Here is a 48,097-nt window from a genome sequence, read left to right on the forward strand (position 1 = left end):
CAGCTTGCCAGCGATATAGACGCCTACCAATTGACTGATAAAAAACGCAAGCACCATCCCTACCGTCAGCATAAATGTACCAACGCGTGAAAATAATGGCGGACGCTCAGACTCCTACAGGGACGTACTCGTGGCGTGTCCTGGACGGGCACAACCGATCCCGGTGCGGGCTCTCTGGAGAGAAAAAGTCTCTGGAATCCTGCGTGGCAACCTTTGTCGGGAGCTTCGCGCCCTTTCGCGGGCGGGGCCCGCTCCCACAAGGCTGCCTAAAGGTGTTCGGGATCCTCGAGCAGGGTTTCGGCGCGGGCCAGGATCGCGTCCCGCTTGCTCTCGGCCATGCGGCCCCAGGCTTTGTAGATCATGCTCATGCGCGGGTGCTTCTCGAAGCGCCGCCGGTGGCGGTGGATGAAATGCCAGTAGAGGCTGTTGAACGGGCAGCTGTTGTCCTCCTCGGCGCTGCTCACCTTGTAGGGGCAGTCGCCGCAGTAGTCGGACATGCGCTGGATGTACTTGCCGCTGGCGGCGTAGGGCTTGGAGCCCAGGTAGCCGCCGTCGGCGTGCATCACCATGCCCAGGGTGTTGGGCAGCTCCACCCATTCGTAGGCGTCGGCGTAGACCGCCAGGTACCATTCGTGGATCTGCTTTACCTCCACGCCCAGCAGCAGGGCCAGGTTGCCGGTGACCATCAGCCTTTGGATGTGATGGGCGTAGGCGTGCTCGCGGGTGGCGCGCACCGCTTCGGACACACAGCGCATGCGGGTCTCGCCGCTCCAGTAGAACCAGGGCAGGTCGCGGTGGCTGGCCAGCCGGTTTTCTTCCAGGTAGCCGGGCATCAGCAGCCAGTACAGGCCGCGCACGTATTCGCGCCAGCCCAGTATCTGGCGGATAAAGCCTTCCACCGCGTTGAGCGGCGCCTTGTCTTGCAGATAGCGCTGCTCGGCGGCCTCGCACACCGCCAGGGGGTCGAGCAGGCCGGCGTTGATGTACTGGCTGAGCACGCTGTGGAAGAGAAAGTCGTCGCCGCTGTCCATGGCGTCCTGATAGTCGCCGAAGTGGGGCAGGGCGTGGTCCAGAAAGTGGCTCAGGGATTCCTGGGCCTGTTCTTCGGTGACCGCGAACCAGAAGGGTTGCAGGTCGCCGAAGCGGTCGGGGAAGCGGGCTTCCACCAGCTCCAGCACTTCCCGGGTGGTGGCGTCCGGGGTGAAGCGCTTGGGGCCGGGGGGCGGCGCTTCGCCGTCGAAGCGTTTGCGGTTTTCCTTGTCGAAGTTCCAGCGTCCGCCCAGCGGCTGGCCGTCGGCGTCCATCAGCAGGCCGGTGGCGCGGCGCATGGTGCGGTAGAAGTATTCCATGCGCGGCTGCTTGCGGCCCTCGGCCCAGTCCCGGAAGGCCTCGGTGGTGCACAGGAAGCGCCGGTCATCCAGGATGCGCACCGTGCACCCGAGCTTCTGCGGCCACTGGCGCTTCATCGCCTCGAGCAGCCGCCATTCGCCGGGGGCGGTGACCAGCAGTTGGCGGGCGCCGCTGTCGCGGCGGCTGGCCAGCACAGCATCGGTGAGGTCCTGATGGTCCTGGTCCAGGGTATAGTAGTCCACCCGCCAGCCGTCCTGGCGCAGGCGATCGGCGAAATGGCGCATGGCGGCGAACAGGAACGCGATCTTCTTGCGGTGGTGGGGCACGTAGTCGCACTCGCCGGCCACCTCCGCCATTACCACCCGGTCGCGGGCCGGGTCGCCTTCGGCCAGGCTGCTGAGATGGGGGCTGAGCTGGTCGCCGAGAATCAGTATCAGGCGGGGTGCGGCCATGGTGGCGGTCCTTGCGCGATGGGTTGAGCTACACAGGGTAGCGCCGGGCGATGAAGCCCGGGTCAAAAGTATTTATCATGGGGCGCTTGTCCGATGGGGGCAGGGCACGTGACGTTTCAGGATGGCCAATGATTCAGCGAAGAACAATCAACGTACAGCGGGTGGTGAAGGTGCTGCAGGGCGCCGCCCGCGGTGGCGTGAGCATTCCGGCGCTGCTTGACCAGTGCGGTATCGAGCGGCGCGTGCTGGAGGATCCGGACGCGCGCATCGAGCGCGATACCTTTATCCGTTTGATGTTGCTGGTCATGGAGCAGACCCAGGATGAGTTCCTGGGCTTCGGGCAGGGCCGCAAGTCCAAGCCCGGCACGTTTTCGATGATGGCCCACGCGGTGGTCAACTGCCCCAACCTGGAAGCGGCGGTGGACCGGGGGATCCGTTTCTACAGTTTGTTTGACCTGAGCGTGGACAGCCGGCTGCTGCGTGACGGCGACCAGGCCGCTCTGATGGTGCGCGTGGACCGCCGGCTGGATTTCCGCGATGTGATCATCGAGGCGATGCTGTTCCTGTCGCTGCGTTTTATGAGCTGGCTGGTGGGCAAGGCGGTGGAGCCGCAGGCGGTGTACCTGGACTACGAGCCGGTGCGCGAGGACGACGAATACCGCTTTATGTTCGACTGCCCGACGCACTACAACAGCGACGTCAACCAGGTGGTGTTCCCGGCGCATTTTCTCGACCTGCCGCTGGTGCAGAACGAGCTGTCGCTGTCCAAGTTCCTGCGCGACTCGCTGGCTCAGTTGTTCGACGGCAACGTACACAACGTGGGGCTGCCGGCCCAGATCCGCGCGATCATCTCCAATGAGTACGGCAACCATTTTCCCGACTTCGGCGAGATCTGCGAAAAGCTCGGCATGACGCCGCAGACCCTGCGTCGCCGTCTCAAGGAAGGCAACACCAGCTATCAGGAAATCAAGGATTCGATCCGCAAGGACGCTTCGGTGTATTACCTTTCCAAACCGGAACTGAGCATCGACGAAATCGCCCTGCTGATGGGTTTCAGCGAGGCCAGTTCTTTCCATAGGGCGTTCAAGAAGTGGACCGGTCAGACCCCGTCCGCCTACCGGCGCGACCATTTCGGCAATCCACACGGAGACATTCATGAACCCCGCTGACAAACCCGAGGACGCGGCCACCGCCCGCCTGCTGGTGACCTGCCCGGACCAGCCCGGCATCATCAGCGCGGTGTCCACGTTTCTGTACAACCACGGCGCCAACATTACCGACCTGGATCAGCACTCCAGCGATCATCAGGACGGTACTTTCTTTCTGCGCCTGGAATTCCAGACCCCGGGGCTGGATTGCAGCCACGAAGCGCTGGAGAACAACTTCCGCAACCGCGTCGCCAACCGCTACGGGATGCAGTGGCACATCAGTTACGCCGCTGATAAAAAGCGCATGGCGGTGCTGGTGTCCCGCCATGACCACGTGATCATGGACCTGTTGTGGCGGGTGTCGCGGGGCGATCTGCCGGCGGTGATTCCGATGGTGATCAGCAACCACGACGACCTGCGCGGCGAAGTGGAGCGTTTCGGCATTCCCTACCACCACATTCCGGTCACCCGGGACAATAAGGAAGAGGCGGAAGCGCAGGCATTGGAGCTGTTGGAAGGGCAAGTGGACGTGATCGTACTGGCCCGCTACATGCAGATTCTCAGCCCCACCTTCGTGGCCCGGCACCCGCACCGCATCATCAATATTCACCACTCTTTCTTGCCCGCCTTCGTCGGTGCCAACCCCTATCAGCAGGCCCACGACCGGGGCGTGAAACTGATCGGCGCCACCAGCCACTACGTCACCGAGGACCTGGACCAGGGGCCGATCATCGAACAGAACGTGCAGCGCGTGTCGCACCGCCATTCGGCGGCCGAGCTGCGCGGCCTGGGCCAGGACGTGGAGCGCCAGGTGATGCTGCGCGCGGTGCGCTGGCACCTGGAAGACCGGGTGATCGTGGACGGAAACAAGACCGTTGTTTTCGTCAAGTGACGAAAACAACGGTCAGTTAATAGTTAATAGTTAATAGTTAACAGCGGGCGGCTCCGAAGCCGGGTTTTTCGCTATTCACTGTTAACTATTAACTCTTCACCACTAGTTGTCGTTTTATGGAAACTTTTCTGGCGTTGTGCCGGCCGGGGTTCGAGTCGGATCTGGCCGCGGAGTTCACCGAGCGTGCCGCCGATATGGGCGTGGCCGGTTACCCGCGCGCGGACAAGAACAAGGGCTATGTGCTTTGGCACAGCCAGCAGGGCAGCGTGATGTCGTTGCTGGATACCGGGCTGGTGTTCGCGCGCAGCCTGTATCCCTGCCCGGATCGCTTTGAGGACCTGCCGGACACCGATCGCATCGGCGCCCTGTGGCCGTCACTACGGGCGCTGGGGCCGTTCAGCGAGCTCTATCTGGAGCACGCGGACAGCAATGACGGCCGCGAGCTGGCCCGTTTTCTGCGCGGCTTCCGCAAAGCGCTGGAGCCCCGGCTGCGTAAGGACGGCCTGCTGCGCAACAATGCCCGGCAGCGTTTGCATCTGTTTTTCGACGACTCCCGCAACGGTCTGATCGGTGTCAGCCCGGCGGAGCTGCCGTTGCCGGAGAGCGGCCTGATGCGCCTGCGGCTGTCGCCGGAAGCGCCCAGCCGTTCGGCGCTCAAGCTGGAAGAGGCGCTGCTGCGTTTTTGCGGGCGGGGCCGGCCGCCGGGTCTGCACACCGCCGTGGACCTGGGCGCGGCGCCCGGCGGCTGGAGCTGGCATCTGGCGCGGCTGGGCATCAAGGTCACCGGCGTCGACCATGGCCGGCTGGACGCGCGCCTGATGGACGAGTACCCGGTGCGCCATGTGGCCGGCGACGCCTTCACCTGGCGCCCGGAGCGGCCGGTGGATCTGGTGGTCTGCGATGTGGTGGACAAGCCGGCGCGCACCCTGGCGCTGATGCAGAAGTGGCTGCAGCAGGGCTGGGCCCGCACCGCCTTGTTCAATCTCAAGCTGCCGATGGCGCGCCGCTACCGGGAGACCGCCACCTTGCTGGAGCGCCTCCAGGAGGGGCTGTCGCGGCAGTACCCCGATGCCCGCATCCAGGCCGCGCACCTCTATCACGACCGCGAGGAAATCACCGTCTGGGTGGACTGCCGCGATGCCTGAAGCGCGGCGGCCGGCGCTGCCGGTGCTGCTGGGCACCCTGGCGGTGCTGTATTTCCTGCAGGGCCTGCCCGCCGGCCTGCTGGCCAAGGCGGTGCCGTCCCTGGCCCGCGAGAGCGGCCTGTCCCGGGAGTGGATCGGTCTGCTGGGCCTGGCCGCCGCGCCCTGGGCGCTGAAATTTCTGTGGGCGCCCTGGGTGGACCGGCTCGGCCGGGGCCGCCCCGGCCACCGCAAACGCTGGGTGATCGGCTGCCAGGCGCTGGTGGTGCTGATTCTGCTGCTGCTGTCCTTCACCGAGCGGGCGGTCTGGTTCGCCGACGCCTTTCCGCTGCTGTTACTGCTGTTGCTGCTGCTGAACACCGCCAGCGCCACCCAGGATATCGCCGCCGACGGCCTCGCCGTGCGGTTGCTGCGTCCTGAATGGCGCGGGCCCGGTAACAGCGTCCAGGTGCTGGGCTACAAGGTCGGGCTGATTCTCAGCGGCGCCCTGTTGCTGATGGCCAACGACTGGATCGGCTGGCGCGCCAGCCTCTGGTTGCTGGCGGCCACGGTGGCGTTATTGCTGATACCGGTGGCGTTGTTCCGCGAGCCCCTGGAGGCGTCGCCTTCGATACCGACGCCGGCGGAACGGACATCGCGCCACTGGTGGTGGCGCCAGTGGCAGGGGTTCTGGCAGCGGCCCGGCCTGCTGCTGTGGGTGGTGATTCTGCTTGGCTACAAGATCGGTGACGGCTTCGGCACGCGGATGATCAAGCCGTTTCTGGTGGATGAGGGCTGGAGCCAGGCGGCCATCGGCCGGTTGGACCTGGCGGCCTCGCTGACCGGGTTACTGGCGGCGGCGCTGGCCGGCCTGCTGATGCTGTGGCTGAGCCGCAAGGCGGCGCTGATCGGCTTTGGTTTGCTGCAGGCGCTGGCGTTCGTCGGCTGGTGGGCGGTGGCCGCCGGCGCGGCCGGCTGGATCTGGCCGGTGGCGCTGTTCGAGCAGTTCGCGGACGGCCTCTCCACGGTGGCCCTGTTCGTGGTGATGATGGACTACTGCCGCCGTGACCGGGAGGGTGGCGATTACACCCTGCAGGCATCGGTGTACCTGATGGCGGTGGGGCTTTTCACGCTGGGCAGCGGTTTCAGCGCTTCGGCGCTGGGCTACGCCGGCCATTTCCTGCTTGCGGCGGGCCTTGGCGGCTTGGTTATAATAGCGGCCCTTTTCTGGCGCCCGCCGCCGCAACGACTGGGCTGACCTTTTTGCCATGACTGATACGCCGCACGCTGAACATCATCTCGACGCCACCGGCCTGGTTTGTCCGGAACCGGTGATGCTGCTGCACGGCAAGGTGCGCGACATGGCCGCCGGCGATGTGTTGGAAGTGCGCGCCACCGACCCCTCCACGGAACGGGATATTCCCAAGTTTTGCCAGTTTCTCGGCCACACGCTTCTGGAGCAGCGCCAGCGGGGGGACCTGTTCCTCTACTGGATCGAAAAGAAGCGCGCCTGACACCGAACTACATTCGGTAACGTCATTTTCATTTTCGCTGTGTCATTCTGAGATACTCGTGGTCTCCCAGACCGCCTTTGCCTCTGCGATAAGGGAAATAAAATGACTGGTTTTACGGCTTTGCTGATCTTCGTGATTCTGAGTTTATTGCTGGCGATGACCTACGCTGGCTATCGGGTGCCGCAGATTTTTCTGGGGAACAAGAAGGCCAATCACTGGGAGCGCAACCAACCGGTTGACGACCCCGCTTTCCTGATACGTGCCAAAGGCGCCCATTTGAACTGTCTGGAAAACCTGCCGCTGTTCGCGGCCCTGGTGCTAACCGCCGCGGCCACCGGACAAAGTGCGGTGGTGGACGGACTGGCCGGCGCCTTCATTTTTTGTCGTCTGGGGCAAAGCGCGGCGCATTTGATCGGCACCAGTCTGCCGCTGGTGCTGGTTCGCGCTACTCTGTTCGTGGCGCAGGTGCTGATCATGCTGTATCTGGCCTGGACACTGCTGCCCTAGTCAGTCCCGGTAGCGCTTGGTGAGGTCCTGGTAGGCATCCACGCGCCGGTCGCGCAGGTAAGGCCAGATGCGGCGGACCTCTTCAGAGCGCGCCATGTCCAGGTCGACCACCAGCGTCTGTTCCTGGTCCCGGTCGGCGCGGGCCAGGTATTCCCCCTGTGGGCCGCACACAAAACTGTTGCCCCAGAAGTCGATGCCGCCGGCGCCATCCGGGCCGGGTTCGAAGCCGGTGCGGTTGGCGACCAGCACCGGCAGGCCGTTGGCCACCGCGTGGGCGCGCTGCACGGTGATCCAGGCGTCCAGCTGGCGGTTCTGCTCTTCCGGCTCGTCGCTGCGGTCCCAGCCGATGGCGGTGGGGTAGAGCAGCAGATCGGCGCCGGCCAGCGCCATCAGGCGCGCCGCTTCCGGGTACCACTGATCCCAGCACACCAGCAGCCCGAGCTTGCCGACGCTGGTGCGAATCGGCGTGAACCCGGAATGGCCGGCGTTGAAGGTGGCGTCGCCGGGGGTGAAATAAAACTTCTCGTAGAAGCCCGGGTCGTCGGGGATGTGCATCTTGCGGTACAGGCCGGCCAGATGGCCGTCGCTTTCCAGCACCACGGCGGTGTTGTGGTAGAGGCCGGTGGCGCGCTTTTCGAACAAGCTGGCGACGATCACCACCTGCAGTTCCCGGGCCAGCGCGCCCAGCGCGTCGGTGCTGGGGCCGGGCACCGTTTCCGCCAGATCGAACATGGCGGTGTCTTCGCTCTGGCAGAAATAGAGGCTGCGGTGCAGCTCCTGGAGCATCACCAGCTGGGCCCCCTGGGCCGCGGCCTCGCGGATCTTGTCCATGGAACGGGCCAGGTTGGCGTCCAGGTCGGCGGTGTTCTGTTGCTGTATCACGGCAACGCGCATGTGGGTGTCTCTTCCGGTGCGGTGTTGGAAAGTGGGCGTTGTGAAAAGGATAGCAGTTTCCGGCTCAGGCCAGCACGCCCTCGGGCAGTTGCATGGTGATGCAATGCAGGCTGCCGCCCTGTTCGATCAGCGGTCGGCAGGGGATGCCCTGCACCTGGCGCTCGCCGGCTACGGCGGCGAAGGCCTTCAGGGCGGCGTCATCGGTGTCGCAATCGTACAGCGGCACCAGGATCTTGCGGTTGGTGATCAGGAAGTTGGCGTAGGTGGCCGGCAGCCGCTCGCCGTCGTCGCTGTACTGGGCGCGGGCCATGGGCAGCGGCACCAGGTCGAGCCCTTCGCGGTCGGCCAGCTCGCGCAGTTGCGCGGCCATCGCGGAGAGCGCCGGGTAATGGCTGTCGTCGGGGTCGTCGCAGTGCACATAGGCGAGGGTGGTGGCGTTCACGAAGCGCGCCAGGGTGTCCACATGGGCGTCGGTGTCGTCGCCTTCCAGGTGGCCGTGGTCGAGCCACCAGATGGTGTCCACGCCCAGGGATTCCCGCAGCCGGCTTTCCAGCGTCGCCTCGTCCAGTGCCGGGTTGCGGTTGGGGTTGCGCAGACAGGCGCGGGTGGTGAGCAGATGGCCGTGGCCGTCGGTGTCGATGGCACCGCCTTCCAGGACCAGGTCCTGCGTATGCAGGGTCACGCGCCAGGGCAGGGCGCGGTTGAGCCGGTCGTCGAGGGCCGCTTCGAATTTGCCGCCCCAGCCGGTGAAACGGAAATCCAGCAGCACCGGCGCGCCGTTTTCCTGCACGGCGATGGGGCCGAAATCCCGTGCCCAGGTATCGTTGTAGTCGGCGATGCGGATGCGCAGCCGGCGGCTGTCGGCGCCGCTGTCGTCGATCAGTGTCCGGGCGGTCTCCGCCGCTTCACTGTCGCGGCATACCAGCAGCACCGCTTCGTGGTCGAGCAGCGCCTTGATCAGGGCAAGATAGGTGTCGCGTGCCGGGGACAGCCGGCCGGCCCAGTCGGTGTGCTCGTCGGGCCAGGCCAGCAGGATGCCCCATTGGGGGTGCCACTCCGGTAACAGGCGGCGCTCGGTGTGGCGGTGATCAGTCACTGTCCTGGTCTTCCCGGGGGTCGTCCACGACGATGCGGCCGGTGGCCGGATCGAAGCGGAAACGTCCGTCGCTTGCTTTATCGCCTTCGGCGGCGTCGTCCGAGGCGCCGTCATCGGTGCGCTCCCGGGTGTCGTCGTCGGCGTCCTCTTCGGCACGTTCGTCGGAATCCTTCTCTGCACGCTCCTCGGCGCTTTCCGCTTTGGCGCGCACCGCGGTGCTGCCCGGCGCGGAATCGGATTCGGAACTGGCTTCGTCGTCCTCTTCCTCTTTATTGCGCGGCGGATCGAAGGTCTCCACCTCGATATTGGTTTCCTGCTCTTCCTCTTCCGTGGGCGGCTCCTCGCCGTTGGCCGGAGAAATGCCCACTTCCGCTTCCAGGGTGGAATGCGCCTCCGAGGCTTCGCCCGGCGCGTCGCCGGCTGGGGACGGCTCGGCCGCCGGCGCGCGTTCTTTTTCGCGCACGCTGTGCAGGCTGGTGTCGTTTTCAAAATAGACACTGAAGCCGTCATAGTCCCAGCGCGTGATCGGCGGTTTACCCACCGACGGCCGGGTATGCCGGGGTTCGCCGAATTGCGCGCGCACCTCGGCCTTGCTCAGGCCGCGGCCGGGGATGTCCTGGTCCGACGCGGCCAACGCCGTGGCCGGCCAGTACATCGTGGTCGCCAGTGCCAACGCCGTGAATATCTTGCCCATTACCTCTTCCCCCTTGGATAAGCCGGTACTGATAGTACGGACAGCGTGAACCTCTGTTCAAGTAAAACGGTGTTTAGCCTTGCCCGCGCCGCCGCCCGCGTCGACGATTTTTTGTGGTGCCGGGATTGAATCAAATCGCCGTTGTGTGGTCGCGGATAGTCGTCACAAAGCGACTGGCACAGGCCGCCGTTTTAGTGCTTAAATGCGCGCCATGTTTCGACCCTTTGCCCTGTTCGTGGGTCTGCGCTACACCGGCGCCCGGGCCCGCAATAGTTTCATCTCCGTGATCACCCTGATCTCCGCGCTCGGGCTGATGCTCGGTGTCGCCGTTCTGATCACCGTTCTGTCGGTGATGAACGGCTTCGACCGGGAACTTCAGACCCGCATTCTGGGGATGGTCACCCATTTGTCCGTGCACGGCCGCGAGCCGGTCACCGACTGGCAGGCGCTGGCCGACCAGGTGCGTGACTACCCGGGCGTGGAAGCGGCGGCGCCGTTCATCAAGCTCGAGGGCATGCTCACCTACGAGGGCAACGTGGCCGGGGTGCTGGTCAACGGCATCGAGCCGGAGGCGGAGAAGGACGTGTCCATCGTCGATGAGATGATGTGGGACGGTGACCTCCAGGATCTGCAGCCCGGTGAGTTCGGTATCGTGCTGGGTTACGCGCTGGCCCGTAAGCTGGGCGCTGAAACCGGCGACAAGATCACCCTGGTGTTGCCGGAGGCCAGCGTGTCCCCGGCCGGGGTGATGCCGCGCTTCAAGCGTTTCACCGTGGTCGGCCGTTTCCGGGCGCGGGCCGAGGTGGACAGTCTTTACGCCTATGTGGCCAACGAGGACGCCGCCCGGCTGGAACGCCAGCCCGGCACCGTCGAGGGCATTCATCTGCGCCTCACCGATCTGTTCGCCGCGCCGGAGATCGGCTGGCAACTTCAGCAGGCGCTGGGGCCGGACTACTACACCAGCGACTGGACCCGCAGCCACGGCAACCTGTTCCAGGCCATCAAGATGGAAAAGAGCATGATGACGCTGCTGCTCAGCTTCATCGTCGCCGTGGCCGCGTTCAATATTATTTCCAGCCAGGTGATGCTGGTCACCGAGAAGCGCGGCAACATCGCCGTGTTGCGCACCCTGGGCGCCTCGCCGGGCACCATCATGCGCATCTTCATGGTTCAGGGCACGGTGATCGGCCTGGCCGGCACCTTCCTGGGCACCGTGCTCGGCGTGCTGCTGGCCACCAATGTGAGCGAGGTGGCGGCCTGGGTGGAAGCCACCTTCAACACCCGTCTGTTCGATGCCTACTTCGTCAACTATCTGCCGTCGCAGCTGAAATGGAGCGACGTCACCGTGATTGTCGGCATCGCCATGCTGATCAGCTTCTCGGCCACGCTGTATCCATCCTGGCGTGCCAGCCGGGTGCGACCCGCGGAGGCCCTGCGCTATGAGTAACGGTGAACATCAGGAGTCGGTGCTGGAGGCCCGCGGGCTGGTCAAGCGCTACCCGGAAGGCCGTGGCGAGCTGCAGGTGCTCAACGGCGTGGAGCTGACCGTCCGCCGGGGCGACATCGCCGCCATTATCGGCACCTCCGGGTCGGGCAAATCCACGCTGCTCAACCTGCTGGGCGGGCTGGACGTGCCCAGCGAGGGCACCGTGCGGATCGGCGGCCAGCCTCTGGCCGGTCTCAATGACCGGGCGCTGGGCCGGCTGCGCAATCATGATCTGGGTTTCGTGTACCAGTTCCACCATCTGCTGCCGGAGTTCACCGCCCGGGAGAACGTGGCCATGCCGTTGCTGATCCGTGGCCTCAAGCCGGGGGAAGCCGCGCAACGGGCCGAGCGACTGCTGGATCAGGTGGGCCTGGCGCCGCGCGCCGAGCACAAGCCGGCGCAGCTGAGCGGCGGCGAGCGGCAGCGGGTGGCGATCGCCCGCGCCCTGGTGACCGACCCGGCGCTGGTGATGGCCGACGAGCCCACCGGTAACCTGGACGAGCGCACCGCCGACCAGGTGCAGGACCTGATGCTGGAGCTCAACCAGCGCCTGGGCACCGCTTTCCTGGTGGTTACCCACGATCATCACTTCGCGGGCCGCTGCCAGAGCCGCCACGAGCTGCACGACGGCCTGCTGCATCCGGTGGCCTGAGCCGCCGGCGCACAACACCTTCCGTTTTTTCCTTCCCGGATTATCGCCGCTGGCTGACAGGCCGGCGGCGCCGTCGCCGTTAGGCTGTAGGGATCAGCGCGTTACTGCTGCCGCTGCCGGCGGCGGGCACGAAGATTCCAACTGCGCACCACCGCCAGCCGCCAGAACAGTTTGACGGTGAAATAGGAAGCCAGACCGGCGATCAGCGCGCAGGTCAGCGAGCCGATCCACAACGGCACCAGCTGCTCCACGAACCAGGCGACATTGATGGCGTGGTCGGAGCTGGGCGTGAGCCCGGTCATCCAGGCGCCCACCCGGTAGGTGAAATAAAAGATCGGCACATAGGTGACCGGGTTGGAAATCCACACCAGCATTACCGAAAGCGGCAGGTTGCAATGGAAGCGCACCGCCAGCAGGGCGGCCAGGCCCATTTGCAGGGGAATCGGCAGCAGCCCGGTGAACACGCCGATAAAGGCGGCCCCGGCCAGGGAGTGGCGGTTTATGTGCCAGAGGTTGGGGTCCGACAATACCTCTCCCAGGAAGCTCAGGGATTTGTGTCCTTTGAGGCGATCCGGCGAGGGCAGGTATTTGCGGAACAAATGTTTGGGCATGTGAAACTGCAAGGTCCCTGGAAGACGGGCGCTATTATGCCGACCCGGGCGGCGTACGCCTACATCGACCTGTGACCGAGACGCCGCGCCGTTACATGGAGGCGTGATCATAACAACCCGGTGAGCAAGGATGCGATACTGGTTTTCCCCTGCGGCGATGATCGCGGCGGTCTGGAGCGGCCTCTGGTGGCCGCTGGCGGTGTGCGCGGCCCTGGCGGCGGCGCTGCCGCGCGGGCGCGGCTGGTGCCTGCTGCTGGCCTTGTCCTGGGCCTACGGGCTGCTGGCCCTGGAGCAGGGGCTGGATCGCCGGCTGCCGGAGTATCTGAACGGCACCCCGCTGACCGTGGAAGCCCGGGTGGTGGGGCTGCCGGTCACGGACACGCGCCGCCGCTTCGGCGAGACCCTGCGCCGCCAGCGGATGATTCTGGACCTGCGCCTGGCCGTCGACGAGCGGCCCTGGCCGGGCCGTCACCGGGTGCGGGTCACGGCCTGGGCGCCGCTGCCGGCGCTGGAGGCCGGTGACCGGCTGCGCGGCAAGGTGCGTCTCTTCTTCCCCCATGGCTGGTACAACCAGACCGGGCCGGACCGCGCCCGTTTCGATCTCGCCGACCGCATCGACGCCCGTGGCGTGCTCACGGCGGTGATCCGCCAGCGGGGGCGGCCTGACAGCCTGGACGCCCGCCGCGCCGATCTTTCCCGGCGCGTCAGGGAGCTGCTGTCCGTCAGTCCCGCGGGTGCCGCGGTGATTCCGGCGCTGGTCACCGGCGACCGCCGTGGTCTGGAGCCGCCGCTATGGCGGCTGTTCCGCGACCTGGGCACCGCCCACCTGCTGGCGATTTCAGGCCTGCACCTGACGCTGGTCACCGGCCTGCTGTGGGGGCTGGGGCGCTGGCTGCTGGCGCCGCTGCTGTGGCTTGCGTGCCCGCCGGCGCGGCGCTTCAGCCTGCAGCAGTGGGCCTGGGCCCCGTCGCTGGCCGGGGCGCTCGGCTACGCGGCGCTGGCGGGCTTCGCGCTGCCCACCCAGCGCGCCCTGATCATGGTGGCGGTGCTGGCCGCCTGCCGGCTGCGCCGGGCGCGGCCGGCGGCGGGCAGCGTGCTCGGGCTGGCGTTGCTGGCGGTTTTACTGGTGCAGCCGCTGGCGGCGTTATCCGCCGGGCTGTGGTTGTCGTTCACGGCGGTGGCGGTGATCCTGTTGCTGATCGACGGCGGTCGCTGGCCGGTGATGGTCAGCCTACCCCTGCTGATGGCGGTGCTGGGGGCCTGGTTGTTCGATACCTGGGCGTGGCTGAGCCCGTTGGCGAATCTGTTGCTGGTGCCGCTGTTCAGCCTGCTGGTGGTGCCCGCGGCGCTGCTGGGCGTGGCGCTGGACGTGCCCGCCATCCTGCTGGCGGCGGCCACCGGCGTGGAGGCCTCGGTGCTGATGATGGAGGGCCTGCACGGGCTGCCGTCGCCGCCGCTGGCGCCGGCGCCCGGTTGGGCCGGTCTGGCGCTGCTGGGGTCGGCGTTGCTGTGGCTGTTACCGGCCTGGCCCTGGCCGCGCCGGCTGTTGCTGTTGGGGTTACTGCCCTGGTGGTTGCCCGGCGCCGAGCCGCCGGCCCGGGGCCAGCTGGATCTGATCGTTTTCGAGGTGGGGCAGGGGCAGGCGCTGGCGCTGCGTACCCAGCGCCACCTGGTGCTTTACGACCTGGGGCCGGGCTGGGCCGGCGGGTCGGCGGCGAAAAGCGTGTTGCTGCCCTGGCTGCGGCGCCATGGCCTGACCCCGGACCTCACCATTGTCAGCCACGGTGACGGCGACCACGCCGGCGGCCTGGCGGATCTGGAGCACACCGGGCGCCTGCTGAGCGGCGAGCCCGACCGGGTGGACGGGGCGCGACCGTGCCGGGCCGGGCAGCAATGGCGGTTCGACGGCGTGCGCTTCGAGGTGCTGTGGCCGCCGGACGGGTCGTACCAGGGCAATGCCGCCAGCTGCGTGCTGCGGGTGGACGCCCTGGGCGCCAGTGCGCTGCTGACCGGCGACATCCCCAAACAGGTGGAATACCGGCTGCTGGGGCGGGTGGCTCCGACGACGGTGCTGCAGCTTGCCCATCACGGCAGCGACTCCTCCTCGTCAACCGCCTGGTTGCGGGCCGTGTCGCCGCGCTGGGCCGTGGCGTCGATGGGTTACGCCAACCGCTTCGACCATCCCGACCCGGACGTGGTCGACCGGCTGGAGGCGGCCGGCGTCACGCTTCTGCGCACCGACCGGACCGGCATGATTGTGTTTCGCCTGGGCGGCCCTGATAATGCCGCGCTCATAACAAAGTGGCGCCGGGCCCATGGTCGGCCCTGGCACCGCGAGCCGGAACTGTGAAAAGGGGATCGCAACGTGCAGGATCTTGTGCAGTCCGGGGGCTGGATGATGCTCCCGATCCTGATCAGCTCGGTGGTGGCGCTGGCCATCGTCGGTGAGCGTTTCTGGACTCTGCGTCCGAACAAGCTGGCGCCGCCGGGCACCTTGCCGCAGGTGCGCGGCTGGCTGAAAAAGGGCCAGTTGAACGCCCAGCGGCTCAAGACGCTGCGCGAGGAGTCGCCGCTGGGGCGGATTCTCGCCACCGGGCTGGCCAATGCCCGCCACGGCCGCGACATCATGAAGGAAAGCATCCAGGAGGAGGCCACCGGCGTGGTCCACGACCTGGAGAAGTACCTCTCCACGCTGGGTTCGATCGCGGCCATCGCGCCGCTGCTCGGGCTGCTGGGTACGGTGATCGGCATGATCGACGTGTTCGCCGCGATTATGATGCACGGCACCGGCGACGCGGCGCAGCTGGCCGGGGGGATCTCCCAGGCCCTGCTGACCACCGCCGCCGGTCTGGTGGTGGCGATCCCGGCGATCTTCTTCCATCGCTTTTTCGTGCGCCGGGTGGAGGAAATCACCGTGGGCATGGAGCAGAGCGCCGTGCACCTGGTCGATCTGGTCCACGGTGAGCGGGAGGCGACTCCGGGGCAGACTCCTGGAGAGAAAACGTGAAGTTCCCGCGCCCGCGCCAGGAAGAGATCAGCGTCAACCTGACGCCGCTGATCGACGTGGTGTTCCTGCTGCTGATCTTTTTCATGGTTTCCACCACCTTTACCCGTGAGACTCAGCTTTCACTGACCCTGCCGGAAGCGCAGGGCATGCCGCCGGAGAGCCCGGCGCAGGCGGTGGAGGTGCTGGTCTCGCCGCTCGGGGAATATCTGATCAACGGTGAAAAACTCACCGACAACAGTGAGGCGGGCCTGCGTTCGGCGCTGCTCCGGCTGGGGCAGGACAAAGCCGCCTTGCCGATGATCATCACCGCCGACGCCAACGCCAGCTATCAGGCGGTGGTGCGGGTGATGGATGTGGCCGGGCAGCTGGGCTTTGATAAGCTGTCGCTGACCACCCGCGAAGCCGACGAAGAGGGCCAATGAGCCAACTACCGGATGATGCCTGGCAGACGTACAAACGTCTGCTGTCGTACGTAAAGCCCCACGCCCTGATCCTGTTCGCCAGTGTCATCGGCTACGCCATCTACGCCGCCACCCAGGCCGGCGCTGCGCAACTGGCCGGCTACCTGGGCGAGACCGTGGTCAACCCGGAACCGCACCGCGTGGTGATCGTCTCCATCGCGCCGTTCTTTATCGCGCTGGCCCAGGGGCTCGGCCAGTTCATGGGCAGTTATTCGATGACCTGGGTGGCCCAGGAAATCGTCTACCGGCTGCGCAACGACGTGTTCGGCCATGTGCTGCGTCTGCCGCAGGCGGAGTACAACAACAACGCCTCCGGGCGGATCATGTCGAAGATCATCTTCGACGCCCAGCAGATCACCAGCGCCGGCACCGATGCCCTGATCGTGATGCTGCGCGAGGGCCTTACCGTGATCGGGCTGCTCACCTTCCTGCTGTATCAGAACTGGAAACTGACGCTGATCCTGCTGATCGCCGCGCCCCTGGTGGGCCTGGTGGTGAACCTCACCAGCAAGCGTTTCCGGCATATCAGCCGCCGTATCCAGGGCTCCATGGGCAATATCACCCAGTTTCTCGGCGAAGCCATCGAGGGCAACCAGGCGGTGAAGATCTTCGGCGGCCAGAAGCTGGAGGCCGACCGCTTTCATTCCGTGAGCCGCCGCTTTGCCCGTCAGAACACCAAACTCAACGCCAGCAAGATCGGCTCCACGGTGATCGTGCAGCTGTTCGTGTCGGTGGCGATCGGCGCGGTCACCTATCTGTACATCACGATGATGGGCGAAGCGCTGACCGTGGGCGGCTTCCTGTCCTACATCGCCGCCGCCGGGATGATCCAGAAGCCGCTCAAGCAGCTCACCGACGTGAACGTGAAAATCCAGCGTGGCGTCACCGGCGCGGCCTCGTTGTTCGAGCTGATGGACCGCCCGGAAGAGCGGGACGAAGGCGACCAGGACCTGCCGCGCACCGACGGCAACATCGAATTCCGCGACGTCACCTTCGGCTATGACCCGGCACAACCGGTGCTGCGCAACCTCAGTCTCAAGGTCAACAGCGGCGAGACGGTGGCGCTGATCGGCCGCTCGGGCGCGGGCAAGAGCACCATTTCAGCGATGCTGCCGCGCTTCTTCGACCCGGATCAGGGTCAGGTGCTGCTCGACGGCGTGCCGTTGCCGGACTACAAGCTGGCCCATCTGCGCCGTCAGATCGCCATGGTCAGCCAGAAAGTGGTGCTGTTTAACGACACCGTGCGCCATAACATCGCCTACGGCGAGATGCGTGACGCCGACGACGCCCAGGTGGAACAGGCCGCCCGCAACGCCTACGCCTGGGACTTCATCCAGGGCCTGGAACACGGCCTGGACACCGAGGTGGGCCAGGATGGCGCCCAGCTTTCCGGCGGCCAGCGCCAGCGCATCGCCATCGCGCGGGCGCTGCTCAAGGACGCGCCGATTCTGATTCTCGACGAGGCCACCAGCGCCCTGGACACGGAGTCGGAGCACCACATCCAACAGGCGCTGGAGCGTCTTATGGAAGGGCGCACCACCCTGGTGATCGCCCATCGGCTGTCCACCATCGAGAAAGCGGACCGCATTCTGGTGCTGGACCAGGGGCAGCTGATCGAGCAGGGCACCCATAGCGAATTGTTGGAAAAGAATGGACTCTACACCCAGCTCTACAAAATGGATTTCGCCGACAACGGCCATGGTTGATTGGCGCCGCCGCGTAGAGCGCGGCTGGTACGAAGGCAGCGGCTGGCTGACGCCGCTGCGCCCGCTGGGCTGGCTGGTGGGGCGCGTGGCCGGCCGCCGGCTGCGCCGCTTCCGGCGGCGCGCCGAGCAGCCGCCGGTGCCGGTGCTGGTGGTCGGTAACGTGGCGGTGGGCGGCACCGGCAAAACGCCGCTGGTGATTGCCCTGGCCCGGCGTGCCCGGGAGCGCGGCCTGAACCCGGTGGTGATCTCCCGGGGCTATGGCGGCCGGGCGGACGCCTACCCACGCGTCGTGGCGTTGCACGACGACCCCCGTGAAGTGGGCGACGAACCGCTGCTGATCGCGCGCCGCGCGGCGGTGCCGGTGGTGCTGGACCCTCAGCGAGACCGCGCCCTGCGGCGGGCGGTCACGGAGTTCCAGCCGGACCTGGTGATCAGCGACGACGGCCTGCAGCACTATGCGTTGCCGCGCTCCAGCGAGGTGGTGGTGATCGACGCCCGCCGCGGCCTCGGCAATCAACGCTGCCTGCCGGCCGGCCCGCTGCGCGAGCCGGCGTCCCGCCTTTCCCAGGTGGATTTCCTGGTCGCCAACGGCGGCGCCTGGCCCGGCGCCACCACCATGCATCTGGTGCCCGGCGATCTGGTGCGGCTGCGCGACGGCGAGACCCTGGACGCGGCGGCGTTCCGCGAGCGTTACGGGGCGGTGCACGGCGTCGCCGGCATCGGCAACCCGGAGCGCTTTTTCCGCACCCTGGCGCTGCTCGGCCTGGCGGTCACCCCGCACGCCTTCGCCGACCATCATGGCTTCACCGCCGCGGACCTGGACTTCGCCGACGGCCGGCCGGTGATCATGACCGAAAAAGATGCGGTAAAATGCCGTGATTTCGACGATCCGCGCCTGTGGATGCTGCCGGTGCACGCCAATTTGCCGCCGGCCACCCTGGACGCCATGATTGATCGTGCATTGCAATCGCAGCCTCAGTAAGGACAGCTATGAGTTTCTATGTGGTAGTGCCGGCGCGGTACGCGTCTTCGCGCCTGCCGGGAAAACCGTTGGCGGATCTGGCCGGCCGGCCGATGGTGGCCCGGGTGGCGGAACGCTGCGCTAAAAGCGGCGCCACGCGGGTGCTGGTGGCCACCGACGACGAGCGCGTCCGCGACGCCGTGGGCGACCAGTGCGAGGTGGTGATGACCCGCGCCGATCATCCCTCCGGCACGGACCGGCTGCAGGAAGTGGCCGAGCAGCTGGGCCTGGCCGACGACGACATCGTGGTCAATGTGCAGGGCGACGAGCCGCTGATCCCGCCCGCCGTGATCGACCAGGTGGCGGAGAACCTGGCCGCCCACCCGGAGTGCCGCATGGCCACCCTGTGCGAGCCCATCGAGCGCGGCATCGATCTGTTCAACCCCAACGTCTGCAAGGTGGTGTTCGACTGCAACGGGCGCGCCCTGTATTTCTCGCGGGCGCCGATCCCCTGGCATCGCGATGCCTTCAGCCAGCAACCGAACCCGCACGATATCGATATGGACCCGGGCTACTGGTGGCGTCATATCGGTATCTATGCCTATCGGGTCGGCTTTCTGCACCAGTTCGTGAGCTGGGAGCCGGCCTCCATGGAAATGCACGAATCCCTGGAGCAATTGCGGGCCCTGGCCAACGGCGTCGCCATCCATGTGGCGCCGGCCCGCGAGCCGGTGCCCGGCGGGGTCGACACGGACATGGATCTGCAGCGCATGCGCCGCCACCTGCGAGCGGAGGAAAACCGGGGATGACGTCGCTGTCGATACTGTTTGTGTGTCTGGGCAACATCTGCCGCTCGCCCACCGCCGAAGCGGTGTTCCGCCAGCGGGTGCGGGACGCCGGCCTGAGCGACCGGCTTCGCATCGAGAGCGCCGGCACCGGCGACTGGCACATCGGCCGGCCGCCGGACCGTCGCGCCAGCGCCGCCGCCGCCGAGCGCGGCTACCCGATGGACGACCTGCGCGCCCGCCAGGTGAGCGCCGAGGACTTCCGCCACTTCGATTACATCCTGGCCATGGACAACAGCAACCTGGCCGACCTGCGCGCGCTCGACCCGGGCCCGGGCGTCGCCCGCGAGGGGCTGGTGCTGGCGCGCTTCCTGGATGTGCTCGGCGATGACGGCCCCGGTGAAGTGCCGGACCCCTACTACGGCGACGAGGACGGTTTCGGCCACGTGCTCAATCTGGTGGAGCGCGCCAGTGACCTGTGGCTGGCGCGGTTGCGGGAGCGGCTGTGATCGAACACGACGCCGACCTGAGCGGCGCCAACACCCTGGCGCTGCCGGCCCGGGCCCGACGGCTGGCGCGGCCCACGGACGTGGCCGCGCTGGGCGAACTGCTGGCCGGGCGCGACCCGGGCGAGCCGCTCTACGTGCTTGGCGAGGGCAGCAACGTGGTGCTGCGCGGCGACCTGCCGGGCCTCACGGTGATCCCCGCGTTCGACGGCATCGACTACCTGGATGAGAGCGCGGATCAGGTGCGGGTGCGCGTCGGCGCCGGCGTGGTCTGGGACCGGCTGGTGGCGGACACCGTGGCGCGCGGCTGGGGCGGTCTGGAAAACCTGTCCCTGATTCCCGGCACCGCCGGCGCCGCGCCGTTTCAGAACATCGGCGCCTACGGCGTGGAGCTGGCCGATTGCCTGGAAAGCGTGGACACCGTGGCGGTGGCCGATGGCCGGGCAGGGCGCTTTCGCGCCGATCAGTGCGAATTCGGCTACCGCGACAGCCTGTTCAAAAGCCGCCGACGGGGCGAGTTCATCATTACCGGCATTACCCTGCGGCTGCACCGCCATGGCGCCCGCCGGGTGGACTACGGCGGCCTGGCCGAGCGCTTCGCCGGCCAGGACCCGCGCACCCTGGCCCCGGCCACGGTGCGGGCGGCGGTGATCGAACTGCGGCAAAGCAAGCTGCCCGACCCGGCGGTGCTGCCCAACGCCGGCAGCTTTTTCAAGAACCCGGTGGTCAGCGCGGCGGAGCTGGCACGGCTGAAAGCCGACTATCCGAAGCTGGTGTCCTTCCCGCACCCGGACGGCGCCAAGCTGGCCGCCGGCTGGCTGATCGAGGACGCCGGCTGGAAAGGCCGCCGGCTGGGGCCGGTGGGTATGCACCGGGACCAGGCGCTGGTGCTGGTCAACCAGGGCGGCGCCCGCGCCGACGACGTGCTGGCGCTGGCCGCCGCCGTGCGCGAGGACGTGCTGGCCCGTTTCGGTGTGACGCTGGAACAGGAGCCGGTGGCGTTGCCCTGACGCTGACCCGCCAGGGTGTAAGCTTTGTTTCCTGCCGCCGGGCGCCAGTGGTTCTCACGGGGCGCGCCTGTTAGCCTGAACCGGCCTTGCCGCCACGGCGGAACCGATAAGAAATCAGGATTGTCCTCTGTTCATGCACCCCTTGGTAGTTTCCTGGCCCAGGGCGCGCGCCGCCGTTCTGTCCGCGCTGCTGCTGGCGCTGGCCGCCTGCGCCGGCCAGCCGCCATCGTCGTCGCCGCCGGTGGCCACGCCGGAGCTGTTTTCCCGTTCCGGCGAGGCCGTCGCCCCGCAGCAGTGGTGGGTGGCCTTCGACGATGCCGCCCTCAACCGTCTGGTGGACCGCGCCCTGGGCGCCAATCTGGATCTGCAGGCCGCCTATGAGCGCCTCAACCAGGCCCGCGCGGTGCGGGCACGCCAGGAAGCGGGTCTGTTCCCCAGCCTGGAGGCGCGCGCCGGCGCCGAGCGCCGCGACGACGGCGACAGTGAGACCGATCTGTTCAGCGCCGGGCTGGCGGCGGAGTACGAACTGGATCTGTGGGGCCGGGTGCGCGCCCAGGCCGACGCCGAAGCCTTCCGCGTGGCGGCCAGTGGCGCCGACTACCAGGCCGCCGCGCTGTCCCTGGCCGCCGAGGTGGCCAACACCTGGTTCGAACTGCTCACCCAGCGCACCCAGCAGGAGCTGGCGAGCGCCCAACTGGACACCAACCGGGACGTGCTGTCGCTGATTCGTGCCCGTTTCGGCATCGGCGAAAGCGCCAGCGCCGACGTGCTGCGCCAGCGCCAGCTGGTGGAAGCGTCCCGCGAGCAATTGCTCACCCTGCAGGCCCGCACCCGGGTGCTCGAGCACCAGTTGGCGGTGCTGCTGGGCGAGCCGCCCAAGGGGGTGGTGTTCCCCGACGACGGCACCCTGCCGGCGTTGCCGCCGCTGCCCGCCACCGGCGTGCCGGCGGAACTGGTGCGGCGCCGGCCGGATCTCCGGCAGGCCTATTTCCAATTGCAGGCGGCGGACGCCGACCTGGCCTCGGCGGTGGCCGAGCGTTTTCCCCGTTTGACCCTGTCCGCGTCGCTGAGCAATGAAACCACGGACAGCGAGGCCCTGTTCGACGACTGGCTGGCGACCCTGGCCGGCAACCTGGTGTGGCCGCTGAGCGACGGCGGCCAGCGCCGCGCCGAGGCGCGGCGCTTCCGTTCGCTGCGCGAGCAACGGCTCTACGAGTACGGACAGGCGACGCTGGTGGCGTTCCAGGAAGTGGAGGACGCCCTGGTTCAGGAGCGCCAGCAGCAGCGGCGCATGGAGAGCCTGCGCGAGCAGCTGGAACTGGCGGACAGCGCCTACCGGCAATTGCGCATTCAGTACGTTAACGGCGCGGTCGGTTACCTGGAGGTGCTGAGCGCGCTCCAGGAACGCCAGGAACTGCGCCGCACCCTGATCACCGCCCGCCAGGAACTGCTGGCGTTCCGGGTGTCCCTGTACCGGGCGCTGGCCGGCGGCTTCCCGGTGCCCGAAGAGGAAGAGAACGCATGAGCAACACGGTGGACGACCAGGCCGCGCGCCCGGAGAGCGGGCGGGCCGGGCGCGGCAAGACGGCGCTGGTGTCGGTGCTGATTCTGCTCGCCGGCGTGGCGCTGATGGTGCTGATCTTCGAGACCGAGCCCACCGCCACGCGCGGCGATGTGGCGCGGGAAACCGCCATGCTGGTGGAGGTACGCAGCGCCGAACGGGGCCGCTTCACCCCGGTGATTGAAGTGATGGGCCGGGTGGTGCCGGCCCGGGAAGTGACCCTGCAGCCGCGCGTCAGCGGCCGTGTCATCGAGCTGGCCGAGGCATTCGAGCCCGGCGGCCGGGTGGCCGAGGGCACCGCCCTGTTGCGCATCGATCCGGCGGATTACGAGGCCGCGCTGCGGCAACGGCGCAGCGAGCTGGCGCAGGCGCGCGCCGATCTGGAACTGGAGCAGGGCCGCCAGGCGGTGGCCGAACAGGATTTCGAATTGCTGGGTGAAGAGCTGGACGAGGGCAACCGGCACCTGGTGCTGCGCCAGCCGCAGTTGAAGCAGGCCCGTGCCCGGGTGGATTTCGCCGAGGCGGCCCTGCGTCGCGCCGAACTGGATCTCCAGCGTACCCGTATCAGCGCGCCCTTCGACGCCCAGATCCTGTCCCGCGACGTGGCCACCGGCTCCCAGGTGAGCACCGGCGACAGCCTGGCCCGGCTGGTGGCCACGGACCGTTACTGGGTGTCGGCCAGCGTACCGCTGTCGCAACTGCGCTGGCTGCGCTTCGCCGAAGAGGACGGCGAGCAGGGCGCGCCCGTCACCCTGCGCCACGAGGCCGCCTGGGGGCCGTCAATGAGCCGCCAGGGCCGCCTGCAGCGGCTGGTCGGCGAGCTGGACGCCAACGCCCGCCTGGCGCGGGTGCTGGTCAGCGTCGAGGACCCGTTGGCGTTGCAGTCGGAGGCCGGCGCGCCGAGCCTGATTCTCGGCGCCTTCGTGCGCACCGCCATCGAAGGCCGGGCGCTGGACGACGTGGTGCGTCTGGACCGCGATCTGCTGCGCCGCGAGGACACGGTCTGGGTGATGGAGGACGGCGCCCTGGATATCCGCGACGTCACCGTGCTGCTGCGTGACAACGACTACGTCTACCTCAGCGACGGGCTCGACCAGGGCGATCAGGTGGTGGCCACCGATCTGGCCACGGTGGTGGACGGCGCCGCCCTGCGTCTTGAGGACGTCGCCGGCGCGGAGACCATGGAATGAGCGCGCCGCGCCGCCAGGGCTGGGTGGGCCCGATCGAGTGGATGGCGCGCAACAGCATCGCCGCCAATCTGCTGATGATTCTGCTGCTCGGCGGCGGCCTGTGGATGGCGGTGCAGGTACAGAAAGAGATCTTCCCGGAAGCCCAGCTCGACGTTGTCGAAGTGGAGGTGACCTACCCCGGTGCCGCGCCCGAGGAAGTGGAGCAGGGCGTGCTGATGCCGGTGGAAGAGGCGGTGCAGGGCGTCGAGAGCATCGAGGAAATGGTGTCCACCGCCCGCGAAGGCAGCGGCGTGATTCAGCTGGAGCTGGTGGCCGGGGCCAACCGCATGCAGGCGCTGCAGGACATCGAGCAGGCGGTGGACCGGGTGCGCACCTTCCCGGACCAGGCGGAAGAGCCGCGCGTGCGCCTGCAGGCGCGCACCCGCGATGTGATGGAGCTGGTGCTGTACGGCGAAGTGGACATCTGGACCCTGCGCCAGCTCGGCGAGCAGGTGCGCAACCGCCTGCTCAGCGAGTCCGCGGTGACCCGCGCGGACATCAGCGACGTGCCCGATTACCTGACCAGCGTGGAAATTTCCCAGGCCACGCTGCGCGAGTACGACCTGACCCTGGACCAGGTGGCGTCGATCATCGAGCAGTCCAGCCGCGACGTGCCCGCCGGCAATCTGGCCACCGACAACGGCGAGATTCTGCTGCGCCTGAAAGAGCGCAAGCAGTGGGCCGACGAGTTTTCCCGCATCGTGGTGAGCCGCGCGGATTCCGGCGCGGTGGTCACCCTGGGCGACATCGCCACCGTGCGTGACGGTTTCGAGGACACCGGTTTCCACTCCCGTTTCAACGGCCAGCCGTCGGTGGAGATCGAGATCTTCCGCACCGGCAGCCAGTCGCCGCTGGACATCGCCGCGGCGGTGGAAGGGGTGATGGCGGAACTCAAGACCACCTTGCCCGACCCGGTTCAAGTGCGCATCGACAGCAACCGCGCCGAGCAGTTTGAAAGCCGCATGGACATGCTGCTGAAGAACGGCATCCTGGCGATGGTGATCGTGCTGGTGATTCTCAGCCTGTTCCTGGAGTACCGGCTGGCGTTCTGGATCATGATGGGCATGACCGTGTCCTTCGTCGGCGGGGTGCTGTTCCTGCCGGCCATGGGCGTGAGCGTGAACATGATCTCCATGTTCGGCTTCCTGATGGTGCTGGGCATCGTGGTGGACGACGCCATCGTGGTGGGCGAGAACATCTACGAGTACCGCGAGCAGGGCATGAGTTTCATGGACGCGGCGGTGCAGGGCGCCCGTGATATCGCCGGGCCGGTCACCTTCAGTATTCTCACCAACATCGTCGCCTTCATGCCGCTGCTGTTCATGCCCGGCGTCACCGGTAATTTCTGGTGGCCGCTGGGGGCGGTGGTGATCGTGGTGCTGGCGATCTCGCTGTTCGAAGCGCTGTTCATTCTGCCGGCCCACCTGGCGCACAGCGGCAAGGGCACGGTGACCGTCTACGGGCGCGCCCTGCACCGCGTGCAGCGCCGCTTCTCCGGTTATTTTCAGACGCTGGTGGAGCGCGGTTACCGGCCGCTGCTGGACCGGGCGCTGCGCTATCGCTACGTGACCCTGAGCGCCGCCCTGACCCTGATGCTGGTGGTGGGCGCCTACGCCGGCAGCGACCACATGGGCATGATCATGATGCCGGAAGTGCCGGCGGACGAGATCGAAGCGGGCATCCGTCTGCCGGTGGGCACCACGCCGCGCCAGGCCGGTGAGCGGCCCTGGCGCTGACCCGGGAAACCGAGCGGCTGTTCGAGGAAAACGACCTGGCACGCAACGCCGAGGGCATCAAGACCAACGTGCGCGGCGAGCAGAAAATCGACGTGGAGCTGGTGTTAAAGCCGGAACACGAACGGGACATGACGGTGCAGCAGATCGTCGAGCTGTGGCGGGACCAGATCGGTGATTTCAAGGGCGTCGATCAGATCACCTTCGAGGCGGAGCAAGGCCCCGGCTCCTGGCGCGACGATATCAGTGTGGACCTCAGCCATACCGATATCGACGTGCTCGCCAAGGCCAGCGAGCGCCTGCTGAACGCCATGAAAGGCCTGTCCCAGACCCGCAACGTCAACGACAGCTACACCACCGGTAAACCGCAGTTCGACGTCAGCCTGACGCCGCAGGCGGACGCCCTGGGCCTCACCGGCGCCGAGGTGGGCCGGCAGCTGCGGGATGCGTTTTACGGCGCCATCGCGCTGCGCCAGCTGCGCGGCATCAACGAAAACGAAATCCGTGTGCGGCTGCCGGAAGAGGAGCGCCAGGACCTGCGTTACCTGGACACCTTCGTGGTGCAGCTGCCGGAGGGCGGCGAAGTGCCGCTGACCGACGTGGCCAGCGTCACCATCAGCGAGTCGTTCCGCTCCATCGACCGCCGCGACGGGCGCCGGGTGATCACCGTGGGCACCGACGTGCTGCCGAAAAGCGCCACCAGCCAGGTGCTCGCCGTGGTCCGCGACGAGCTGCTGCCGCAACTGCGCGCCGACTACCCGGGCCTGACCTGGACCTTCCAGGGCGGCCAGGCGGACATGCGCGAATCCACCTCGGCGCTGTGGGGCGGCTTCGCCCTGGCGCTGGGGGTGATCTTCGCGCTGCTGGCGGTGGCGTTCGGCAGCTACCTGCAGCCGCTGGTGGTGATGCTGGCGATTCCGTTCGGCGCCGTGGGCGCGGTGCTCGGCCACATTCTGCTGGGCATGGACCTGTCCCTGGTCAGCTTCATGGGCATCATCGCCCTGGCCGGGGTGGTGGTGAACGATTCGCTGATCATGGTCGACTACGCCAACCGCCAGCGGCACCGGCTGGGCGCGGCCCAGGCGGTCTATGAAGCGGGCCTGCGCCGCTTCCGGCCGATTCTTCTCACCACCATGACCACCTTCGCCGGGCTGATGCCGATCATCTTCGAAACCTCCCTGCAGGCCGCTTACCTGATCCCCATGGCGGTGTCCCTGGGCTTCGGCATCGTGTTCGCCACCGCGCTGATTCTGTTCGTGGTGCCGTGCCTCTACCTGGCCCTCGACGACCTCATGGGCGCCATCGACACGCGCCGCCGGGCCTTCAAGTATTCCGACGGCGCATAAAAAAAACCGCCCCGAAGGGCGGTTTTTTATTGGTGTGACCGTCGGGTGGACCGATCAGGCACCGGGGTTGCCGTCGCCGGAATTTTCCCGGGCGGCTTGTTCCGCCTGTTGCTGACGGCGGCGCAGGCGCGGGTCATTGCTGGCGCGCCCGGCCGGACGCTCCGGCGCCACCGGCTTGCTGAACGCCGGGGTGGCCGGCTGTTCCGCTTCGCCGGTCTCCGCCTTGGCCGGCGCTTGTTCGGCGGCCGGTGCGGGCTTGGCGGCGGGTTGGCGTTCCGGCTGCGGTACCGGCTGGCCTGGTTTGCGGTCACGCGGGTCGTTGCCGGCACGGCGGACCTGATCCGCTGCCGGTGAAGGCGCCTGCTCGGAAGAAGGTGCCTCCGCCTTGGGTGAAGGCTCTTCCGCCTTCGCTGAAGACGCTTCTTTGGCCGGAGCTTCTTCGGCTTTTGCTGAAGGTCCTTCCGGCTTGGCTGAAGGCTTTTCTACCTTCGCTGAGGGCTCCTCAACCTTGGCTGAAGGCTCTTCTACCTTGGCGGAAGGCTCTTCCTCTTTGGCTGACGGGGTTTCTGCCTTAGTTGAAGGCTCCTCTACCTTAGCCGGGGACTCCTCCGCTTTAGCCGAGGGCTCGTCTGCTTTAGCCGAGGGCTCGTCTGCTTTCGCTGACGGTTGTTCCGCCTTGGCTGAAGGCTGGTCCACTTTCGCTGAGGGCTCTTCCACCTTAGCTGAAGGCTCTTCCACCTTCGCTGAAGGCTCTTCAGCTTTGGCTGAGGGCTCCTCCGTTTTGGCTGAGGGCTCTTCCGGCTTAGCTGACGGCGCTTCCTGACTGGCGGGCTTCTGCGCTTTGGCTGAAGGGGCCTCGGCAGAGGGCGCCGGCGCGGCGGCCTTGGGCTGCTCTTCCTGACGGGCGGCGGCGGCCTGGGGCGCCTGAGCCTCGGTGGCCTGTTCCGCGCTCGGCTTGGCGGCGGCGGTTTTCGGTTCGCCGTGCTCTTCGGCGGGCACCAGTTTGGCCTTGGGCGGACGGCTGTCACCACGCTCCTGATCACGACCGGGGGTGTTGTCCTCGGACGTCATGCGCGGCGGCGGGCCGCCGGCGGTGGCCTGGTCGTCGCTCTGGGCGCCTTTATCCTGGGCCGCTTTGTCCTGGGCGCCGGGACGCTGGCGCTCGCGCAGGGGACGGTCGTCCTTGCTGTCGGTGCGGCGCTGGGCTTTGGGGCCGTCGTCCTTGCGCGGGCCTTTGCCGGCGCCACCTTTGGACTCGCCTTTGTTATCCGGCTTGGCGTCCTGCTTATTGTCCTGCTTGGACTCCGGCTTACCGCTGTCGGCGCTTTTCTGGTCGTCGCTTCGGTTGTCGGCACCACGGTTGTCGCCGTTGCGGTTGTCACCGCCCCGGTTGCCGCCACGGCCGCCACGACGGTTGCGGCCGCCACGGCGGTTGCCGCCTTCGCTCTTGCCGTCCTGGTTGTCGTCCTTGCGGTTCTCGCCACGGTTATCGCCACCACGACCGTCGCCGCCCCGGTTATCGCCGTCGGCGTTCCGGTTGCGGTTGCCGCCGTTGCGGCGGCCGCCACGGCGGTTATCACCGCCACGGTTGTTGTTGCCCCGGGCGTCGGCTTTGTCGTCCCGGTTCTGGCGGTTGCCGCGCTGGCCGTCGCGCTTGCCGTCAAGCTGCTGTTTCTCGTCCTCGGAGGCACTGAACAGCGCCGCCAGCCAGGTGAAGAAACGGGCCAGCAGACCCGGCTCCAGCGGCGGCTTCGGCGCGGTGGCGGGCTTCTTGGAGGGCGCCTTGGCGGCGGTGGCTTCCGGTTTCGGCTCCGGCTGCGGTTTGGGCGGCGGCGGCGCGGTGTCCGGCGCCACCAGCTTCACCGCCGGCTCCTGGGTTTTGATTTCGGTGTCCTGGGCGGACAGGGTGGCCGGGTCCTGCTGGCCTTCCAGCAGCTCCAGCTCGTGGCTCACCTGGGCCTTGGTCTGGTCGTCGCGAATGCGCTCGACCTGGAAGTGCGGGGTTTCCAGGTTGGGGTTGGGGATAATCAGCACGCGCACTTTGTGGATGCTTTCGATTTCCCGCAGTACCGGGCGCTTCTCGTTGAGCAGGTAGGTGGCCACGGCCACCGGCACCTGGGCCTGGATCTCCCCGGTGCGTTCCTTCATCACCTCTTCCTCGATCAGGCGGAGGATGCTCAAGGCCAGGGATTTGACGTCGCGGATGTGGCCCAGGCCGTCACAGCGCGGGCACACGATGCTGGAGGTCTCGCCGAGGCTGGGGCGCAGCCGCTGGCGGGACAGTTCCAGCAGGCCGAAGCGGGAGATACGGCCCAGTTGAATACGGGCACGGTCCGCTTCCAGCGCGTCGCGCATGCGGTTTTCCACTTCGCGTTGATTGCGCGCCGGGCCCATGTCGATGAAATCGACCACGATCAGGCCGCCGATGTCGCGCAGGCGCAGCTGGCGGGCGATCTCTTCCGCCGCTTCCAGGTTGGTCTGCAGCGCGGTTTCCTCGATGTCGGCGCCCTTGGTGGCGCGCGACGAGTTGATGTCGATGGACACCAGCGCTTCGGTGGGATCAATGACGATGGAGCCGCCGGAGGGCAGCTTCACTTCACGTTCGAAGGCGGTCTCGATCTGCGATTCGATCTGGTAACGGGAGAACAGCGGCGTGTCGTCGTTATACAGCTTCAGCTTGTGCTGAAAATCGGTCATCACCTGCTGCACGAACGCCTGGGCCTCGTTGTAGACCTTTTCGGAATCGATCAGGACTTCGCCGATGTCCTTGCGCAGGTAATCGCGGATCGCGCGGATGATGACGTTGGATTCCTGGTACACCAGGAAGGGCGCTTTACGGGTTTCCGACGCCTCGGCGATGGAGCCCCACAGCTTGAGCAGGTAGTTAAGATCCCACTGCAGTTCCTCGGCGCCGCGGCCCAGGCCGGCGGTGCGCACGATCACGCCCATTTCGTCGGGGATGTCCAGGCTGCCCAGGGCTTCCTTGAGCTGCTGGCGCTCCTCGCCCTCGATGCGGCGGGAAATGCCGCCGGCGCGCGGGTTGTTGGGCATCAGCACCAGGTAGCGGCCGGCCAGGCTGATAAAGGTGGTGAGCGCGGCGCCTTTGTTACCGCGCTCCTCTTTGTCCACCTGAATGATGATTTCCTGACCTTCCTTGATCACATCCTTGATATTGATGCGGCCCTGGATGTCCTTGGGGTCTTTCTGGAAGTACTGGCGGGAAATTTCCTTGAGGGGCAGGAAACCGTGACGCTCGGCGCCGAAATCCACGAAGGCGGCTTCCAGGGACGGCTCGATGCGGGTGATCTTGCCTTTATAGATGTTGGCTTTTTTCTGTTCGCGGGTGCGATGCTCGATGTCCAGATCATAAAGTCTCTGGCCATCCACCAGCGCCACCCGGACTTCTTCCGGATGGCTGGCGTTGATTAACATTCGTTTCATTGTTGTGCTACCACAAGGTTCGTGGCGGCATGCAGCGGGCCGGTATCAATACCGGTATCAGACCTCTTACCCTGGTGGGGAGGCGGAAGAGTGGCGAGCAGGCAATGCTCACGCGTGGCGGCGCTGGGCGCTCGGACGACGTTGGTAATCTGCCTGTCTTCTACCTTTCCTGTTCCTCTCCGGGCTTGTGAAGTTGTGCCGTTGGCGTTGCTGGCGGGGCCTTGGCCCCTCTATCCGCGTTACGCTGTGCCCGGCGCGTCAAACGCGCCGTGCCGGGTAAACTTTACCGTCTGTGTACCGGTTGGGGTGTCGGCAAGGGGCGCTATTGGCGCTGCTCGCCGGCAGCCCGGCTATGTCTTCGACCTGTGCCGCAGACCACCTGGTGTTGGTTGTCGGTAATCCGCCGGGGAGTTGTGTTGCCGCCGGGGGATTGGCTGCAGCGTCGGGGCCTTTCGGGCCCGTTCGATTCTTGTCGGGCGGGCTGGCGGGTTTTGGTGTACCGACGGCGAATGGTCGCTGCGCGTCGCCGTTGGCCAGCCCGGGCCGACGGCTGACTATACCAGTAAAATCACAGTCTGATCAATCAGATAGATGGGCGAGGCATGAGCGCGCCGTGAACACCGACACCGCTGGCGGAGCCGCGCCCGCTTGGCTAGAATCGCCGCATGTCAGATACCCCCGCCGCCGATCGCGTCACTTTCGTTACCATCGATGAAGGCCGTGACGGCCAACGCCTTGATAATTTCCTGATCACCCACCTCAAGGGTGTGCCCCGTTCGCGTATCTATCGGATTATCCGATCCGGCGAGGTGCGGGTGAACAAGAAGCGCGCCAAGCAGACCACGCGCCTGGCCGTGGACGACGTGGTGCGCGTGCCGCCGGTGCGCACCAGCGAGTCCCAGGCGCCGCCGGTGGTCAGCGGCGGGCTGGCCGAGCGGCTGGCGCGGGCGCTGCTCTACGAGGACGATCAGATCTTCATCTTTAATAAGCCCGCCGGGCTGGCGGTGCACGGCGGCAGCGGGGTCAGCCTGGGGCTGATCGAGGCGCTGCGGGTGCTCTATCCGGAAGAGCGCAACCTGGAGCTGGTGCACCGGCTCGACCGGGACACCAGCGGTTGCATCATGGTCGCCCGCCACCGGGGCTTTTTGCGGCGCCTGCAGAAATTGATGCAGCAGGGCGGGGTGGAGAAGCGCTACTGGCTGCTGTGCCAGGGGTTCAAAGGCAGCGAGCGGCGCATGGAAGCGCCCCTGCTGAAGATCACCCAGGGCAACGAGCGGATGGTGCGGGTGTCCCGCGAGGGCAAGGCCTCGGTGACCGATTTCACGCTGGTGGAGCGGTTCGGCGACGCCGCCCTGGTGGAGGCGCGTCTGGGTACCGGCCGCACCCACCAGATTCGTGTGCACAGCCAGTTCGGCGGCTTCCCGATTCTCGGCGACGATAAATACGGCAGCCGCAAGGGCGACGCGCGGCTGGAAGCGCTCGGGCACCGCCGCCTGTGTCTGCACGCCCGGTCGCTGGTGTTCCGCCACCCGCAGAGCGGCGAAACCATCAAGGTCAACGCGCCGCTGGACGAGGATTTCGAGACCATCCTGGCGGCGCTGCGGTCGGATAAACGCTGATGGCCTACCAATTGGTGATTTTCGACTGGGACGGCACGGTGATGGACTCCACCGGGCGTATCATTGCCTGCATGCACCAGGCCGGCGCCGATCTTTGTCTGCCGGTGTTGGAGGACGACGCCGTGCGCGAGATCATCGGGCTGGGTCTGCCGGAAGCCCTGCGCACCCTTTACCCGGGCATCGGCGACCGGGATCTGGAGCGCATGCGCGAGCGTTACGCGGTGCATTTCGTGGCCGCCGAGGCGAGCCCCAGCCGGCTCTACCCGGGCGCCCGCGAGACGCTGGCGGCGCTGCGCGCCGCCGGGTTGCGCCTGGCGGTGGCCCCCGGCAAGAGCCGCACGGGGCTGGACCGGGTGTGGGCGAGCAGTGGGCTGGGCGACAGTTTCGATGCCTCCCGCTGCGCCGACGAGACCCATTCCAAGCCGCACCCGGCCATGGTCACGGAGTTATTGACCGAACTGGGCGTGGCGCCGGAGCGGGCGCTGGTGGTCGGGGATACGTCCTTTGATCTGCAGATGGCGCGCGACGCCGGTGTCGACCGGGTGGCGGTGAGTTACGGCGCCCATCCGGTGGACCGTTTGATGAACTTTCACCCGCTGGCGGTGATCGATGCTTTACCGCAGTTGCTGCCGTTACTCGGCGTGGACTGCGAAACACACTTCGAGGAGACGGTGTAGATGGAGTCCGACAACAACAACCCGGCGAACAGCGGCCCCACCAGTAAAGAGTGGAAGCTGCTCGAGAAGCTGCTCGGCCAGGCCCAGGCGGAACAGCGCAAGACCCGCCGCTGGGGCATCTTCTTCAAGAGCCTGACCTTTATCTATCTGTTCGCGCTGCTGTTCATGATGACCGGCAGCCGCTCCGGGGACGCCATGGCGGTGGCCGAGCCCCACGTGGCGGTGGTCGACCTGAACGGCGTGATCATGGCGGATTCCGAAGCCAGCGCCGATCTGATCAGCCGCGGGCTGCGCGACGCCTTCGAGGCGGAGAACGCCGAAGCGGTGCTGCTGCGCGTCAACAGCCCGGGCGGTTCGCCGGTGCAGTCGAACTTCGTGTTCAACGAAATCCAGCGGCTGCGCGCCGAATACCCGGATAAGAAGCTGTACGCGGCGATCACCGATATGGGCGCCTCCGGCGCCTATTACATCGCCGCCGCCGCCGACCAGATCTACGCCGACCCGGCCAGCATCGTCGGCTCCATCGGCGTGATCATGGCCAGCTTCGGGGTGCAGGAAGCCGCCGAGAAGCTGGGCGTGGAGCGCCGCGTGTACACCGCCGGCGAGAATAAGGCGCTGCTCGACCCGTTCTCGCCGGTGCGCGAGTCCGACCGCGAGCACGTGCAGACCATGCTCAACGAGATCCACCAGCAGTTTATCGGCGCGGTGAAGGACGGTCGTGGCGACCGCTTGAAAGTGGACGAGAACCCGGAGCTGTTTTCCGGCCTGTTCTGGACCGGTGAGCGCGCTCTGGAGCTGGGGCTGATCGACGGCCTGAAAAGCCCGGGGCAGGTGGCCCGCGACGTGGCCGGCCTGGAGGAAATGGTGGACTACACCGTCACCCGCTCGCCGGTGGACCGCTTCCTGAAGCGCTTCGGCACCTCAATCGGCAACGGCATCGGCCAGACCCTGGGCCTGGAAGGCGGCGCGCCCACGCTGCGCTAACCGAGTTTTGTGGGAGCGGGCCTTGCCCGCGAAAGGGTGGCCTTGGCCACCCGGCGGGATACCAGAGGCGTTGTTGGTGCTTTGTTAGAGAGGTCTCTGGGATCCTGCCGGCAAGCTGCGCTTGCCTTTCGCGGGCTGGGCCCGCTCGCACAGTTAGCCACCATCGCTGGCTTGCGGCTCTATCCCGGAAGGATGACGCCCTCGGCGGCTAAGAAGTCGGTCAGCATGATCAGCGGTAGCCCCACCAGGGCATTGGGGTCCCGCCCTTCGAGCGCTTTGAACAGCACAATACCCAGGCCTTCGGACTTAAAGCTGCCGGCGCAGTTGAGGGGTTGTTCGACCTCGATATAGCGCTCAATCTGGCGGTCACGGAGTTGGCGGAAGTGCACGGTGAAGCGCTCGCAGCCGCTCTGGTGGCGGCCGGTGGCGCTGTTCAGCAGGCACAGCCCGGTGAGAAACTGCACGGTGCGGCCGCTGGCGCGGCGCAGCTGGGCCACGGCGGTGTCGTGATCGCCGGGCTTGCCGAGCACGTCGCCGTCGATCACCGCCACCTGGTCGGAGCCGATGATCAGGGCGTCCGGGTGTGCGTCGGCGAGGGCGGCGGCCTTGTCCCGCGCCAGGCGCAGCACCAGCTCCGTGGGCGTTTCGCCGGGCCGGGCGCGCTCGTCGATGTCCGGGCTGTGATGCTGGAATGACAGACGCAGCTTGCCCAGCAGCTCGCGGCGGAACGGCGACGAGGAGGCCAGAATCAAAGGCTGTGGCTGGTCGGTCATGGCGGTCTCCTGGTCGGTGGCGGGTGGTTGCGGGTCGGGAGTGTACCCACGGCCCCGATCCGGTGCACGAAAAAACCAGCTTTCTCAGACAGTTAAGCCGGGCGTCGCGGGTGTATTTTCGCTTTGACAGGACGCGGGCCCGCGCCTAGAATTGCGCGCTTATGTTTTCAGGGCAACTGCCACCGTATCTGGAACCGAGGAAGTTCGCGGACCAGGAACGCGTCGTCGAAGGCGAAGCCCGGGTCGGGGACCTCCCCAGACTGCGGGAATATCGCGAGAGTCTGGACCAGCCGGTCCGGGTGAGCCTGGCCTTTGGCCGGGACGAGGACGGCCGCCGGCGCGTTCAGGGCCGGGTGGAGACTTCTCTGGTTCTGGTGTGCCAGCGTTGTCTGGAGCCGGTGCAACAGGAAGTCGCCGCCGACGTCGATCTGATGTTGGTGTGGAGCGAAGAGCAGGCCAAGGCATTGCCCGCCGACCTGGATCCATTGCTGGTTACCGAGGAGCGCATGACGCTGGCGGAACTGGTGGAAGAAGAGCTGCTGCTGGCGATGCCGCTGGTGGCGCTTCACGATCAGTGCCCCGATCCGCCGCCCCAGAGCGCTGGGGATCCGGGCGACCAGGATGACAATCAGTCCGATCCGGATAATCCGTTTGCCGTGCTGGCCCGTCTCAAGGGCCGCCGCAAGTAATACGCCGAGGAGCAACAAATGGCTGTTCAGAAGAGTCGCAAAACCCGTTCCAAGCGTGGCATGCGTCGTTCCCACGATGCGCTGACCGCGCCCGCTATCACCGAAGACGCGAGCACCGGTGAAGTGCACCGCCGTCACCACATCTCTCCGGACGGCATGTACCGCGGCCGCCAGGTGCTGCGCACCGCGGAACTGGACGACGAAGAAGAGTAAGTCCGTTTGCCGCGGGCGGTGCGCCGCCCGACGGTACGCCGCCCGACGGTGACAACAGGACGACTGTGTAACGGGAGCCTTCAGGGCTCCCGTTTCTCTATCCACGGCCGGATCGAACTCGTATCATGGCCGTCGCTTCGCCAAGCAGGAAATTTGCCATGTCAGCGGTTGTGACCCTGGCCGTGGACGCCATGGGCGGCGATCACGGTCTGCCCGTGACCGTGCCCGCCGTGGCCCGGATACTGGCCCGCCACCCCGATCTGCATGTGATCATGGTGGGCGAGCCGTCCGCCCTCGCCGCGGCCCTGAAGAAAGAAAAACTCGACGATCACCCGCGCCTCGCCCTGACCCCGGCGTCGGAAGTGGTGGCCATGGACGACCCGGTCGCCGTGGCACTGCGCCAGAAGAAAGACTCCTCCATGCGGGTGGCCATCAACCAGGTTAAGGAAGGCCGCGCCCTGGCGGCGGTCAGCGCCGGCAATACCGGGGCGCTGATGGCGGTCAGCCGCTTCGTTCTCAAAACCCTGCCGGGCGTCGACCGGCCGGCCATCTGCACCGCCATCCCCACCGCCAAAGGGCACTGCCACATGCTCGATCTGGGCGCCAATGTGGATTCCGAACCCAAGCACCTGCTGCAGTTCGCCCTGATGGGGCAGGCCGTGGTGCGCGCCGTGGACGGGTTGAGCGCGCCGCGGGTGGCGCTGCTGAACATCGGCGAGGAGGACATCAAGGGCAACGAGCAGATCAAGGAAGCCGCCACCCTGATGCAGCAGGCCGCCGATCTGAACTACGCCGGTTTCGTCGAGGGTAACGGCATCTTCGTCGGCGACGTGGACGTGGTGGTCTGTGACGGCTTTGTCGGCAATGTGTCGCTGAAAACCATGGAAGGCGCCGCCTCCATGATCGGCGGCATGATCCGCGAAGAGGCGGGCCGTTCCCTGCTGCGCAAGCTCAGCGGCCTGTTCGCGCTGCCGCTGCTGCGCGGGCTCAAGCACCGTCTGGACCCGGAGCGTTACAACGGCGCCAGCCTGGTGGGGCTGAACGGTATCGTGGTGAAAAGCCACGGCGGCACCGGCGTGGAAGGCTTTGTCAGCGCCCTGGAAGTGGCGGTTCTCGAAGCCGAGCGCAACGTGCCGGCGCTGATCCGCGACGCTCTCGCCCCGGCGGACGCCTCCTAGGTTTTCCCGGGGCGCGGCGGCCGCGCATTCACAATTTGTTTCAGGGTCGGGCGGACAGCCGCGCCCGCAGGCGGCATACTCCCGGCTCGAGCGACATCAAAGAGGCAAACGCATGTCGAAAACCGCTTTCGTCTTTCCCGGTCAGGGTTCCCAGAGCCTGGGTATGCTGGCCGATTTCGCCGAGCGCGTTCCGGTGCGCCAGGCGTTCCAGGAGGCCTCCGGCGCCCTGGATCTGGATCTCTGGCAGCTGGCGCAGGAAGGCCCGGAAGAGGCCCTCAACAGCACCGAAAACACCCAGCCGCTGCTGCTCACCGCCGGTGTGGCGCTGTGGAAGCTCTGGGAGCAGGCCGGCGGCGCCCGTCCCGACCGGCTCGCCGGCCACAGCCTGGGCGAATACACCGCGCTCACCTGCGCCGGGGTGATCACCCTGGGCGACGCCGTGCGCCTGGTGCGCCGGCGCGGCGAACTGATGCAGGCCGCCGTGGCCGACGGCGAGGGCCGCATGGCCGCGATTCTGGGCCTGGACGACGACCAGGTCCGCCAGGCCTGCGCCGACGCCGCCCAGGGCGAGGTGGTGGAAGCCGTCAACTTCAATGCGCCGGGCCAGGTGGTGATCGCCGGCCAGGTGAGCGCCGTGGAGCGCGCCATCGAGGCGTGCAAGGCCGCCGGCGCCAAGCGCGCCATGGCGCTGCCGGTGAGCGTGCCGTCCCACTGCGCGCTGATGCGCCCGGCGGCGGACAAACTGGCCGAGCAGTTGCAAAGCACCAAATTCTTCGCGCCGGAGCTGCCGGTGATCAATAACGTGGACGTGAGCGCGGAGTCCGACCCGGACAGCATCCGCGGCGCGCTGGTGCGCCAGCTGCACTCGCCGGTACGCTGGTCGGAAACGGTGCGCGCGCTGGCCGCCGACGGCGTCTCCACGCTTTACGAGTGCGGGCCCGGCAAAGTGTTGTGCGGCCTCACCAAGCGCATCGACCGGGGCCTGGACGCCAAGCCCCTGGAAAACGATGCCGCCTTTCAGAACGCGCTCACCGGCGCCTGAGGAGAACCTTATGAGCGAGGACAGAAAAGTAGCGCTGGTCACCGGGGCCACCCGTGGCATCGGCCGGGCGATCGCCGCCGAGCTGGCCGGCGCCGGCTGGTTCGTGGTCGGCACCGCCACCAGCGAGAAAGGCGCCGCCGCCATCTCCGAAGCGCTCGGCGAGCAGGGCGCCGGCGTGGTGCTCAACGTCGCCGACGACGACTCCGTGGCCGAGGGCCTCAAGGCGCTGAGCGCCGAATACGGCCCGCCGCTGGTGCTGGTCAACAACGCCGGCATCACCCGCGACAACCTCATGCTGCGCATGAAGGCGGATGAGTGGCAGGATGTGATCAACACCAACCTGAATTCGCTGTACCGGGTCACCAAGGCGTGCCTGAAGGGCATGACCAAGGCCCGCTGGGGCCGGGTGATCAACATCAGCTCCGTGGTCGGTACCATGGGCAACGCCGGCCAGGCCAACTACGCCGCCGCCAAAGGGGGCGTGGAAGGCTTCACGCGGGCCCTGGCGCGGGAGCTGGGGTCGCGCAACATCACCGTGAATTCGGTGGCGCCGGGCTTTATCCAGACCGATATGACCGACGGCCTGCCCGAGGCGCAGCGTGAAGCGCTGCTCAGCGAAATACCGCTGGGACGCCTGGGATCCCCGGCCGAAGTGGCCAGCGCCGTGGGCTGGCTGGCCAGCGAGGGCGGCGGTTATGTGACCGGCACCACGGTGCATGTGAACGGCGGGATGTTCACGGGTTGAGACATCGCTGCGGAAAACCGCTAAGCTGCGCTTAGCCACGGCGTAAGGGCGCTTCTCGCAGGCGCTCAAACATTTGGAAACTAATCCGCGAAAACCAGTACCGAGAGCGGCTTGCAAGCGCGAACAGCGTTCACCTAGAATAGCCGCTCATAGGTGCTTGCACACCATCAACAGGAGAGTAATAACATCATGAGCAGCATCGAAGAACGGGTCCAGAAGATCATCGTTGAGCAACTGGGCGTTAAACCGGAAGACGTTAAGCCCGCCGCCTCCTTCGTCGAAGACCTGGGTGCCGATTCACTGGACACCGTCGAGCTGGTAATGGCTCTCGAGGAAGAATTCGAAACCGAAATTCCGGACGAAGAGGCTGAAAAGATCAGCACCGTTCAAGCTGCCGTGGATTACATCAAGTCGCACAGCTGATTCGGTCACAGCCAACGCAACGTCAGTAAAAAAACCGCAGGCTCTCCGGGCTTGCGGTTTTTTTTGGGAGGAGAACGGGTGACACGACGTCGAGTAGTGATAACCGGTCTGGGAATGTTGAGCCCTCTGGGCACCGACGTGGCCAGTACCTGGGAGGGCATTCTGGCCGGTCGTAGCGGTATTCGCCGGATCGACCATTTCGACACGGAGAACTTCTCCACCAAGTTCGCCGGGCTGGTGCCGGACTTTGCCATGGACGAATATTTGTCCGGCAAGGAAGCGCGCAAGATGGATGTCTTCGTGCAGTACGGCATGGTGGCGGCGATTCAGGCCCTGCGTGACGCCGGCCTGGAAATGGATAAGGAAAACGGTGAACGCATCGGCGTCGCCATCGGCTCCGGCATCGGCGGGTTGACCAACATCGAGGAAAACCACCAGAAGCTGATGGATTCCGGGCCGCGCAAGCTGTCGCCGTTTTTCGTGCCCAGCACCATTATCAACATGATCGCCGGTAACCTGGCCATCATGTACGGCTTCAAGGGCCCCAACTTCGCCACCGTGACGGCCTGCACCACCGGCACCCACAACATCGGCTTCGCCGCCCAGCAGATCCAGCTGGGCACCGCCGACGTGATGGTCGCCGGCGGCGCCGAGAAGGGCTCCACGCCGCTGGGCATGGGCGGTTTCGCCGCCGCCCGGGCACTGTCCACCCGTAACGACGATCCCACCGCCGCCAGCCGGCCCTGGGACCGGGACCGGGACGGCTTCGTGCTCGCCGACGGCGCCGGCGCCGTGGTGCTGGAGGAATACGAGCGCGCCAAGGCCCGTGGCGCCACCATCTACGGTGAGCTGATCGGCTACGGCATGAGCGACGACGCCTACCACATGACCGCGCCGTCCGAGGACGGGGCCGGGGCCGCCCTGGCCATGGGCAACGCGATCCGTGATGCCGGCATCGATCCGTCGGAAGTGGCTTATGTGAACGCCCACGCCACCTCCACCAAGGTCGGCGATCTGATCGAGATCCACGCGGTCAAGAAGGTGTTCGGCGACCACGCGCCGAAGCTGGCGATGAGCTCCACCAAATCGATGATCGGCCACCTGCTGGGCGCGGCCGGCGCGGTGGAGGCCATCTTCACGCTGCTGGCCATGCGCGACTCCGTGGCGCCGCCGACCATCAACCTGGACAACCCGGACGAGGGCTGTGATCTGGACCTGGTGGCCAACCAGGCCCAGCAGCGCACCATCGACGTGGCGTTGTCCAACTCGTTCGGGTTCGGCGGCACCAACGGGTCGCTGCTGTTCCGCAAGGTGTGAGCGGCGGGCCCGCCGTCAACGACCGGGGCCTCGCCTATGGCGACGGCCTGTTCGAGACCGTGCGGGTCACGGCGTCCGGCGCGGCGCCACTGTGGCCGCGCCACCGGGCGCGGCTGCTCGACGGCGCCGCCCGTTTGCGGATCCCGGTGGCGCCGGACGCCCTGGACCGCTGTCTCGCTGACGCTCTGACCGCCGCGCCGCCCGGCACCGGTCTGATCAAGCTGATTCTCACCCGGGGCCCGGGCGGTCGCGGGTACCTGCCGCCGTCGCACCCGACGCCTTCCCTGTTCGCCCAGCACGGCACCGTGCCGAAGTGGTCGCCGCTGTTGCGCCGCGACGGCATTGAAACCGGCCTGTGCAGCGAGCCCCTGGAGCGCGACCCGCTGGCGGGTCTCAAGCATCTTAACCGGCTGCCCCAGGTGCTGGCCCGCATGGAAGTGGCCCGCCGGGGCTGGCACGAGGGCCTGCTGCTGGACCGGCGCGGCTGCCCGCTGGAAGCCACCGCCATGAACCTGTTCGCGCTGTTCGGCGATACCCTGTGGACGCCCGCCCTGGACGCCGCCGGGGTGGCCGGCGTCGGCCGTGCCTGGTTGCTGGCGCGGGCCGGCGAGCAGGGCCGCCCGGTGCAGGTGCGGCTGCGTCCGCTGTCACATCTGCGCACCGCCGACAGCGTTTTTCTGATCAACAGTGTTGTCGGGGTGCTGCCGGTGCGTAAACTGGCGCAATGGGTCTGGCCGGTCACCGCGCCGGTGCGACAATTCCAAGAAGACTTCGAGGTTCTTTTTTCATAGATGCGCCGAAAAATACGAATGTTCGGGTTGCTGCTGTTGTTGCTCCTGGTCGGCATCCCTCTGGCCGGCTTCTGGGTGAGCGGCTATTTGCACCGGCCGCTGCCCCTGGAAGAGCCGGTGCTGGTGGAAGTGGCGCCGGGCTCTTCGTTCAACGGTCTGCTGGCGGGAATGCGCGCCGACGGCCTGCTCGGTGAGCCGCCGGAAGCCCGTCTGCGGCGCTGGTCGGCGCGGCTCTACAGCGCCTTCACCGGGGTCGATGCGCGCCTGCATGTGGGCGAGTACCAGCTCAACCCCGGCGACTCCCTGCTCACGCTGCTGGAAAAAATCGACCGTGGCGACGTGCTGCAACGCAGCGTCACCCTGGTGGAAGGCTGGAATTTCCGCGAATGGCGCGCCCGCCTGGCCGGCCTGGAGGGCATAGAGCACACCCTGGTGGACCTGGACGGCGCCGCGGTGATGGCCCGCCTGGGCCGGCCCGGCGCCCACCCGGAGGGCTGGTTCGCGCCGGAAACCTATTTCTACACGCGCGGCACCCGCGATGTGGATCTGCTGCGCCGCGCCCTGGAGCGCCAGCAGCGGATTCTCGATCAGGCCTGGGCGGCCCGCGATGAGGATCTGCCCTACGACACCCCCTACGAGGCGCTGATCATGGCCTCCATCGTGGAGAAAGAGACCGCGGTACCGGCGGAGCGCGGCCGCATCGCCGGCGTGTTCATCAACCGCCTGCGTAAGGGCATGCGGCTGCAGACCGATCCCACCGTGATTTACGGCATGGGCACCGACTACGACGGCAATATCCGCCGCTCCGACCTGCGCCGCAAAACCCCCTACAACACCTACGCGATCAGCGGCCTGCCGCCCACGCCGATCGCCATGCCCAGCCGCGAGTCGATCCTCGCGGCGGTGAGCCCGGAGCCCACCGAGGACCTCTTCTTCGTGGCCCGGGGCGACGGCAGCCATAAATTTTCCCGCACCCTGGCGGAACACCAGCGCGCGGTGCGCGAGTATCAGCTCAAGCGGCGCGAGAATTACCGTTCCAGCCCGGAGCCGCAACCGTGAGCGGGCGTTTTATCACGCTGGAAGGCGGCGAGGGCGCCGGCAAGAGTTCCAACCTGGCGTGGCTCGCCGAGCGCCTGCGCGACGCGGGCGTCCCCGTCACCGTGACCCGCGAGCCCGGCGGCACCGATCTGGCCGAACGGATCCGCCAGGTGCTGCTCGACCCCGGCCCGGAAGCCATGGACGACACCACCGAGCTGCTGCTGGTGTTCGCTGCCCGGGCGCAGCATTTGGCGGCGCTGATCCGGCCGGCGCTGGCGCGCGGCGAGTGGGTGCTCTGCGACCGCTTCATGGACGCCACCTGGGCCTACCAGGGCGCCGGCCGGGGCCTCGACCGGGAGCGCATCGCCGCGCTGGAGCGCCTGGTGCTTCAGGGTCTGACCCCGGACCGCACCCTGCTGTTCGACGTGCCGGTGGCGGAGGGCCTGGCGCGGGCCGGCAAGCGCTCCCGCCCGGACCGTATCGAACGGGAGCAGGCGGCCTTTTTCGAACGGGTGCGCCAGTGCTACCTTGAGCGCGCCACCGGCGAGCCGGACCGGTTCCGGGTGGTGGACGCCGGCGTCGGCCTGGATCAGGTGCGCGCGCAACTCGAGAACCACCTTCAGGAGATGCTGCAGTGGCGCTGAACGCCCCCATCCAGGTGCCCTGTCCCTGGCACCGGGAAGAGATGCAGCGGCTGCTGGAGCAGCACGCTCAGGGCCGTCTGCCCCATGCGTTGCTGCTCGCCGGCGCCGCCGGCAGCGGCAAGTTCCGCCTGGCCCAATCCCTGGCCCAGGCGCTGCTGTGCGAAAACCCCAGCGCCGGGCTCGCCTGCGGTCAATGCCACGGCTGCCATCTGAGCGCCGCCGGCACCCACCCGGACGCGCACACCCTGGTGCCGGAAGGCACCAGCCTGGGCATCAAGATCGATCAGGTGCGCCGTTTGGTGGAGTTCGGTACCCGCACCGCCCAGTACAACGGCGCCCGGGTGGCGTTGATCGCCCCCGCCGAGGGGCTGAACCGCAGCGCCCAGAACGCCCTGCTCAAGACCCTGGAGGAGCCCGGCCGGGGTCTGGTGCTGATCCTGGTCAGCCACCAGCCCAGCCTGCTGTTGCCGACCATACGCAGCCGCTGCCAGCAGCGGCATCTGCCGCTGCCGGAACCGGCGGCGGCGCTGGAGTGGCTGGTGCCTCAGGCCGGCGAAAAAGAGGCGCCGGCCTTGCTGGCCGCCGCCCAGGGCGCGCCGTTGCGGGCTCTGGAACTGCAGCAGGCGGACTGGTTCGCGGCCCGCGAGCAGCTCGCCGGGCAATTGCTGTCGGTGGCTCAGGGGCGCCTGTCGCCGGCCCAGGGCGGTCAGGCGCTGGCCGCCCACGACCCGCGCGTGATGGCCGGAGTGCTGTACGGCTGGCTGGCCCGGGCTTCGGTGCTGGCCGCCCTCGGCGATAAGGTGGAGCAGGCCGACCCGGCCGGGGTTCAGGATCCCAAGGTGGAGCCGATACTCAGACAACTGGCGGCGCAGCTTCCGCCGGCGCGGCTGCTGCGCGCCGCCCAGCGGGTCATGGAAGGGCGCCGGCAGCTGATGGGCGGCGCCAACCCGAATAAAGAGCTGCTCATGGAACAATGGTTGCTGGTCCTGGTGGGCGTTGACGCTGCCGCCGGCGGCTTCTAATCTGCTGAGACCATTCCAATAACGCTAAAGGGTTTGTCAGGGGGAGCGATCGCATGAAAATGCCCGGAGGCCGCAGCGGCATTCTGTCATTGAGCATCAAGGACAAGGCGGCCCTGTATTCGGCTTACATGCCTTTCGTCACCAACGGCGGTCTGTTCGTCGCCACCGACAAGAACTACAAGCTGGGCGAGGAAATCTTCCTGCTGCTCAATATCATGGACGAGCCGGAGAAAATTCCGGTGGCCGGCAAGGTGGTGTGGATCACGCCCCAGGGCGCCCAGGGCAACCGCAGCGCCGGTATCGGCGTGCAGTTTTCCGACCAGGACGACACCGCCCGGCGCACCATCGAAAACCACTTGGCCGGCTCGCTGCAATCGGATCGTCCCACCCACACCATGTAGCGTTCGCGGTCGCTCCCCGCTACCCTTGCGGTTTTCCCGCTATCCGCGACAGGAGCCGAACCGTTGATGTCCGACACCGCTGTTGATCGTCCCGATCTGGTGGATTCCCACTGCCACCTGGACCGTCTTAATCTGGATGCCTACGACGGTGATTTCGACGCCATGATGGCCGCCACCCGCGCCGATGGCATCAGCCATATGCTGTGCATCGGTGTCGATCTGGAAACCTTTCCCCGTGTCCGTGAGCTGGCCGAGCGCCACGCCGACGTGCACGCCACCGTGGGCGTGCACCCGCTCTACAAGGACTCCCGCGAGCCGGACGCCGATGAGCTGGTGCGCCTGGCCGACCACCCCCGGGTGGTGGCGATCGGCGAGACCGGCCTGGATTATTTCTACGCCAAGGAACAGCGCGACTGGCAGCGGGACCGCTTTATCGAGCACATCCGCGCCGCCCGCCGCACCGGCCTGCCGCTGATCATCCACACCCGCGGCGCCAAGGAGGACACCCTGGCGCTGTTGCGCGAGCACGGCGAAGGCGAGGTGCGCGGGGTGCTGCATTGTTTCACCGAAGACCTGGATATGGCCGAGCAGGCCATGGCGCTGGGCTTCTATATTTCCATTTCCGGCATCGTCACCTTCCGCAACGCGGAGGCGCTGCGCGACACCGTGCGTCAGGTGCCGCTGGAGCGCCTGTTGATCGAAACCGACTCCCCCTGGCTGGCGCCGGTGCCGTACCGCGGCAAACCCAACGAGCCCCGTTACGTGGCCCGGGTGGCCGAGTGCGTGGCGGAGCTCAAGGGCATTCCGGTGGCCGAGCTGGCGGCGCTGACCCGGGACAATTTCTACACCCTGTTCAACAAGGCGGCGCGATGAACGATCTGACCGTATGGATTCTCACCGGCGCCCTGTCGGCGGCGGTGACCGCCCTGATCGCGCTACTGATCACGCGCGGCGCCCTGAACCGTCTGCGCGGCGAGCGGGACCAGGCCCGTGACCGTCTCGCCACTCTGGCCGAGGAACGCGACCGTCAGCACCAGCAGCAGGACGAGCGCCAACGAAATCTTGAGCAACGGCTGCGGGAAAGCGAGCAGAGCCTGGCCCAGGCGCGCGCCGACAAAGCCCGTCTGGATGAGCGGCTGGCCGGCCAGCAGGACAAGCTCGCCTTTCTGGAAAACAGCCGCGAACAGCTGCGCCATGAATTCGAAAATCTGTCGGCGAAAATCTTCGAACAGCGCAGCAAGCAGTTCGAGGAAAAGAACCGCGAGGGGCTGGACGGGCTGTTGAAGCCGTTCCGCGAGCAGCTGTCGGAGTTCCGCCGCCGGGTGGATCAGATCCACGGCGATGACGCGCGCGCCCAGGCGGCGCTCACCGAACAGCTGCAACACCTGAAAAGCCTCAACCAGCAGATGCATCAGGACGCGCGCAACCTCACCGAGGCGCTCAAGGGCCAGGTGAAAACCCAGGGCAACTGGGGCGAGATGATTCTGGAGCGGGTGCTGGAAAGCTCCGGGCTCACCAAGGGCCGCGAATACGACACCCAGGTGGCCCTGAAAGGGGAGAGCGGCGAACGACGTCTGCCGGACGCCATCGTGCATCTGCCGGAAGATAAGGACGTGGTGATCGACGCCAAGGTGTCGCTGGTGGCCTACGAACGCTATGTGTCCGCCGAGGACGACGAACAGCGCGGCCTGGCCCGCGAACAGCATCTCAGCTCCCTGCGCGCCCACATCAAGGGTCTGGACGCGAAGAATTACAGCGGCCTGGAAGGGGTGCGCAGCCTCGACTTCGTGCTGCTGTTCATCCCCGTGGAAGGGGCCTTCATGACCGCCATGGAAGCGGATCCGGGCCTTTATACCGAGGCCTACGAGCGCAATATCGTGCTGGTCAGCCCGACCACGCTGCTGGTCACCCTGCGCACCATTCAGAACATCTGGCGCTACGAGTACCAGAACCGTAACGCGCTGGACATCGCCAGCCGCGCCGGCCGCATCTGCGACCAGGTGTCACTGGTGGCGGAGTCCCTGTCAGATGTGGGCGACAAGATCGACAAGGCGCAGCAGTCCTGGGAAACCTCCTACAAACGGCTCACCGAAGGCCGCGGCAACCTTCTCGGTCAGGCCCACAAGCTGCGCGACCTGGGCGCCAAGGCGCGCCGCGCTCTGCCCGCCGCCTCCGACGACGATGCGGACGAGGGCGCGGCCCAGAACGGCACGCCGGAGAGCGACGACACGCCCTGAGCGGGGTCAGTGGCCGCGCTGGTGCGCGGCCCGTTGCGCCTTCTTGATGTTCTCCCGGCGCGCCTGTTGTTGCGCCTTGGTAGGTTTGTCCTTCTCCGGCACCTTGGGGCGCGGTTTGGCCTCGAACATGTCGGCGCTGCTGTGCACCGGCGCGCTGCCCAATTGCTCCAGCACCTTGCGGGCGTCGTCGCTGTCGGCGATCAGCTTGCCGCCTTTCATGTGCGCCCATTCCTTGGGGATCAGCCATTTCACCGTGCCCCAGGTGCCGCTTTTGCGTTGTCCGGCCACCCGCTGGATGCCGCCCGGGTCGCCCACGTCGTGGGTGCGGAACGTTTTGAACTGGGATTTGTTGCGCACCGCCACGTGGTAGTAGTCGCCGTCGCTGCCACGGCCCGGCGCCTTGCGCTGGGCGCCTTCCGGCTGAGAGCGGGCGCGTTCGGATTTGCTCATATTGCGCCAGGTTTTCTGCGCCTTCTTGATGTTTTCCCGGGCGGCCTGAATCTGCTTCTGCGTTGCCATGATGAACCTCCTTTTGGCTTGCATCGTCCTTAACGGTTTGGATTCATCCTGCGACTTTCGGTGCCTGGAAACAGGGGCGCGCGGCGGAATTTGTCATGCTTTTACGTTTTTTCGCCGTCCCGTGGTGGCCACATCAGGTAGCGTTGAGGTTCATCGTAAAAAGGAGAGTACGATGGCTGACAGCACCACCGGACCGGGCCGGTTCATTGGTCCCGTGATCGCCGCGTTGATCTTCCTTGGCGGCGGTGTCGCGTTGTTTTTTTATCCCGCCTCGCCGTGGCTGTGGTTACTAACGCTGGTGGCCCTGGCGCTGCTGGCGCAGGGGCTGCGCGATCTGCTGCAGCACCGCCACACGCTGCTGCGCAACTATCCGTTGCTCGCCCATTTCCGCTGGTTTTTTGAATTTCTGCGACCGTTTCTACGCCAGTACATTGTCGAGAATGACCGCGAGGGCCGGCCCTATAACCGGGACATGCGCTCGTTGATTTACGAGCGCGCCAAGGACCAGGTGGACGCCAAGCCGTTCGGCAGCGATCTGGACGCCTACGACAACGAATTCCAGGTGGTGACCCATTCCATGGCGCCGCGTCCCAAGCCGGACAGTGACTTCCGGGTACGGGTGGGCGCCGACACCTGCGCGCGCCCCTTCGACGTGTCACTGCTCAACGTTTCCGCGATGAGTTTCGGCTCGCTGAGCGGGCCGGCGGTGGAGGCCCTGAATCTCGGTGCCCGGCGCGGCGGCTTCTACCAGGACACCGGAGAAGGCGGCATCAGCCCCTACCATGTGCGTCACGGCGGCGATCTGGTCTGGGAGATCGGCAGCGGCTACTTCGGCTGCCGGGACCGGGACGGCTATTTTGATCGCGGGCTGTTTCGCGAGCAGGCCAACCGGGATTCGGTGCGCATGATCGAAATCAAACTCAGCCAGGGCGCCAAACCGGGCCACGGCGGTTTACTGCCGGCGGCCAAGATCACCGAGGAAATCGCCCGCACCCGCAAGATTCCGGTGGCGCAGGATTGCCTGTCGCCGGCCTATCACACCGCGTTTTCCACGCCCCGTGAGTTGCTCGAATTCGCGGCCTCCCTGCGCGCGGATTCCGGCGGCAAGCCGGTGGGCATCAAACTGTGCGTGGGCCATCCGTGGGAAGTGTTCGCGCTGTGCAAGGCGATGCTGGATTCCGGCATCCGTCTTGATTTCATCGTGGTCGACGGCGCCGAGGGCGGCACCGGCGCGGCGCCGGAGGAATTCTCCGACCATGTGGGCATGCCGTTGCGCGAAGGGCTGTTGCTGGTGCGTAACGCTCTGGTGGGCACCGGCCTGCGTCCGGACATCCGGCTGGCGGCCAGCGGCAAGGTGTACAGCGCCTACACCATGGCCGCCAACCTGGCGCTGGGCGCCGACTGGTGCAACGCGGCCCGGGCGTTCATGTTGTCGCTGGGCTGTGTGCAGACCAAAAGCTGCCATAACGATCTGTGCCCCACCGGTGTGGCGACGCAGAACCCCAACCGGCAGCGCGGTCTGGTGATCGCCGACAAGGCGCCCCGGGTGACCAATTTCCAGCGCCACACCCTGGACCACCTGGCGGACCTGGTGGCCAGATCGGAAGAGCGTCGTGTAGGGA

The 48,097-nt window shown here is 66.9% G+C and carries 46 protein-coding genes; 38 read left to right on the forward strand and 8 right to left on the reverse strand.

From position 1 onward, the window contains the following. Positions 1-266 precede the first annotated feature (266 nt). The gene (locus tag ACEQZD_RS03640) at positions 267-1,802 is read right to left on the reverse strand and encodes a cryptochrome/photolyase family protein (protein ID WP_370184045.1); all 1,536 of its coding nucleotides are present in this window, start codon (positions 1,800-1,802) and stop codon (positions 267-269) included. A 128-nt stretch (positions 1,803-1,930) separates the two neighbouring features. Between ACEQZD_RS03640 and ACEQZD_RS03645 the strand changes: the two genes are divergently transcribed. The 6 genes from ACEQZD_RS03645 (at position 1,931) to ACEQZD_RS03670 (ending at position 6,984) form a co-directional block, all read left to right on the forward strand. Beyond that, the gene (locus tag ACEQZD_RS03645) at positions 1,931-2,971 is read left to right on the forward strand and encodes an AraC family transcriptional regulator (RefSeq protein ID WP_142949067.1); all 1,041 of its coding nucleotides are present in this window, start codon (positions 1,931-1,933) and stop codon (positions 2,969-2,971) included. Continuing rightward, positions 2,958-3,842, forward strand: coding sequence for a formyltetrahydrofolate deformylase (gene purU, locus ACEQZD_RS03650; protein ID WP_142949066.1), 885 nt, complete (start codon positions 2,958-2,960; stop codon positions 3,840-3,842). Before ACEQZD_RS03645 ends, purU begins: the two co-directional genes overlap by 14 nt. A gap of 116 nt (positions 3,843-3,958) precedes the next feature. Beyond that, positions 3,959-4,987, forward strand: coding sequence for a 23S rRNA (cytidine(2498)-2'-O)-methyltransferase RlmM (rlmM, locus tag ACEQZD_RS03655; RefSeq protein ID WP_370184047.1), 1,029 nt, complete (start codon positions 3,959-3,961; stop codon positions 4,985-4,987). Then, positions 4,980-6,221, forward strand: a complete 1,242-nt coding sequence (locus ACEQZD_RS03660; protein WP_370184050.1) for an MFS transporter — start codon at positions 4,980-4,982, stop codon at positions 6,219-6,221. Before rlmM ends, ACEQZD_RS03660 begins: the two co-directional genes overlap by 8 nt. Before the next feature lie 10 nt (positions 6,222-6,231). Then, the gene (gene tusA, locus ACEQZD_RS03665; protein ID WP_370184052.1) at positions 6,232-6,477 is read left to right on the forward strand and encodes a sulfurtransferase TusA; all 246 of its coding nucleotides are present in this window, start codon (positions 6,232-6,234) and stop codon (positions 6,475-6,477) included. Between the two features lie 102 nt (positions 6,478-6,579). Then, positions 6,580-6,984 (forward strand): MAPEG family protein, encoded by a 405-nt coding sequence (locus ACEQZD_RS03670; RefSeq protein WP_370184054.1) that lies wholly within the window; start codon positions 6,580-6,582, stop codon positions 6,982-6,984. On the opposite strand, the gene ACEQZD_RS03675 is transcribed toward ACEQZD_RS03670, so the two are convergent. From ACEQZD_RS03675 to ACEQZD_RS03685, 3 genes are all read right to left on the reverse strand, one after another. Further along, positions 6,985-7,878 (reverse strand): carbon-nitrogen hydrolase, encoded by an 894-nt coding sequence (locus ACEQZD_RS03675; RefSeq protein ID WP_370184055.1) that lies wholly within the window; start codon positions 7,876-7,878, stop codon positions 6,985-6,987. A 64-nt stretch (positions 7,879-7,942) separates the two neighbouring features. Next, positions 7,943-8,974 carry an agmatine/peptidylarginine deiminase gene (locus tag ACEQZD_RS03680; RefSeq protein ID WP_370184058.1) on the reverse strand — a complete coding sequence of 344 codons (1,032 nt, stop codon included), beginning with the start codon at positions 8,972-8,974 and terminating at the stop codon, positions 7,943-7,945. Continuing rightward, the gene (locus ACEQZD_RS03685) at positions 8,967-9,668 is read right to left on the reverse strand and encodes a hypothetical protein (RefSeq protein WP_228548052.1); all 702 of its coding nucleotides are present in this window, start codon (positions 9,666-9,668) and stop codon (positions 8,967-8,969) included. The genes ACEQZD_RS03680 and ACEQZD_RS03685 overlap by 8 nt, the downstream gene beginning before the upstream one ends. 211 nt (positions 9,669-9,879) lie before the next feature. On the opposite strand from ACEQZD_RS03685, the gene ACEQZD_RS03690 reads away from it, so the two are divergent. After that, positions 9,880-11,115, forward strand: a complete 1,236-nt coding sequence (locus ACEQZD_RS03690) for a lipoprotein-releasing ABC transporter permease subunit (RefSeq protein ID WP_142949060.1) — start codon at positions 9,880-9,882, stop codon at positions 11,113-11,115. Next, positions 11,108-11,806, forward strand: coding sequence for an ABC transporter ATP-binding protein (locus ACEQZD_RS03695; RefSeq protein ID WP_370184062.1), 699 nt, complete (start codon positions 11,108-11,110; stop codon positions 11,804-11,806). The genes ACEQZD_RS03690 and ACEQZD_RS03695 overlap by 8 nt, the downstream gene beginning before the upstream one ends. A gap of 101 nt (positions 11,807-11,907) precedes the next feature. Here ACEQZD_RS03695 and ACEQZD_RS03700 read toward each other — a convergent pair whose 3' ends face one another. Next, complete coding sequence (locus ACEQZD_RS03700; RefSeq protein WP_142949058.1) at positions 11,908-12,417, reverse strand: DUF2062 domain-containing protein; 510 nt, start codon at positions 12,415-12,417, stop codon at positions 11,908-11,910. Positions 12,418-12,547: 130 nt separating this feature from the next. Here ACEQZD_RS03700 and ACEQZD_RS03705 point away from each other — a divergent pair, with 130 nt between their 5' ends. From ACEQZD_RS03705 to ACEQZD_RS03760, 12 genes are all read left to right on the forward strand, one after another. Then, positions 12,548-14,767: a DNA internalization-related competence protein ComEC/Rec2 gene (locus ACEQZD_RS03705; protein WP_370184063.1), complete on the forward strand. Its 2,220-nt coding sequence runs from the start codon at positions 12,548-12,550 to the stop codon at positions 14,765-14,767. Positions 14,768-14,782: 15 nt separating this feature from the next. Then, entirely contained in the window at positions 14,783-15,424 is a 642-nt protein-coding gene (locus tag ACEQZD_RS03710) for a MotA/TolQ/ExbB proton channel family protein (RefSeq protein ID WP_142949056.1), read from the forward strand. Continuing rightward, entirely contained in the window at positions 15,421-15,846 is a 426-nt protein-coding gene (locus tag ACEQZD_RS03715; protein ID WP_067604772.1) for a biopolymer transporter ExbD, read from the forward strand. Before ACEQZD_RS03710 ends, ACEQZD_RS03715 begins: the two co-directional genes overlap by 4 nt. Then, a complete protein-coding gene (gene msbA / locus ACEQZD_RS03720; protein WP_142949055.1) occupies positions 15,843-17,591 on the forward strand; it encodes a lipid A export permease/ATP-binding protein MsbA in 1,749 nt (582 codons plus the stop codon). The genes ACEQZD_RS03715 and msbA overlap by 4 nt, the downstream gene beginning before the upstream one ends. Continuing rightward, the gene (lpxK, locus tag ACEQZD_RS03725; RefSeq protein ID WP_370184067.1) at positions 17,584-18,573 is read left to right on the forward strand and encodes a tetraacyldisaccharide 4'-kinase; all 990 of its coding nucleotides are present in this window, start codon (positions 17,584-17,586) and stop codon (positions 18,571-18,573) included. Before msbA ends, lpxK begins: the two co-directional genes overlap by 8 nt. An 8-nt stretch (positions 18,574-18,581) precedes the next feature. Next, complete coding sequence (kdsB, locus tag ACEQZD_RS03730; protein WP_142949053.1) at positions 18,582-19,361, forward strand: 3-deoxy-manno-octulosonate cytidylyltransferase; 780 nt, start codon at positions 18,582-18,584, stop codon at positions 19,359-19,361. Next, positions 19,358-19,846 (forward strand): low molecular weight protein-tyrosine-phosphatase, encoded by a 489-nt coding sequence (locus ACEQZD_RS03735; RefSeq protein WP_228548143.1) that lies wholly within the window; start codon positions 19,358-19,360, stop codon positions 19,844-19,846. Before kdsB ends, ACEQZD_RS03735 begins: the two co-directional genes overlap by 4 nt. After that, positions 19,843-20,853 (forward strand): UDP-N-acetylmuramate dehydrogenase, encoded by a 1,011-nt coding sequence (murB, locus tag ACEQZD_RS03740; RefSeq protein WP_370184069.1) that lies wholly within the window; start codon positions 19,843-19,845, stop codon positions 20,851-20,853. The genes ACEQZD_RS03735 and murB overlap by 4 nt, the downstream gene beginning before the upstream one ends. Before the next feature lie 133 nt (positions 20,854-20,986). Next, entirely contained in the window at positions 20,987-22,378 is a 1,392-nt protein-coding gene (locus ACEQZD_RS03745; RefSeq protein WP_370184071.1) for an efflux transporter outer membrane subunit, read from the forward strand. Continuing rightward, entirely contained in the window at positions 22,375-23,604 is a 1,230-nt protein-coding gene (locus tag ACEQZD_RS03750; RefSeq protein ID WP_370184073.1) for an efflux RND transporter periplasmic adaptor subunit, read from the forward strand. The genes ACEQZD_RS03745 and ACEQZD_RS03750 overlap by 4 nt, the downstream gene beginning before the upstream one ends. Continuing rightward, on the forward strand, positions 23,601-25,379 hold the full coding sequence (locus ACEQZD_RS03755; RefSeq protein WP_370184076.1) for an efflux RND transporter permease subunit: 1,779 nt from the start codon (positions 23,601-23,603) through the stop codon (positions 25,377-25,379). Before ACEQZD_RS03750 ends, ACEQZD_RS03755 begins: the two co-directional genes overlap by 4 nt. Before the next feature lie 68 nt (positions 25,380-25,447). Further along, the gene (locus tag ACEQZD_RS03760; RefSeq protein ID WP_370184078.1) at positions 25,448-26,722 is read left to right on the forward strand and encodes an efflux RND transporter permease subunit; all 1,275 of its coding nucleotides are present in this window, start codon (positions 25,448-25,450) and stop codon (positions 26,720-26,722) included. Between the two features lie 54 nt (positions 26,723-26,776). On the opposite strand, the gene rne is transcribed toward ACEQZD_RS03760, so the two are convergent. Continuing rightward, positions 26,777-30,163: a ribonuclease E gene (gene rne / locus ACEQZD_RS03765; RefSeq protein WP_370184080.1), complete on the reverse strand. Its 3,387-nt coding sequence runs from the start codon at positions 30,161-30,163 to the stop codon at positions 26,777-26,779. 665 nt (positions 30,164-30,828) lie between these two features. On the opposite strand from rne, the gene ACEQZD_RS03770 reads away from it, so the two are divergent. From ACEQZD_RS03770 to ACEQZD_RS03780, 3 genes are read left to right on the forward strand one after another with little or no spacing between them, the layout of a single operon-like run. After that, entirely contained in the window at positions 30,829-31,782 is a 954-nt protein-coding gene (locus ACEQZD_RS03770) for an RluA family pseudouridine synthase (RefSeq protein WP_214011763.1), read from the forward strand. Next, positions 31,782-32,459: an HAD-IA family hydrolase gene (locus tag ACEQZD_RS03775; RefSeq protein WP_370184083.1), complete on the forward strand. Its 678-nt coding sequence runs from the start codon at positions 31,782-31,784 to the stop codon at positions 32,457-32,459. The genes ACEQZD_RS03770 and ACEQZD_RS03775 overlap by 1 nt, the downstream gene beginning before the upstream one ends. After that, a complete protein-coding gene (locus tag ACEQZD_RS03780; RefSeq protein WP_370184086.1) occupies positions 32,460-33,443 on the forward strand; it encodes a S49 family peptidase in 984 nt (327 codons plus the stop codon). It abuts the gene before it with no gap. Between the two features lie 179 nt (positions 33,444-33,622). On the opposite strand, the gene ACEQZD_RS03785 is transcribed toward ACEQZD_RS03780, so the two are convergent. Next, complete coding sequence (locus ACEQZD_RS03785; protein WP_194856610.1) at positions 33,623-34,216, reverse strand: nucleoside triphosphate pyrophosphatase; 594 nt, start codon at positions 34,214-34,216, stop codon at positions 33,623-33,625. A 161-nt stretch (positions 34,217-34,377) separates the two neighbouring features. On the opposite strand from ACEQZD_RS03785, the gene ACEQZD_RS03790 reads away from it, so the two are divergent. From ACEQZD_RS03790 to rmuC, 14 genes are all read left to right on the forward strand, one after another. Continuing rightward, positions 34,378-34,905 (forward strand): DUF177 domain-containing protein, encoded by a 528-nt coding sequence (locus tag ACEQZD_RS03790; RefSeq protein WP_194856609.1) that lies wholly within the window; start codon positions 34,378-34,380, stop codon positions 34,903-34,905. An 18-nt stretch (positions 34,906-34,923) separates the two neighbouring features. Then, positions 34,924-35,118 carry a 50S ribosomal protein L32 gene (rpmF, locus tag ACEQZD_RS03795; protein ID WP_142949042.1) on the forward strand — a complete coding sequence of 65 codons (195 nt, stop codon included), beginning with the start codon at positions 34,924-34,926 and terminating at the stop codon, positions 35,116-35,118. 158 nt (positions 35,119-35,276) lie between these two features. Further along, positions 35,277-36,296 (forward strand): phosphate acyltransferase PlsX, encoded by a 1,020-nt coding sequence (plsX, locus tag ACEQZD_RS03800; protein WP_335628970.1) that lies wholly within the window; start codon positions 35,277-35,279, stop codon positions 36,294-36,296. Positions 36,297-36,408: 112 nt separating this feature from the next. Then, on the forward strand, positions 36,409-37,338 hold the full coding sequence (fabD, locus tag ACEQZD_RS03805) for an ACP S-malonyltransferase (protein WP_142949040.1): 930 nt from the start codon (positions 36,409-36,411) through the stop codon (positions 37,336-37,338). A 10-nt stretch (positions 37,339-37,348) separates the two neighbouring features. Beyond that, positions 37,349-38,083, forward strand: coding sequence for a 3-oxoacyl-ACP reductase FabG (fabG, locus tag ACEQZD_RS03810; protein WP_142949039.1), 735 nt, complete (start codon positions 37,349-37,351; stop codon positions 38,081-38,083). A 189-nt stretch (positions 38,084-38,272) separates the two neighbouring features. Continuing rightward, positions 38,273-38,506, forward strand: coding sequence for an acyl carrier protein (gene acpP, locus ACEQZD_RS03815; protein ID WP_067606090.1), 234 nt, complete (start codon positions 38,273-38,275; stop codon positions 38,504-38,506). Between the two features lie 78 nt (positions 38,507-38,584). Further along, positions 38,585-39,823, forward strand: a complete 1,239-nt coding sequence (fabF, locus tag ACEQZD_RS03820; RefSeq protein ID WP_142949038.1) for a beta-ketoacyl-ACP synthase II — start codon at positions 38,585-38,587, stop codon at positions 39,821-39,823. Next, a complete protein-coding gene (pabC, locus tag ACEQZD_RS03825; RefSeq protein ID WP_370184091.1) occupies positions 39,820-40,614 on the forward strand; it encodes an aminodeoxychorismate lyase in 795 nt (264 codons plus the stop codon). Before fabF ends, pabC begins: the two co-directional genes overlap by 4 nt. Next, a complete protein-coding gene (mltG, locus tag ACEQZD_RS03830) occupies positions 40,615-41,673 on the forward strand; it encodes an endolytic transglycosylase MltG (RefSeq protein WP_142949036.1) in 1,059 nt (352 codons plus the stop codon). Next, the gene (gene tmk / locus ACEQZD_RS03835; protein ID WP_142949035.1) at positions 41,670-42,296 is read left to right on the forward strand and encodes a dTMP kinase; all 627 of its coding nucleotides are present in this window, start codon (positions 41,670-41,672) and stop codon (positions 42,294-42,296) included. The genes mltG and tmk overlap by 4 nt, the downstream gene beginning before the upstream one ends. Before the next feature lie 41 nt (positions 42,297-42,337). After that, positions 42,338-43,318 (forward strand): DNA polymerase III subunit delta', encoded by a 981-nt coding sequence (locus ACEQZD_RS03840; RefSeq protein WP_142949138.1) that lies wholly within the window; start codon positions 42,338-42,340, stop codon positions 43,316-43,318. 53 nt (positions 43,319-43,371) lie between these two features. After that, positions 43,372-43,719 carry a PilZ domain-containing protein gene (locus ACEQZD_RS03845; protein WP_142949034.1) on the forward strand — a complete coding sequence of 116 codons (348 nt, stop codon included), beginning with the start codon at positions 43,372-43,374 and terminating at the stop codon, positions 43,717-43,719. Between the two features lie 66 nt (positions 43,720-43,785). After that, positions 43,786-44,592, forward strand: coding sequence for a TatD family hydrolase (locus tag ACEQZD_RS03850; protein WP_194856602.1), 807 nt, complete (start codon positions 43,786-43,788; stop codon positions 44,590-44,592). Further along, a complete protein-coding gene (gene rmuC / locus ACEQZD_RS03855) occupies positions 44,589-45,956 on the forward strand; it encodes a DNA recombination protein RmuC (protein WP_370184095.1) in 1,368 nt (455 codons plus the stop codon). The genes ACEQZD_RS03850 and rmuC overlap by 4 nt, the downstream gene beginning before the upstream one ends. 6 nt (positions 45,957-45,962) lie before the next feature. Here rmuC and ACEQZD_RS03860 read toward each other — a convergent pair whose 3' ends face one another. Further along, positions 45,963-46,475 (reverse strand): hypothetical protein, encoded by a 513-nt coding sequence (locus ACEQZD_RS03860; RefSeq protein ID WP_370184098.1) that lies wholly within the window; start codon positions 46,473-46,475, stop codon positions 45,963-45,965. Between the two features lie 172 nt (positions 46,476-46,647). Here ACEQZD_RS03860 and ACEQZD_RS03865 point away from each other — a divergent pair. Further along, the coding region (locus tag ACEQZD_RS03865) for an FMN-binding glutamate synthase family protein (protein ID WP_372530058.1) at positions 46,648-48,097 on the forward strand (1,450 nt) is incomplete at its 3' end.

Source organism: Alloalcanivorax sp. (genome assembly GCF_964221125.1).
GTDB classification, from domain to species: domain Bacteria; phylum Pseudomonadota; class Gammaproteobacteria; order Pseudomonadales; family Alcanivoracaceae; genus Alloalcanivorax; species Alloalcanivorax venustensis.

What these genes read in the sequence shown, in the direction of transcription:
- ACEQZD_RS03640 (WP_370184045.1), bottom strand. Translation starts at nt 1,802, where the DNA reads ATGGCCGCACCCCGCCTGATACTGATTCTCGGCGACCAGCTCAGCCCC.
- ACEQZD_RS03645 (WP_142949067.1), top strand. Translation starts at nt 1,931, where the DNA reads ATGATTCAGCGAAGAACAATCAACGTACAGCGGGTGGTGAAGGTGCTG.
- purU (WP_142949066.1), top strand. Translation starts at nt 2,958, where the DNA reads ATGAACCCCGCTGACAAACCCGAGGACGCGGCCACCGCCCGCCTGCTG.
- rlmM (WP_370184047.1), top strand. Translation starts at nt 3,959, where the DNA reads ATGGAAACTTTTCTGGCGTTGTGCCGGCCGGGGTTCGAGTCGGATCTG.
- ACEQZD_RS03660 (WP_370184050.1), top strand. Translation starts at nt 4,980, where the DNA reads ATGCCTGAAGCGCGGCGGCCGGCGCTGCCGGTGCTGCTGGGCACCCTG.
- tusA (WP_370184052.1), top strand. Translation starts at nt 6,232, where the DNA reads ATGACTGATACGCCGCACGCTGAACATCATCTCGACGCCACCGGCCTG.
- ACEQZD_RS03670 (WP_370184054.1), top strand. Translation starts at nt 6,580, where the DNA reads ATGACTGGTTTTACGGCTTTGCTGATCTTCGTGATTCTGAGTTTATTG.
- ACEQZD_RS03675 (WP_370184055.1), bottom strand. Translation starts at nt 7,878, where the DNA reads ATGCGCGTTGCCGTGATACAGCAACAGAACACCGCCGACCTGGACGCC.
- ACEQZD_RS03685 (WP_228548052.1), bottom strand. Translation starts at nt 9,668, where the DNA reads ATGGGCAAGATATTCACGGCGTTGGCACTGGCGACCACGATGTACTGG.
- ACEQZD_RS03690 (WP_142949060.1), top strand. Translation starts at nt 9,880, where the DNA reads ATGTTTCGACCCTTTGCCCTGTTCGTGGGTCTGCGCTACACCGGCGCC.
- ACEQZD_RS03695 (WP_370184062.1), top strand. Translation starts at nt 11,108, where the DNA reads ATGAGTAACGGTGAACATCAGGAGTCGGTGCTGGAGGCCCGCGGGCTG.
- ACEQZD_RS03700 (WP_142949058.1), bottom strand. Translation starts at nt 12,417, where the DNA reads ATGCCCAAACATTTGTTCCGCAAATACCTGCCCTCGCCGGATCGCCTC.
- ACEQZD_RS03705 (WP_370184063.1), top strand. Translation starts at nt 12,548, where the DNA reads ATGCGATACTGGTTTTCCCCTGCGGCGATGATCGCGGCGGTCTGGAGC.
- msbA (WP_142949055.1), top strand. Translation starts at nt 15,843, where the DNA reads ATGAGCCAACTACCGGATGATGCCTGGCAGACGTACAAACGTCTGCTG.
- lpxK (WP_370184067.1), top strand. Translation starts at nt 17,584, where the DNA reads ATGGTTGATTGGCGCCGCCGCGTAGAGCGCGGCTGGTACGAAGGCAGC.
- kdsB (WP_142949053.1), top strand. Translation starts at nt 18,582, where the DNA reads ATGAGTTTCTATGTGGTAGTGCCGGCGCGGTACGCGTCTTCGCGCCTG.
- ACEQZD_RS03735 (WP_228548143.1), top strand. Translation starts at nt 19,358, where the DNA reads ATGACGTCGCTGTCGATACTGTTTGTGTGTCTGGGCAACATCTGCCGC.
- ACEQZD_RS03745 (WP_370184071.1), top strand. Translation starts at nt 20,987, where the DNA reads ATGCACCCCTTGGTAGTTTCCTGGCCCAGGGCGCGCGCCGCCGTTCTG.
- ACEQZD_RS03750 (WP_370184073.1), top strand. Translation starts at nt 22,375, where the DNA reads ATGAGCAACACGGTGGACGACCAGGCCGCGCGCCCGGAGAGCGGGCGG.
- ACEQZD_RS03755 (WP_370184076.1), top strand. Translation starts at nt 23,601, where the DNA reads ATGAGCGCGCCGCGCCGCCAGGGCTGGGTGGGCCCGATCGAGTGGATG.
- rne (WP_370184080.1), bottom strand. Translation starts at nt 30,163, where the DNA reads ATGAAACGAATGTTAATCAACGCCAGCCATCCGGAAGAAGTCCGGGTG.
- ACEQZD_RS03770 (WP_214011763.1), top strand. Translation starts at nt 30,829, where the DNA reads ATGTCAGATACCCCCGCCGCCGATCGCGTCACTTTCGTTACCATCGAT.
- ACEQZD_RS03775 (WP_370184083.1), top strand. Translation starts at nt 31,782, where the DNA reads ATGGCCTACCAATTGGTGATTTTCGACTGGGACGGCACGGTGATGGAC.
- ACEQZD_RS03780 (WP_370184086.1), top strand. Translation starts at nt 32,460, where the DNA reads ATGGAGTCCGACAACAACAACCCGGCGAACAGCGGCCCCACCAGTAAA.
- ACEQZD_RS03785 (WP_194856610.1), bottom strand. Translation starts at nt 34,216, where the DNA reads ATGACCGACCAGCCACAGCCTTTGATTCTGGCCTCCTCGTCGCCGTTC.
- ACEQZD_RS03790 (WP_194856609.1), top strand. Translation starts at nt 34,378, where the DNA reads ATGTTTTCAGGGCAACTGCCACCGTATCTGGAACCGAGGAAGTTCGCG.
- rpmF (WP_142949042.1), top strand. Translation starts at nt 34,924, where the DNA reads ATGGCTGTTCAGAAGAGTCGCAAAACCCGTTCCAAGCGTGGCATGCGT.
- plsX (WP_335628970.1), top strand. Translation starts at nt 35,277, where the DNA reads ATGTCAGCGGTTGTGACCCTGGCCGTGGACGCCATGGGCGGCGATCAC.
- fabD (WP_142949040.1), top strand. Translation starts at nt 36,409, where the DNA reads ATGTCGAAAACCGCTTTCGTCTTTCCCGGTCAGGGTTCCCAGAGCCTG.
- fabG (WP_142949039.1), top strand. Translation starts at nt 37,349, where the DNA reads ATGAGCGAGGACAGAAAAGTAGCGCTGGTCACCGGGGCCACCCGTGGC.
- acpP (WP_067606090.1), top strand. Translation starts at nt 38,273, where the DNA reads ATGAGCAGCATCGAAGAACGGGTCCAGAAGATCATCGTTGAGCAACTG.
- mltG (WP_142949036.1), top strand. Translation starts at nt 40,615, where the DNA reads ATGCGCCGAAAAATACGAATGTTCGGGTTGCTGCTGTTGTTGCTCCTG.
- ACEQZD_RS03840 (WP_142949138.1), top strand. Translation starts at nt 42,338, where the DNA reads ATGCAGCGGCTGCTGGAGCAGCACGCTCAGGGCCGTCTGCCCCATGCG.
- ACEQZD_RS03845 (WP_142949034.1), top strand. Translation starts at nt 43,372, where the DNA reads ATGAAAATGCCCGGAGGCCGCAGCGGCATTCTGTCATTGAGCATCAAG.
- ACEQZD_RS03850 (WP_194856602.1), top strand. Translation starts at nt 43,786, where the DNA reads ATGTCCGACACCGCTGTTGATCGTCCCGATCTGGTGGATTCCCACTGC.
- rmuC (WP_370184095.1), top strand. Translation starts at nt 44,589, where the DNA reads ATGAACGATCTGACCGTATGGATTCTCACCGGCGCCCTGTCGGCGGCG.
- ACEQZD_RS03860 (WP_370184098.1), bottom strand. Translation starts at nt 46,475, where the DNA reads ATGGCAACGCAGAAGCAGATTCAGGCCGCCCGGGAAAACATCAAGAAG.